Source organism: Nonomuraea sp. NPDC005730 (assembly GCF_040630865.1).
Classification (GTDB): domain Bacteria; phylum Actinomycetota; class Actinomycetes; order Streptosporangiales; family Streptosporangiaceae; genus Nonomuraea.
The window spans coordinates 1-56574 of sequence record NZ_JBEXYK010000054.1; the positions used below are offsets into that span (position 1 = coordinate 1).

Genomic DNA, 56574 nt, shown 5'->3' on the forward strand with positions numbered 1-56574 from the left:
AACCCCCCCGCGCATCGCGGCCAGGCGGGAGGGGCGCGGGGGCGAGGTCAGGAGGGCAGGGGCGGGCGGCCGTAGCGGGTGGTCCAGGCGGTGTAGACCGGGCTGCGGGCCGCCACGGCGGCGTGGGCCGCGCGGGCGCTCTCCAGCAGCGCCGGCGCGTGCGCGGCGAACGACGACCGCCAGACGAGCACCTGGCGCATCCACAGCGGGTTCCCGCGCAGCGGCAGCACCGACACCCGCTCGCCCGGGTCGTAGAGCGCCTGGCAGGCCGACACCGCGTGCCCGGCCGCGATCAGCTCCCGCCGCACCCCGGCCTCCACGAGCTGGTACCGCCCGCGCGGCGTGAACCCGGCCCGCCGGCACGCCTCCAGCAGGTGCTCGGGCCAGCCCATCCCGTCGGGCGGCGGCAGCACCCACGGCTCGCCCGCCAGCTCGGCCAGCTCCACCTCGGTACGCCCGGCCAGCGGATGGGCGGCGGGCAGCGCCACGAACACCGGCTCGACCGCCACCACGCCCATCCCCATGGCCGGGCCGAGCCGCAGCTCGTGGTCGGGGTAGTCGGCCACCAGCGCCACGTCGAGCCGTCCGTTGGCCACCATGTCCACCAGCACCCGGACGTAGTGCTCGGTCTGCAGCGTGATCCGCGCCTCGGGCAGCGCGCCCGCCAGGTTCGCGACGAGGGGCACGACGACGGGGTTCTCGAAGCCGCCCACCCGGATCGCCTGCCCGGCCAGCTCGTACGGCCCCGCCGCCAGCAGGTCGTCCACCCCGGCGAGCACCACCCGCGCCCTGGCCAGCACGAACTCCCCGAACGCGGTGGCCGCCACGCCGCGGTGGTCACGGGTGAAGACCGCCCCGCCGAGCAGGCGCTCGATCCGTCCGAGCTGGGCGGTGAGCGCGGGCTGGGAGACGCCGAGCGCCGCCGCGGCCCTGGTCACACTGCCGTGGTCGGCGATGGCGCGCAGCGTCCTGAGATGTCTCAGTTCGAGCTGCATCCCGCAGAAGCTATCACTCCGGAGTTATGCCCTTATGGGATGAGACTGCCGCATCCATCGGGCCGATAGTGCATGACATGCGTAGATTCGCGGCCCTGATACTGGCCGCCGCCGTCCTGTATGTCCCATCCGCCCATGCGTCGGCGGCCGCCGACGGGCCCGGCGCGGCCACGGTCGTGCCGGTCCAGGTCACCGGCGCCCCGGTCAAGCGGTTCAACCTGATCGTCATGGGCGACGGCTACACCGAGGCCGAGCAGGCGAAGTTCCGGGCCGACGTGGACCGGCACCTCAACGTGATGTGGTCGATCGAGCCGTTCAAGACCTACCGCGACTACATCAACGTCTACCGGATCGACATCGTCTCCGGCGAGTCCGGCGTGAGCTGCGACCCCGGCCTGGACGCGCCCCGCCGTACCACCCCGCTGAGCATGGGCTTCTGGGGCGGCTGCAACCCCGGCAGCGTGCAGCGACTGATCACCATGGACAACTCCGCCGCCACCCGGTACGCGAACCTGGTCACCGGGACGACGTCCGGCAACCGGCAGATCCTCGCCCTGGCCAACAGCGGCACCTACGGCGGCGCGGGCGGCAGCTACGCCACCGCCTCGGGCAGCAACTCCATGTCCGCCCTGATCAGCCCGCACGAGCTCGGCCACTCCCTCGGCGGCCTCCAGGACGAGTACGACTACTACCAGCGCGGCGTCCCCGGCGGGACCTACGGCGGTTCCGAGCCCTCCAGCGCGCACCACAGCCTGCTGACCGGGCAGCAGATGCTCGACCAGCGCCGGAAGTGGTGGCGGTGGCTGGGCGAGGACAGCGAGTCCGGCGGCCCGATCGCCCGCTACGAGGGCGGCATGTACTACACGAGCGGCGTGTGGCGGCCGAGCAGACACTCCATGATGAAGACCCTCGGCTACTACTTCGACCAGGTCAGCCGCGAGGTCATGACCCAGCGCATCACCGCCAAGACCATGCTGGTCCAGGACTCCACGCCCACCGCCGCGCCCGTCGGGGCCGACCGGGTGCTCTGGGTCGAGCCGATGCGCCCGGCCGGGCACTCGCTGACCACCACCTGGGCCGTGGACGGCAAGAACCTGCCCGGCGACGCCGACGTCCTCGACCTGCGCACGCTGGGCCTGGCCGCGGGCACGCACACGGTCACGGCCACGGTCGCCGACCCCACGGAGTTCGTCCGGGACCCGGCGATCCGGACCGCCATGAGCAGGACCCGCACCTGGACCGTGGACACCACGCTCACCACGCCGCCCGACGGCGTCCAGGCCGCCGTCGTGTCGTCCACGCCGACGGACCGCCCGGCCGGACGCGACGCCGTCGTGTACGTCGAGACCACCCACCCGGCGGCGTCCGCCCCGGCCGTCGCCTGGACGCTGGACGGCCGGCCGGCGGGCACCGGCACCGAGTTCGACCTGGGCGCGGCCGATCTGGCGCCCGGCGCCCACATCCTCACCGCCACCCTCGGCGCCACCACGCTGACCTGGCAGGTCGACGCCGCCGCGCCCACCACCGGGTACGAGCTGTCCGAGCCGCTCGCCCGCTCCGGCGACACCTACGTCTACAACGGCCCGTTCACGATGAAGCTCACCGGCGACGACGACCGCGACGGCTACGTGGTCTCGGAGTCCCGGGTGGACGGCGACGGCTGGTTCAACTACTTCGGCTGGCCCACCTCCTCCGAGCTGCCCTGGACGTTCACCGAGGAGGGCACCGTCATCGACTCCCTCGTCTACGGCAAGCTGCCGCGCGGCCGGCACACCGTCGAGTACCGCTCGATCGACGCCGCCGGCAACTACGGCCAGGCCAGGAGCTTCACCGTCACCACCATCGCCCCGCCGCCCGCCTGCGACCGCACGGTCACCGGCGCGCACCGGGGCCCGCTCACCGTGACCGACGGCGTCACCTGCCTGAAGGACGCCCAGGTCACCGGCCCGGTCACGGTCAAGGCAGGCGCCTCGCTGGTGACCGACGGCGGCCGGATCAGCGGCACGCTCACCGCCGCCAGGCCCGAGGCCGTGCACCTGATCAGGACGCGCGTGGACGGCGCGCTTAGCGTCACCGGCGCGGCCCGGCTCACGGTCGTGGGCGCCGAGTTGCGCGGCGCGGCCGTGCTCACCGGCAACACCGCGCCGGTCCTGTCGGGCGTCACGGTCAAGGGCGCGCTCGCCTGCACCGGCAACACCCCCGGGCCGGCCGACCTCGGCGTGCCGAACCAGGTGAACGGCGCGGGCGGCGGTCAGTGCGGCAGGCCGTCAGCGGGCGTCAAGGGGAAGCCGTACGAGGCGGTCCAGGACGTCCGCCAGTGAGCTGACGGCCAGATCGCGGACCCTGGCGTACTCGGACTCCGGGTACTGCCGGGGTCCGTTCTCCACCAGCAGGATCAGGTAGAGGTAGGCGCGGTACAGGTCGAGCCGGACGCGGGCCGAGGAGGTCAGCTCCAGCGGCGTCACCTCGCGGTAGCCGGCCAGCAGCGGGTCGTCCTCGCGCAGCTCGTCGAAGATCGTCGGGGTGACGAACTCGGCGATCGGGTCGCCCCAGAACGCCCGCTCGTGGTCGATGATCGCCTGGATGCGCGGCTCGCCGGTCAGGTCGAGGAACACGTTCCCGGCCCACACGTCGAAGTGCACCAGGCACGGCGTGGTCACCTCGTCCAGCACCGGCGCGGCCCGCTCGAAGACCGCCATGATCTCGGCGGCCGGGCTCGGCAGCGGCGCCGGGTAGCGCTCGGTGTCGGCCAGCAGCGCGCCCACCATGGCCAGGAACGCCGCCCGCCAGGTCGAGCCGACGATCCCGGCATGCGGGTAGCCGAACACCTCGCCGGTCACCGCGTTGAAGGCGGCCAGGTGGCGGCCGAGCTCCCGGCGCAGCGCCTGCTCGCCCTCGGGCTTGACGTCGTTCCAGGAGACGCCGTCGAGCGCGGTCAGCATCAGGTAGTCGCCGCCGAGCACCGGGTCGTCGAACCCGGCCACCAGCAGCTCGGCCATCGGCACGCCCGCCGCGGCGGCCAGCTCGTAGGCGGCGGCCTCCATGCGCAGCAGGTTGCGCTCGTAGCTGAGCTGGTCGAGGTCGGGCGAGGGGGAGAGCTTGAGCACCACCTCGCGGCCGTCCTCCAGGGTCAGCCGCCACACGGCGTTGGCGTAGCCGTCGGTCAGCTCGGTGGCCGTGAAGACGCCCGCCCCCACGGCCCGCCGGGCCAGCGCGTCGAGCTCGGCGGGCGATAAGCGGCGCTTGGTCCTGCTGTCCACGCAAGGCCCCTTCCGGGTTCAGGCGACGCTGATCGTCCAGCTCGCCACGTGTTCGTCGCCCGGCCGCAGCACGACCAGGTCGGTGCCGGAGTTGAAGGCGTCGGGCGGGCAGGTCATCGGCTCGACCGCGACGCCCTCGTAGCCGAGCTGCCGGCTCGTGCAGACCTGCACCCACGGCAGCACCGCCGGGTCCCAGCCGACGCGCACCGCGCCCACCCGCACCTCGCCGCGGTCGAGCCCGGTGAAGGCGTGATCGATCACGGTGTCGCCGACCGGACGCGGCTTCCTGAAGTCGTACGGGGTGCCGGCGACGTCGGCCAGGCCGGCCGGCAGCAGCCGGTCGTCGGTCGTCAGGTAGCGGGCGGCGGGCAGCTCCAGCTCCTCGCCCAGCAGCCACGGGTGCGGCCCGCAGCCGTAGGGGGCGTCGGCCTCGCCGGTGTTGCGGGCCGTGACCGTCGTGGTCAGGCCGCCGGCGCCGAGCCGGTGCTCGGCCGACAACGCCAGCGTGAACGGGTAACCGGGCGCCTCGGCCAGCTCGTACGTCAGGCGCGCCCGATCGGCCTCGGCCTCGGCCACCTTCCAGTCGACGACGGCGACCAGGCCGTGCAGCGCGTGACCGCGGTCGGGCTCGGTCACCTCCAGCCGGTGGGAGCGGCCCTGGAAGGTGTAGCGGGCGCCGCCCACCCGGTTGGGCCAGGGAGCGAGGACGGTGCCCGCGAAGTAGGGGACCGGGCCCTGCTCGGGCCAGGCCGTCACCAGGTCGCGCCCGCCGTGCCTGAGCGTTCTGAGCGCGGCGCCGCGCGGGCTGATCTGCGCGGTGTAGCCGCCGCCTTCGAGCTGGGGCACGGGAGAAGGTCCTTTCGTCGGGCGTGCGAGCAGCCAGGCCAGGATAACGCCTGGTCAGGCGGACTCTCGGCGAACCAGGTGCGTGTCGAGGATCACCACGGGCTGGCGCAGCTCCTCGCCGTTGATGCGGGCCACGAGGAGCTGGGCCATCTGGCGGCCCATGGCCTCCGTGGGCTGGTGGACGGTGGTCAGCGGCGGATCGGCGTGCAGCGCGGCCTTGGAGTCGTCGAACCCGATCACGGCGACGTCGCGCGGGATCGCCTTGCCCGCGGCCTTGAGCACGCGCATCGCGCCCAGGGCCATCGGGTCGGAGGCGGCGAAGACCGCGTCGAGATCGGGATGGCTCTCCAGCAGCTCCTGCATGGCGGTGGCGCCGCTCTCCTCGGAGAAGTCGCCGAAGGCCACGATCTCCGGCAGGCCCGAGGGCAGCAGCGCGTCGCGGTAGCCGGCCAGACGGTCGACGCCCACGCCCATGTCCTGGGAGCCGGCGATCGTGGCGATCGCGCCCCGGCCGAGGCCCAGCAGGTGTTTGACCGCCTGCCGGGCCCCCGCCCTGTTGTCCATGTCCACGAAGCTGTAGGGGTCGAGGCCGACGGGCCTGCCGCCGAGCACGGTCGGCACGCCCATCTCCTCCAGCCTGCCCGGCAGCGGGTCGGCGCCGTGCAGCGACAGCAGCAGCACGCCGTCGACGTGCTGCCCCGTCAGGTAGGTCTCCAGCCGCTCGTGCTCCTCGGGGGAGCGCGCCATCGCCAGGATCAGCTGCAGCCCGGTCTCGGCCAGCGCCGAGCCGATGCCGCGGATGGTGCCGGCGAAGTACGGCTCGTCGAAGACCCGGAACTGGGACTCCGACACCACCAGGGCGACGGTGTCCGTGCGGCGCGTGACGAGGGCACGCGCCGCCCTGTTGGGCACGTAGCCCAGCTCGCGGATGGCCAGCTCGACGGCCTCGCGGGCCTTGGCGCTGACGTTCGGCGAGCCGTTGATGACTCTCGACACCGTGCCCCGGCCCACACCGGCCCGAGCCGCGACTGCCTCAAGAGTCGGTCGGTTCATGTCGCCTATTGTGCCGGATGATCTCCGAGTACCAGTGCGCGCTGTCCTTCAGCAGCCGCTCCTGGGTGTCGAAGTCGACGTGGACCAGGCCGAAACGCTTGCCGTAGCCCCAGGCCCATTCGAAGTTGTCCATCAGCGACCAGGCGAAGTAGCCCTGCAGGGGCACGCCCGCGTCGATCGCCTGCCGGCACGCGCCGAGGTGCGCCGCCACGTACGCCTGCCGCTGCGCGTCGTGGATGCGGCCGTCGGCCAGCACGTCGTCGAAGGCGGCGCCGTTCTCGGAGACCACCATCGGGATCGGCGGGTAGTCCCGCGCCACCCGGGTGAGCACCTCAACCAGCCCGTCCTCGTCGATCTCCCAGCCCATCGCGGTGACCGGCCGGCCGCCGTTGACGAACGAGACGTGCTCGCTGCCCACCCACGGCGAGGCCGTGTCCGTGGGGGCCGCCGCCGCCGACGTCCTGCCGCCGGGCGCGCCGGAGACCGTGAAGCGGCTGTAGTAGTTCACCAGCAGCACGTCGATCGGCGCGTTGATGATCTTCATGTCGCCCGGCCGCACGAGGTCGTCGTCGATCGGGATGTCGTTCAGGACGTCCTCGGGGTAGCGGCCGGTCAGCAGCGCGTCCAGGAAGAACCGGTTCTGCAGGCCGTCGATGCGGCGGGCCGCGTCCAGGTCGGCCTCGCTGCCGGTCTCGGGGGAGATCGCGTACAGGTTGACGCAGCCGCCGGCGCGGCGCGCGTCCATCGCCTGGACGGCCAGGCCGTGGGCGAGGTTGAGGTGATGCGCGCCCCTGATCGCGTTGCGCGGCTCACGCCGGCCCGGGGCGTGCTCGCCCGAGGCGTAGCCGAGGAACGCGGCGCACCACGGCTCGTTGACCGTGCTGAAGGTGTGGACGTGGTCCTTCAGCGCCTCGTGCACGATCGTGGCGTACTCGGCGAAGCGGTAGGCCGTGTCGCGGTTGGGCCAGCCGCCCTTGTCCTCCAGTTCCTGCGGCAGGTCCCAGTGGTAGAGGGTCAGCCAGGGATCGATGCCGCTCTGCCGGAGCTCGTCCGTGAGCCGCTTGTAGAAGTCCAGGCCCTTCTGGTTGACCGCGCCCGAGCCGGTCGGCTGGATCCGCGGCCAGGACACCGAGAAGCGGTAGGCCGTCAGGCCCAGGTCCGCCATGATGGCGACGTCCTGCCGGTAGCGGTGGTAGTGGTCCATGGCCACGTCCCCGTGGTGCCCGTTGAGCACCCGCCCCGGGGTCTTGGTGAAGGTGTCCCAGATGGACGGGCCGCGCCCGTCCTCGGTGACCGCGCCCTCGATCTGGTACGCCGAGGTGGCCGCGCCGAACGCGAAACCGGGAGGGAAGCGCAGCCCAGGACGGATCTGTTCCTCTTGTGTCGTCACGCCTTGACCGCACCTTCCATGAGTCCGCCGACGATCTGGCGGCCGAATGCGACGAATACCGCGATGAGCGGAATGATGGACAGCGCGGTACCCGCGAAGATCAGCGAGTAGCTGGTCGAGTAGCGCGCGTTGAGCGAGTTGATGGCGATCTGCACGGTCGGGTTGTCCGGGGTCAGCACGATCAGCGGCCACATGTAGTCGTTCCACATGAGCATGAAGGTGTTGATGCCGAGCACCGCCATGCCGGGACGCACGGCCGGCAGCACGACGTTCCACCAGATCCGCAGCGTCGCCGCGCCGTCCACCCTGGCCGCCTCGACCAGTTCGTTCGGCACGGCCTGGCGCGTGTACTGCGTCATCAGGAACACGCCGAACCCGTTGAGCAGGTACGGCAGGATGATGGCCTTCAGCGTGCCGGTCCACTCCAGGCTCACCATCATGCGGTAGAGCGGGACCACGCCCATCTGCTGCAGCGGCACCGCCATCGTCAGCAGCACGAGCAGCAGCAGGATGTTGCGGCCCCTGAACCGCAGGCTGGCGAAGGCGAACCCGGCCAGGGTGGAGATGATCACCACGGACACGGTGACGATCGCCGCGCTGACGAAGGAGTTGGTCAGGCCGAGCAGGAAGTGCGCGTCCTCGTTCTCCAGCACCGCGACGATGTTCTCGCCGAGGTTGCCGCCGGGCAGGAACTTCGGCGGCACCGACACGGCGTCGGAGTTCGTGCGAGAGGCGATGACGAGCATCCAGTACAGCGGGAACGCCGACAGGAAGATGGCCACCCCGAGCATGACCCGCGTCATGACGGTCGGTTTCCAGCCGGTCACTTGGCGCCTCCGATCCGCCGGACGAACAGGAAGTTGACGGCCGCGCCGATGAGGATCAGCAGGAACAGCAGCCAGGCGGCCGCCGCGGCATAGCCGTAGTCGAACTCGCGGAAGCCCTGCTTGACGACGAACATCGCCACCGTCTGGAACTGGCCCTGCGAGCCGCCGTCCACGTTGCCGTTGTAGAAGGTGGTCGGCTCGGAGAACAGCGTCAGGCCGCCGATCGTGGAGTTGAGCACCACGAAGATCATGGTCGGGCGCAGCATCGGCAGCGTGATCTGCCAGAACTGGCGCCGCCGGGAGGCGCCGTCGATGGCGGCCGCCTCGTACAGGTCCTTGGGGATCGTCTGCATGCCGGCCAGGAAGATGATGGCGTTGTAGCCCGTCCAGCGCCAGTCGACCATCGCGGCGATGGCCAGCCAGGACGGGAAGCGCTCGGCCCGCCAGTTGATCTTGTCCCCGCCGAACCAGCCCAGGACCCAGTTGACCAGGCCCCAGTCGCGCGCGAACAGCTGCGTGAACACCACCGCGACCGCGACCACCGAGGTGACCAGCGGCAGCAGCACGCTCATGCGGATCGGCAGGCGCCAGCGCAGCTTCTTGTTCAGCGCGTTGGCCAGGAACAGGGCCATCAGCATCTGCGGGATCGTGGCGAGCAGGAAGATGCCGACGGTGTTGGTGACGGCGTTCCAGAAGTCCTCGTCGGCCAGCAGCGCGGCGTAGTTGCCCAGCCCGGCCCACTTGGTGTCGCCGGCCAGGTCGTAGTCGTAGAGCGAGTAGTAGAGCGTGAAGGCCAGCGGGAACAGCCCGAAGGCGGCGAACAGCAGGAAGTACGGGGACACCAGGGCGTACGGCATGGCCTTGACGTCGAGTCGAGAACGCCAGAGGCGGCCGGGCGGGCGGTCGCGGCGATGGTTGTTCCGCGCCGCCCGCGGAAGGGTGTCGAGGCTCATAACAGACCTTTCAGCGGCAAGCCCGGCCCGCTGGCGCGGGCCGGGCGGGGGAAGATCAGCCCGCGGCCTTCACCGCGTCGTCGACCAGCTGCTGCCAGGCCTTGTCGTAGGCCACCGAGCCGTCGTCCATGCCCTGGATGACCGACTCGACCGCGTTCTTGACCTGCGCGTGCTTCACCCCGAGGAAGACCGGCTGCAGGCTCTCCGCGGACTTGGCGAAGATCTCACCGATCGGGGCGTCGCTGAAGAACTCGTTCTTCGCGCCCTGCACGGCGGTGTCGGCCTGGGCCTTGCTGTTGCTCGGCATGTTGCCGAAGTCGGTGAAGATGCTCGCCTCGGTCTGCGCGCTGGTCAGGTAGTCGGCGACCTGCGCGGCCTCCTTCGGGTGCTTGGACTGCTTGGGCACGGCCACCCACGAGCCGCCCCAGTTGCCGCCGCCGCCGGGCACCGAGGCGACGTCCCACTTGCCCTTCATGCCGTCGCCGGCGTTGCCCGAGACCACGCCGAGCATCCAGGACGGGCAGCCGACCGTGGCGAAGGCGCCCTTCTGGGTGCCCGCCGCCCACTCGTCGGTGAAGTTGCGCAGCTTGGCCGTCAGGCCGGACTGGCTGAGCTTGGAGGCGAAGTCGAAGCCCGCCTTCACCGCCGGGTTCTTGTCGACGATGAGGTTGTTCTCCTTGTCGAAGTAGGCGACGTTGCCGTTCTTGGCCGCCTCCTGGTACAGCACCACGTTGTAGAGCGTGTTGGTGCCGTCGGTGAACTTGGTGTCCTTCACCTTCGCCTGGAACTGCTGGCCGACCTTCATGAAGTCGTCCCACGTCGGCCACAGGGCGGCGACCTTCTCGCGGTCCGTGGGCAGCCCGGCCTTCTTGAACAGGTCCGCGCGGTAGCACAGGCTCATGCCGCCGATGTCGGTGCCGAGGCCGAAGATCTTGCCGTCGGCCGTCACGCCGTTCTCCCACTTCCAGGCGGGGTAGTCGGCCTTGCGGCCGTCAAGGCCGTACTCCTTCAGGTCGGCCCACCACTCGGGGTGCGCCTTGGCCAGGCCCATGCCGCCCTCGTCGATGCCGACGACGTCGCCCGCGCCGTTGCCGGACTGCAGCCACTGGATCATCTGGGGCCAGTACTGCTGCTCGAACTGGTCGGTCAGGTGCTCTTCCTTGATCTGGATGTCCTTGTGCTCGGCGTTCCACTTCTCGATGGCGTTCTTGTAGCCGAAGTTGGAGCCGCCGCCGAAGGTCTGCACCCGGATGGTGACGGGCTCGGCCGCCGCCGCGGAGGAGGCGGGACTGTTGCCGGCGGCCGGCGTGTCGCCGCTGCCGCACGACGCGACGGTCAGCGCCGCCGCGGCCAGAGCTGAGGCCGCGGCCAGACCGCGACGCTTGCTGATCATCATGGGGGACCCCTTCTCGGGTGACTGATGGGAGGTGCACCGCGGCACGCGCTCCGCCGCGGTGGGAGTCTTTGGGAGCGCTCCCACAAAGGGTGCACTTACCGGCTGTGTCCGTCAATCCGCCGAAACGGAACCGTTACCAATCGTGCGTTTTGCCACCCAGAATCAGGATTTAAGGGGGTAAAGGGTGTGAAGGGCTGTTTGGGAGCGCTCCCACCTCAACAGACATCTTTCATGCCGCATCAAGGGCATGTCGCCCGGACCCTCCGGGCTTGCTCCCGGTCAGGTCCGGCTGTCACCGAGCGTGACGGCCGCCTGGCACGTTCCAGCGCCCGGCCCGACACCCCGCCCGGTCCAGCACCCAGCACAGCGTTCGGCCCCGTGCCCGCCCCAGCGCCCGCCCCAGCGCCCGGCCCAGTGCCGGGCACTGCGCGCGGTCGATGGGGAGGGTGCGCTCAGCAGGCGGCGGCGCGCTCGTGCAGCAGGGCGCGCTCGCGGGAGTTGCGGGTCATCGAGGCCGCCCGCTCGAACTCGGCCCGCGCCTCGCCGCGCCGGCCCAGCCGGAACAGCAGGTCGCCGCGGACGCTCGGCAGTAGGTGGTAGCCCTTGAGCGACGGCTCGTCCACGATCTGGTCGAGCAGCTCCAGGCCCACGGCCGGGCCGTAGGCCATCGACAGCGCCACCGCGCGGTTGAGCTCGACGACGGGGGAGCGGGCCAGCCGGGCCAGCGACTCGTACAGGCCCGCGATGCGCACCCAGTCGGTGTCGCCGGGGTCGAACGCGCGGGCGTGGCAGGCCGCGATCGCGGCCTGCAGCGTGTACGGCCCCGCCGCGCCTGCCGGCTCCTCGGCCCGCTCCTCGGCCAGCCTCTCGGCGCGTGCCAGCGCCGCCAGCCCGCGCCCGATGAGCAGCCGGTCCCACCGGGTGCGGTCCTGCTCCAGCAGCAGCACCGGCGCGCCGGACGGCCCCACCCGGGCCGCCGCCCTGGACGCCTGGATCTCCATGAGCGCGACCAGCCCGTGCACCTCGGGTTCGGCGGGCATCAGCCCCGCCAGCACCCGGCCCAGCCGCAGCGCGTCCTCGCACAGGCCGGGCCGCATCCAGTCGTCGCCCGCCGTCGCCGAGTAGCCCTCGTTGAAGATCAGGTAGATGACCTCCAGCACGGACGACAGGCGTCCGGCCAGCTCGGCGCCCTGTGGCACCTCGAACGGGACCTTCCGGTCGGCCAGGGTGCGCTTGGCCCGCACGATGCGCTGGGCGGCGGTCGGCTCGGGCACCAGGAACGCGCGGGCGATCTCGTCGGTGCTCAGGCCGCCGAGCACCCGCAGCGTCAGAGCCACCCGCGCCTCCATCGACAGCGCCGGATGGCAGGCGGTGAAGACCAGCCGCAGCAGGTCGTCCTCGATCTCGTCGGGCTCGGACGGCTCCCCGGCGGTCTCCAGCCGGTGGCCCAGCTCGGCCAGGTTGCGGGACATCCGCTCGTTCCTGCGGATCAGGTCGACGGCGCGGCGCTTGGACACCGTCATCAGCCAGGCGCCCGGGTTGCGTGGCACGCCCGACCCCGGCCACTGCTCCAGGGCCGCGACCAGCGCGTCCTGGGCCAGTTCCTCGGCCAGGCCGACGTCGCGGACCAGCCCGGCCAGGCCGGCGATGAGCCGGGGCGCCTCGATCCGCCAGACCGCCTCGATCGCCCGGTGGGTGTCGGAAGCCATCACCGGCTCATGACACCAGCACCGTCCTCGGTCCGCAAGCCGGGGTCAGCTCTCCTGCCCGCCCAGGCGCCGGCGCATGGCCTTCTCCCGCTCGATCTCCGCCGGGTCGGAGGAGGCCGCGTCGGGCGCGTCGGAGGCGTCGTACACCCGCCACACGTCCAGCCCGGTCCCGTCGTGGCCCTCGGGGACGGGCACCCGCATGGCCCATTCCAGGGCCTCCTCCCTGGACTTCACCTGGATCAGCCAGAACCCCGCGATCAGCTCCTTGGCCTCGGCGAACGGGCCGTCGATCACCGTGGCCCGGCCGCCGCTGTAGGCGATCTGCGCGCCCTGTGAGCTCGGGTAGAGCCCCTCGGCGGCCAGCAGCACCCCCGCCTTGGCCAGCGCCTCGTTGTAGGCGTGCATGTTGTCGACGAGCTCCTGGCTGGGCAGCGCCCCGGCCTCGGTCTCCGCGTTGGCCTTGCCGACGATCATGAATTTCATCCTGCACGTCCCTTCCGTCCGCGGCCCCTGGGCGGAGCCGGTCTCGCCGAAGCGTCGAACGGGCGCCGGCCGGATCGACACGCGGGCGCGGACCCGTCCGTTCCCAGGGCACCGTACCGGTCGAGCGGCCGCGTGGCCGATGTGCCATCCTCGCCCCATGCCCCAACCCGCACAAGACGCCCCCGTCCCCAACCGGGCCCTCTGGGACGAGCGCGCCCGCGTCCACGGCTCCACCTCAGCCGACCGGTTCTACGACGTCGACGCCTTCCTCGCCGGCCGGCAGACCCTCTACGCGCTCGAACGCCGCCTGGCCGGCGACGTCGCCGGAAAGGACCTGCTCCACCTGCAGTGCCACTTCGGCCTGGACACGCTGAGCTGGGCACGTCTCGGAGCGCGGGTGACCGGCGTGGACTTCTCCCCGGTGGCGGTCGCGCGCGCCCGCGACCTGGCGGCCAGGGCCGGGCTGGCGGCCACGTTCGTGGAGGCCGACACGCAGCGGCTGCCGGAGTCGCTGGCCGGCGGCTTCGACGTGGCGGTGGCCACGTACGGCGTGTTGTGCTGGATCGGCGATCTGGGCGCCTGGATGCGCGGCGCGGCCATGGCGCTGCGGCCCGGCGGGCGGCTGGTGCTGGTCGACCTGCATCCGGCCTACCAGACGGTGGCCTCGCTCGACCCGCTGGTGGCCGACTGGCCCTACGGCGGCGGGCAGGCCCACCGGGAGACGGTGACCGGCACGTACGCCGACGCCGGAGTGGTGACCGAGGCCCACGAGGCGGTCGAGTACCCGTACTCGGTGGGCGAGATCGTCACCGCGGCGGCGCGGGCCGGGCTCACGGTGGCCGAGCTGGGCGAGCACGTCGAGACCGACATCGACCCGCGCGGCCTGCTGTCCGAGGGCGCGGACGGCCGGTACCGGTTCCCGTTCGGGGACTCGCACCTGCCGATCCTCTACTCGCTGGTGGCGGTCCGGCCCTGAGACGCGGCGAGCGCGCGTCCCTCGTGCGGGACGCGCGCTCGGAGCGGGGGAGGTCAGCTCGCGTACTGGGGGTATCCGTAGCCGACGACCTGCGACTTCGGACGGACGCGCTCCTCTACCTTGCCGTTGCCGGTGTTGCCCTCGACCGTGGAGATCGTGCCGTCGTGGTTGTCCTTGACGACGAAGCCGACGTGCTGGATGGCGTCCAGGCTCTTGCTGCCGCCCCAGGAGAAGAAGACCACCGCGCCGGGCCTGGCCTCGGCGCCCCAGCGGTCGTTGGCGGCGAACCACTTGGCGTGGGCCACGGTCCAGGCGTCCCAGCCGACCTGCGGGCGGGCGCCGGTCTGCTCGCCGACCCAGGAGACGAAGATCGAGCACCAGGGCGCGTTCAGGTACATCGCGCGGGTGCCGCCGTCGCGGGCGATGGTCTCGGCGGCGCGCCGGGAGTCGGCGTACCACTTCTGGAACTTGGTGCCGCCGCCGTAGGCGTTCTCGGAGGTGCCGACCTGGGACTTGGCCATGGCCAGGACCTGCTCGGCGGTGACGTTGACCTGGGTCTCCTCCGCCTTGCGGGTCTGGGCGGCGGCCTGCGGCGCGACGGCCGAGTGGCCGGTCGCGGCGGCCGGGCCGGTGCTGTCGGCGGCGGCGGCGGTGGCGTGGCCGCCGATGGCGGAGGCGAGGATGGCCGCGCCGAGCGCGGCGTGGGCGTAGTTGATCTTCGGGGCACGGATGGGACGGTGCGTGGCCATCGAGGGCATTACTCCTTGCTTCCATGCCGCTTACCGGGTTAGCTGACGGGTTCGGACGTGGAAGCTGCCCTACGGCACCGAAGTGCCGATTCACCCCAAAGGACGTGGGTCCCCGGTTCCGCCCGGAGGCGGATTCAGCGGTCACAGGACGATCCTGTGAAATGTCTTGCGATGGTTGGACAAAGCCGGTCAAACCGGACGTCTGCCGCGAGATGCCCCATAAGGTAATACATCGGGCAAGAGCAAGGCAAATGCCTAAAGGTCCAGCTAGGAGAGCTGGGCCCTCGCTTCGGCCAGAAGCCCCATCATGGCAAGGGATTCGTCAAGCGGCATGACCGCGCTCTCCGTCCGGCCCTCGATCGTGGCCGCGCGCACCTCGCGCAGCTCACCCGCGTAACCGTTGTCGGCCGGGTCGAGCACCAGCTCCTCCGTCTCCATCGACGGCCCCGACAGCAGCACCCGCTGCGGCGCCCAGAACGGCGCCAGGATGTCGGCCCGCATCGACGTGCCCACCACGCTCGCGTCGTTGGGGTGATGCGCCAGCAGCGACACGTCCACCAGGGCCCGCCGCCCGCCCGGGTACAGCAGCAGCCCGCCGGCCTCGGCGTCGACCCCGCTGGGCGCCAGCGAGCCGGCCACGCGCAGCTCCGCGGGCATGCCGAGCAGCAACTGGGCCAGCCCGAACGGGTAGATCCCCAGGTCGAGCAGGGCCCCGCCGCCCAGCTCCGGCGCCCACAAGCGGTGGGCGGGGTCATAGGGCAGCGCGAAGCCGAACGAGGCCCGCACCGACCGGATCTCACCGAAGCGCGGATCGGCCGCCACCCGCTGGATGAGCGGGTTGAAGCGCATCCACATGGCCTCCATGAGGAAGACCCCGGCCGCGCGGGCCAGCGCCACCATGCGCTCGGCGTCGGCCACGTCGGCCGCCAGCGGCTTCTCGCACAGCACCGACTTGCCCGCCGCGATGGCGGCCTCGGCCACCTCCAGGTGCTGGGCGTGCGGCGTGGCGACGTAGATCGCGTCGACGGCCGGATCGGCGCACAGGGCCTCGTAGGAGCCGTAGGCGGACTCCGCGCCCAGCTCGTCGGCCAGCGCCCGCGCCCTGAGCGGGCTCCGCGAGCCGACGGCGGCCACCCGCATGCCGGGCTCGGCCACGATGGCCGCCCCCACGGTACGCGCGATGCCGCCGGTCGCCGCTATTCCCCAGGTGAAATCTCGCACGACCGAGATCGTAGAGCGCTCAGGTCAGGTTGAACGAGTCGGGGTCGGGCCCGATCCGCCGCCCCGCGTTCATCGCGCCGATGGCCGCCATGTCCTCGGTGTCGAGGATGAAGCCGAACACGTCGATGTTCTCCTCGATCCGCGAGGGCGTGACCGACTTGGGGATCACCACGTTGCCGAGCTGCAGGTGCCAGCGGAGCACGATCTGCGCGGGCGTCTTGCCGTACTTCTCCGACAGCACGCGCAGCGCCGGGTCGGCCAGCAGCCCCTTGCCCTGCCCGAGCGGGCTCCACGCCTCGGTCAGGATGCCGTTGGCCTCGTGGAAGGCCCGCATCTCGCGCTGCTGGAAGTACGGGTGGAGCTCGATCTGGTTGATCGACGGCGTGATGTCGGTCTCCTCCATCAGCCGGGTCAGGGTGGCGACGGTGAAGTTGGAGACCCCGATGGCCTTGACCCGGCCGTCCCGGTAGATCTTCTCCAGCGCCCGCCAGGCCTGGACGTACCTGTCCTGCTCCGGGGCCGGCCAGTGGATCAGGAAAAGATCTACGTAGTCGAGGCCCAGGCGGGCCAGGCTCTCGTCGAAGGCCTGCTCGGCGCGCCCGTGGTCGCCGTTCCACAGCTTGGTGGTGACGAACACCTTCTCCCGTGGCAGCCCGGCGGCGCGCACGGCCCGGCCGACGCCCTCCTCGTTCTCGTAGGCGGCGGCGGTGTCGACATGCCGGTATCCGGCGCGCAGCGCGGTCGCCACCGCGTGCTCGGCGTCGTCGGCAGAGACCTGCCAGACGCCGAAGCCGAGTTGCGGTATCTGCACACCGTCGGTGTTGAGCATCAGCGAGTTCATACCCTCCATTGTTCACGTGTCGTTTCGTGCGGCTTAAGCAGGCCGGACTACCTTGAGGCGGGTCGTGCAAGGCCATCCACCGGCTGGGGGAAACAGAGTGGGCAGACAGGCGTCGGCCTGGGTGGAGTCTCCGCTCCAGATGCTGTGCGCCGTCGAGGCCCACCATGCCGGGCTGCTCGGCCCGGACACCGTGGTGGTGCCGCGCGCCGGCCTGCGTCCGCTGCGCGCCACCCGCAAGGAGCTGCGCCGCCTCGACCTGCCCGCCGGCCTGGTGCTGGACGAGCCGCGCGAGCGCATGCCGCGCCGTGTCCAGGCCGTGGGCGACGCGTTCTCCGGCAAGGTCCAGATGCGCTGGCTGACCTCCGATCCCGGCCGCATCGTCGTCGTGGACGACGGCCTGGCCACGCTCAGGCTGCTCGAACTGCTGGCCGCCGGGCCGTTCCGGCCGCTGCTGCGGGCGCGGGCGGCCCCCTCGCGGGCGCGCGCCCTGCTCGGCCTGGCCGCCGCGGTGCGGCTGCGGATGAGCCGGGTGTCGGTCTTCACCGCCCTGCCCGTCCCCGACGAGCTGGCCGCCGCCGTCCGGGGGGCGGGGGTCGACCTCGTCCGCCACGACTTCGCCTGGCTGCGCGCCCAGCCGCCGAGCGCCCAGGGGCCCGCCGAGCGCACGGTCGTCCTCGGCACCTCCCTGGTCCGCAACGGCCTGGTCCACCGCGACCACTACCTGCGCTGGCTGACCGACCTGGCCGGGCGCGAGCCGCTGGCCTACTACCCGCACCGCCGCGAGGACCCCGTCGACCTGGCGCTGATCAGCGAACGCCCCGGCATCACCGTGCACGACGCGGGCGTGCCGGCCGAGCTGACGCTGCGCGGCCTCGACGCCGGCCAGCGGGTGCTCAGCCTGCCCTCGACCGCGATCACCTCGCTGCGGGTGCTGCTCGGCCCGCGCGGCGTCGAGGTCGAGCCGGTGGACGTTCCCGACGACTGGTGGACCAGCAGGGCGGCCCCCGGCCTGCGATCGCATTTGACAGGAGCTTCCAGGTGAGGGTGCTGGCGGTAGCCGACTCCGACTCGTATCTGAAGTGGGCGGCCTGCCTGCTCGACGACCTGCCCGCGGGCTGCGAGAGCGAGCTGGTGGTGGTGCGCACCCCGATCGCGCCCTCCCCGGAGCAGATCGCGGCGGCGGTGGGCGGGCGCGCGGCGCCCCCGGTGTTGTCGGCGCGGTCGCTGCGCCGCCTGGCCGAGCGCACCCGCCCCGACGCGATCCTGGTGGGCTGCACGGGCCCGGTCGTGGACGTCCTGGTGGCCGACGTGCTGGCCGGGCTGCGGCCGGCGGGCCGGGCACGGCCGGTGTTCGTCAGCGGGCTGCCCGGCATCTCGGTGCCGGCCACGGAGAAGGCGTGGTTGTTCCGCAGCGGCTGCGACCTGTTCGTGGTGCACAGCGAGCGCGAGGTGGCCGAGTTCACCGCGATCGCCGGCCGGCTCGGCGGGGGAGGGGCGGTCGGGCTGGCCCGGCTGCCGTTCCTGCGGCCCGGCGCGGTGTCCGGCGGCGGCGACCGGGTCGTGTTCGCCACCCAGGCCAAGGTGCCGCGGGCGCGGGAGGAGCGCGAGCGGGTGCTGACGGCGCTGGCCGAGCTGGCCGGACGCCGGCCCGGCCTGGAGGTCGTGGTCAAGCTGCGCGCCCTGGAGCACGAACGCCAGACCCACAACGAACGCCACCACTACCAGCGGCTGTGGCGCGAGATGGGCGAGCCGGGCAGGCTGACGTTCGCGGCCGGATCGATGCACGAGCAGCTGTCGCGGGCGGCCGGGTTCGTCACGGTCAGCTCGACGGCCGCGCTGGAGGCCGTCGCCATGGGCGTGCCGTCGCTGGTGCTGAGCGACTTCGGCGTCAGCGCCGAGATGATCAACCTGGTGTTCGAGGGCAGCGGCCTGCTCGGCACGCTTGACGACCTGGCCCTGGGCGACTTCCGCACGGCCGAGCCGCGCTGGTGCGAGGCCAACTACTTCCACCCGGCCGGCCGCGACGACTGGGCGGCCCGGCTGACCGGCCTGGCCGCGGACGGGACGCGGCCGCCGGCCCGCTCGCTGCTGGACGGCCCCGAGCACGCCGCGGCCCGCCGCCGGGCCCGGTTGCGGGTGGAGGTGCCGCCCACGATGTTGCGGGCGGGCTACCGGGCCAAGCGGCGGGTGCGCCGCTATCTCAGATCGCTGACCTGATCTTCCTGCGCAGCCTGGACAGCGCCGAGGGCGGCTCGGCCAGCCCCAGCGTCTCCAGGCGCTTGCGCCTGAAGTAGCGCCCGTCGAACGTGACGCCCGACGGGCGCAGCTCGGGATAGGCGTCGGCCTGCATGCAGTAGCCGACCGCGCGCACCAGCGCGGGCAGGTCCGTGCGCGGCGGCTCGTCGATCACGCCGTCGGCGCCCAGCCGGGGCAGCAGCGCGTCCACGATCGTGGCCGGCACCCTGTTGCTGTTCTCGTACGGCGTGAGCCGGTCGAGCACCAGGCCGGCGCCGAAGGAGGCGACCGGCAGGCCGAAGTAGCGCCGGGCGGTCACCAGGCCGGTGGAGAAGCAGCCGACGACCAGCTCGGGCCGCAGCGCCGCGAAGCACACCTCGGCCGGGACGCTCTCCCCGGCCACCGTCAGCCGCACCCCCAGCGGCCTGGCCGCCGCGCGCAGCAGTTGCGCGTGCCGGCGTCCGGCGGCCGGATGGGGCTTGAACACCACGTCGGTGCAGCCGCGGGCGGCCAGCGCGCGCAGCATCGAGGCGTGCAGCCCGGCCTCCTCCTCCGGCGTGACGATCTCCAGCGCCGACAGGTACTGGCCGAGGATCACCGCCTGCCCGCCGGGCAGGTCCGGCGCGGTGGCGGCCACCTCGTCCACGACCGCGAGGAAGCGCTCCTCGGGCAGCACGACGGGCGGCACGCCGTACTCGCTGAGCAGCAGCGGGGTCAGGCCGGGCACCAGGTCCAGGTGGAGCAGCCGCTCGATGCGGCGGGAGATCTCCGCGGGCAGCGGGTCGCGGGTCGGCCCGTAACTCATCAGGCCGTCGGAGTAGACGGTGATCGGGCAGTCGCGCACCAGGCCGGCGATCGTGCGCGCGGGCGGCACCGCGATCGACTCCAGCACCAGCTCCTCGACGTCGTCCAGCGCCAGGTGGGAGCGGATCAGCCGCTCGAACATCGGCACCTCGATGACCCGCGCCCGCCAGTCGGAGGGATGCAGCGGGGCGATCAGCTCGTTCCAGGAGTGCACCTCGTCGAAGCGCGAGCGCAGGGCGGCGAAACCGGGCGTGCCGTCGAGCGGCACCGACACCTCGGGGATCGCCGCGTTGTTCGACACGATCAGCACGCGCCGGCCGGCGCCGAAGCGGCCGTCGTCGATGGCCGCGGCCAGCGACATCGCGCCGAACAGCGTCGAGGCGTAGAAGACCTTCATCAGGAGTCCTCCCGATCCCGGCGGATCCGGACGTGGGGGCTGGGGGGAATGTCGGGCACCAGGGCGCGCAGCACGCCCTCCCGCTCGACGGCCATCCGCGACACGGCGTCGGCCACCAGGGCGGGCGGCAGGCCGCGGACCATCTGCGCGCCCCGTTCCTCGAACCGGGCGCGCAACGCGGGCGTGAACCGGCCCGCGAGCTCCAGGTGGTGGGCCAGCAGCGCGCAGAAGTTGCGCACCGCCTTCGGCAGGAACTCCGGCTCCAGGTCCTTGAAGACCAGCTCGAAGGCGTCGAAGAAGTGCAGCTGCCGCTCGTCGCCGACCTGCGTCAGCGACCCCGACACCAGCCGCCGGTAGAACACCCCGGCCATCGGCACCACCGCGAACGTGGCCGCCTCCCGGTGCAGCCGCCAGATCCACGGCCGGTCCTCGGCGGTGTGCAGCGAGCCGGGGAAGTGCAGCAGGTCCCGCAGCGAACGCCGGTAGACCCCGGCCCACGCGTACGGGTAGTCCACCATGGTCCGCACCCCCGCCGGCAGGATCGCCGAGCGGGGGTCGAGCACCACGCCGCGGCGCGACAGCGGGGCCCGGTGCACCACCCGCTTGCGCCCCTCCACCTGGACGTGGTCGACGCGCACGAAGTCGCAGCCGAGCCCGTCGATGGCCGCCACCAGCCCGGCCAGGTAGCCGGGCGCCAGCCAGTCGTCGCCGTCCATGAACGTGACGAACCGCCCCGAGGCGGCCGACAGCCCGGTGTTGCGGGCGTCGGCCAGGCCCACGGGGGCGGGGTTGCGCAGCACGGCCAGGCCGGGCAGGTCGCGGGCGAAGTCGGCGATGATGTCCGGGGTGGCGTCCACGGAGCCGTCGTCCACGACGATGAACTCGAAGTCGTGCCGGGCGTTGCGGGCGAGCGAGGTGAGCGCGTCGGCGATGAAGCGCTCACCGTCCCGCACCGGCACGACGACGGAGAGAGTGGTCGGCGTCATGACTCAGACGGTCACCCGGCGCAGCCGGGCCTTGGGCGCCTCCTCGCCGGGGAAGACGCGCTTGACGCCGTCGCCCATGGCCTGCTCGATGATGCGGATGTCGCGGACGAGATGCTCCAGCCCGGACGGCTCCAGCGAGGCGGCGTGGTCGGAGCCCCACATGGTGCGGTCGAGCGTGATGTGCCGCTCGACGCAGACCGCGCCCAGGGTGACCGCGGCCAGCGAGATCTGCAGGCCGCGCTCGTGCCCGGAGTAGCCGACCGGCACGCCGTAGCGCTCCTTGAGCGTGGTGATCGTGCGCAGGTTGGCCTCCTCCGGCGGCAGCGGGTACGTCGAGGTGGCGTGCATCATGATCAGCCGGTCGGTGCCGAGGATCTCGACCGCCTGGTCGATCTCCGACAGCGTGGACATGCCGGTGGACAGGATGAGCGGCTTGCCGGTGGCCGCCAGGGCGCGCAGCAGCTGGTGGTCGGCGACGCTGGCCGAGGCGATCTTGTGCGTCAGCACGTCCATGTCCTCGAGGAACTCCACGGACGGCACGTCCCACGGCGAGGCGAACCAGTGCAGGCCGCGCTCGTCGCAGTACTTCGCGATCTGCCGGTACTCGTCGTGGCCGAACTCGGTGCGCTCCTTGTACTCCAGGTACGTCATCTCGCCCCACGGCGTCTGCCTGATCTGGCCCTTCTGCTCCTCGGGCACGCAGATCGCGGGGGTGCGCTTCTGGAACTTGACCGCCTGGCAGCCCGCCTCGGCCGCCACGTCGATGAGCCGGCGGGCGAGGTCGAGGTCGCCGTTGTGGTTGATGCCGATCTCGCCGATCACGTACACGGGCTCGCCGTCGCCGACCAGCACGTCGCCGATCGCGACCGGGCCGAGCCGCGGCCGGGCCTTGGCTGCGGCGACGGGCGGCTCGGGCCGGGCGGCCACCACCAGGTCGCACAGCTCGCGCACCGCGCCGGAGCCGCCGGGCCTGGTCAGCACCACGCGGGCGGCGGCGCGCACGCGCGGGTGCGCGTCGGGGGTGGCGATCGGCCAGCCGACCTCGGCCATCGGGCCCAGGTCGTTGACGTCGTTGCCGACGTAGGCCACGCGCGCCGGGTCCAGGCCCTCGATGGCCAGCCAGTCGCGCAGCACGATGCGCTTCTCGGCCAGGCCCTGCAGCACGGGCACGCCCAGCTTGCGGGCGCGGGCGGCCACGACCGGGTTCTGCTCGGTGGACATCACCAGCACCTTGACCCCGGAGCGGCGCAGCAGCGAGACGCCCATCCCGTCCGAGCGGCTGACCAGGACCATCTCCCGGCCGTCGGAGTCGATGTAGGCGCGGTCGTCGGTGTGCACGCCGTCGAAGTCGGTGATGACCGCGTCCACGTCGATCGGCTCGGGCTTGTCGATGAACGGCGCGAGGGCCCGCACCAGCTCCAGGTCCTCGGGGTCGTCGACCTCGATGGCGTGCTGCGGCGGCACCGGCTGCACGGCGACCTCGCCGAAGAAGCGGTGGCCGTGCTCGCGCAGGCCGGCGGTGCGCATGACGTAGAAGGCGCCGTTCTCGCGGAACTGCGGCTCGCGGTCCTGCCTGCGCTGCCGTACGGCGGGGTCGTGGTTGACGCCCGCGCCCGCGGCCGTCCACAGGAACTCGTGCGTCGGCAGCCCGGACACGACCGAGTCGGCCTCGCCGTCCAGGACCTTGCGCACGGCCGCCGACAGGTCTTCCGGATCGATGAACGCGCTGGTGCACTGCACCAGGACGACCACGTCCGGGTCCGCGCCGAGCGCGTCCAGGGCGTGCAGCACGGCCGACTCGCTGGAGGCGGTCGCGCCGCTCAGCTCCTCCGGCCGCTCCACCACGGTCGCCCCCGCCGCGCGGGCGGTCTCGGCGATCTGCGGGTGGTCGGTGCTGACCACGACCTGGTCGACGAGCTCGGCCCGCAGGCATGCCCGTACCGCTCGGGTGACCAGCGGGACGCCCCCGACCAGGGCGAGGTTCTTCAGGGGTACGCCCGCCGAACCTCCGCGGGCGGGAACAACGGCCAGGACTCGCAAGTGTCTTCTCCTCAGTGCATCGGATCGCACCCAGAAGCTAGAGGCCCGGATTGAACGGGCAGCGTCACCGCCATTAACTTTCCATGGGGATCCGGTAGAGCAACTCTGGCCGGCCCACCCCGCCGTACTGCGGCACGCGCACCGCCATCCCCAGCTCGACCAGGTGTTCCAGGTAGCGGCGGGCGGTCACCCGCGACACCCCGACGGCCTGCGCCACGCTCTGCGCGGAGCTGCCGCCCGGCCGTTCGCGCAGCCGCGCCGACACGGTGTCCAGGGTGTCGCGGGCCAGCCCCTTGGGCAGCTCGGAGCTGCCGCGAAGGGTGCCGAGCACCCGGTCGACGTCGCCCTGGGCGACGATCACGCCGGTGTCCTGCCTGAACCGGGCGTAACGCGCCAGCTTCTCGGCCAGGGGCGCGTAGGTGAACGGCTTGAGAAGGTACTGGGAGACGCCCAGCGACACCGCCGAGCGCACCGTCGCCAGGTCGCGCGCCGAGGTGACGGCGATGACGTCGCACAGCAGCCCGCCGGCCCGCACCGCGCGGCACACCTCCAGCCCGTGCATGTCGGGCAGGTACAGGTCGAGCAGGATGAGGTCGACGGGCCGGCCGCGCAGGAACCGCAGCGCCTCGCCGCCCGAACGCGCCACCCCGGCCACCTCGAAGCCGGCCACCCGCTCGACGTAGACCCGGTTGGCCTCGGCCGTGATCTCCTCGTCCTCCACGATCAGCACGGAGACCGGCGCGCCCGGCCGGCTCGGCCCGCCCGCTCCGGGACCGGGGTCCGGCCCGCTCATCGCACCCGCTCCGGGACCGGCAGCCGCACCGTGAACGCCGACCCGGCCACCTCGATCGTGCCGCCCAGCCGCCGCACCGCCTGCCCGACCAGCGCCAGCCCGAGCCCGTGGCCGTCGCCCTTGGTGGTCCAGCCCTTCGCGAACGCCTCCGGCGCGGTCAGCCCCGGCCCGTCGTCGGCCACCCTGATCACCACCCCGTCCCGGTCCGCGCTCAGCCGCACCTCGACCCTGGTGGCCGCGTCGAGGGCGTTGTCGACCAGGTTGCCGACGATCGTCACCAGGTCGCGCGGGTCCAGGCCCAGGTCGTCGAGGTCGCTGTCGGGCGTGAGCACCAGCTCGCCGCCGCGTTCTGCCGCCTCGGCGCTCTTGCCGAGCAGCAGCGCGGCCAGCACCGGCTCGCGCACCGCGCCCACTACCCGGTCGGTCAGCTCCTGCGCCGCGCGCAGCTCGGCGGTGCCCAGCGCGACGGCCTGCTCGGTGCGTCCCAGCTCGACCAGCGTGATCACGGTGTGCAGCCGGTTGGCGGCCTCGTGCGCGGCCGAGCGCAGCGAGTCGGCGAAGCCGCGTTCGGCGTCGAGCTGCCCGGCCAGCGCCTGCAGCTCGGTGTGGTCGCGTACGGTCACCACCGTGCCGTGCCTGCTGGCCGCGCCGTTGACGGCCAGCACCCGCTCGCCGGCCAGGTGCACGCGTTCCTCGTGGCCCTCCAGCAGCGCCGACAGGCCCAGCTCGGCCACGTGCCGGCCCTCGGCGTCCGGCGGCAGGTCCAGGAGCTGCCTGGCGGCGTCGTTGCAGAGCGTCAGCGTGCCGTCGCCGCCGACCAGCAGCAGGCCCTCCCGCACGGCGTGCAGGACGGCGTCGTGGTGGTCGTGGATGCGGCCCAGCTCCACCGGGCCGAGCCCGTGGGTCTGGCGGCGCAGCCGTACGGTGACCAGCCACGTCCCGGCCGCGGCGAGGGCGAGCGCGAGGGCGGCGACCAGGCCGCTCCAGGCCAGCTGGTCGCGCAGCCGGGCGCTGATCCGGTCGATCGTGATGCCCGCGCTGACCAGGGCCCGGACCCGGCCGCCGGACCACACGGGCGTCACGGCCCGCTTGGAGGGGCCGAGCGTGCCGGTGTAGGTCTCGACGAAGGTCTGGCCGGCCAGGGCCCGCCCGGTGTGGCCGAGGAAGCGCCGGCCGATCTCGGCCGGGTTCGGATGGGTGTAGCGGGTGCCGTCCGGCTTCATGATGGTGACGAAGTCGACGCCCGTCTCCTTGCGCACCCGTTCGGCGTACGGCTGCAGGGCCAGGGTCGGCTCGGGGCCGTCGAGGGCGGCGGCCACGCCCGGCGCGGCGGCCACGCTGACCGCCACGGCCCTGGCCGTGGCGCCCGCCTCCTCGGTGAGCAGGCGGTGGGCCTGCACCAGCGCGAGCACCGCGCAGCCGGTCACGGCGACCGCGACCACGAGCAGCTGCAGGACCAGCATCTGGCCCGCCAGGCTCCAGCGGCGCATGAGCCCCCCTTGCGTGAACGAAACTTACTCAATCGTGACGTGGGTCACAGCGAGCCGCATAGTCGCACGACCAGCCCCTTTTTCCAAAGCGGTGGAGACCCCTCATGCGTGATCGCACTCGTTACCTGTACCTGGCCGTCATCGTGGCGGTCCTGCTCGGCATCCTGGTCGGGTTCGTCTGGCCGGAGGCGGGCAAGGAGCTCAAACCCCTCGGCACCGGGTTCGTGGCGCTGATCAAGATGCTGATCAGCCCCATCATCTTCTGCACGATCGTGCTCGGCATCGGCTCGGTACGCCAGGCCGCCAAGGTCGGCAAGGTCGGCGGCCTCGCGCTCGGCTACTTCATGGTGATGTCCACCGTGGCCCTGCTCATCGGCCTGCTGGTCGGCAACGTCATCGACCCCGGCTCCGGGCTGCACCTGACCGACGCCGCCCGGCAGGCCGCCGCGGCCGAGGCGGCCAAGGGCGAGGCCACCGGCGGGGTCGACTTCCTGCTCGGCATCATCCCCGTCACGCTGGTGTCGGCCTTCACCGAGGGCTCGGTCCTGCAGACGCTGCTGGTGGCGCTGCTGGCCGGATTCGCGCTCCAGGCCATGGGCGAGCGGGGCGCGCCGATCCTGCGCGGCGTCGAGCACGTCCAGCGGCTGGTGTTCCGCATCCTGGCCATGGTCATGTGGGCCGCGCCGGTCGGCGCGTTCGGGGCCATCGCGGCCGTGGTCGGCGCCACCGGGATCGAGGCGCTCAAGAGCCTGGCCATCATCATGATCGCCTTCTACCTCACCTGCCTGCTGTTCGTTGGCGTGGTGCTGGGCGCGCTGCTGTGGCTGGTCGCCCGGGTCAACCTGTGGTCGCTGCTGCGCTACCTCGGCCGGGAGTTCCTGCTGATCCTGTCCACGTCGTCGTCGGAGACGGCGCTGCCGCGGCTGATCGCGAAGATGGAGCACCTCGGCGTGAGCCGGACGGTGGCCGGCATCACCGTGCCGACCGGCTACTCCTTCAACCTCGACGGCACCGCCATCTACCTCACCATGGCCACGCTGTTCATCGCCTCGGCCACCGGCGCGCCGCTGCAGGTCGGCGAGCAGGTCTCGCTGCTGCTGTTCATGATGGTCGCCTCCAAGGGCGCCGCGGGCGTGACCGGGGCGGGCATGGCCACGCTCGCCGGCGGCCTGCAGTCGCACCGCCCCGAGCTGGTGGACGGCGTCGGCCTCATCGTCGGCATCGACCGGTTCATGTCCGAGGCCAGGGCGCTGACCAACTTCGCGGGCAACGCCGTGGCCACCGTCGTGGTCGGCACCTGGACCGGCGACTTCGACCGGGGCCGGGCCGCCGAGGTGCTGGCCGGGCGGGCGCCGTTCGACGAGTCCACGCTGATCGACGAGGAGGACGACCGCCCCGAGCCGGAGCCGGAGCGGCGGACCGTGCGCGTCTAGGGTTTGCGGCCGATGCCCGCGTACCCCATGCGGGCGAAGTCCTCGTCGTAGAAGGGCGGGCTCTCGGGGTCGGTGAACGGGAAACCGAGCTCCGGCCCCTTGCCCGTGGCCAGACCGGGCGGGATCAGCTCGAAGTCGCCGAAGAAGGCGGCGATCTCCTTGCCCGGCCGCGGGCAGAACGGCGCGTTGGCCCGCCGGTAGAACTGGCTGACCCGGGCCACGCGCTCGGGCGCGTGGTCGGTGCCGACGTGCGACAGGGCCAGGTAGCTGCCGGGCGCGAGCGCGTCGCGGTAGGCGGCCACGAAGCCCTGCGGATGGTCGGTGTCGGGGATCAGGTGCAGCAGGAACATCATGAGCACCGCGACGGGCCTGCCGAAGTCCAGCAGCCCGCGCACCTCGGGGCTGTCCAGCACCTCCCGCGGGCGCCGGACGTCGCCGTGCAGCATGGCCACCTGCTCGGGGCCGGCCAGCAGGGCCCGCCCGTGGGCGGCCACCACCGGGTCGCTGTCCACGTAGACCACGCGGGCCTGCGGCGCGTACCGCAGCGCCACCTCGTGCACGTTCTCGGCGGCCGGCAGGCCGGAGCCCAGGTCGAGGAACTGGGTGACACCCTGCTCGCACAGGTACCGCACCACCCGGCCGATCAGCAGCCGGTTCTCCCGCGTGCCGTCCCTGACCTCCGGCATCGCGCTCAGCACCAGCTCGGCCAGCTCGCGGTCGGCCGGGAAATTGTTCTTTCCGCCCAGGAAGTAGTCGTACATGCGCGCGGTGTTGGGGATGTGAGGATCCACGCCCTGGGGGACTTCTTGCGTCATGAGGGCATGATCCACTAACTGGCTGCCGGAAATCTACGCTTTCGACATCAGATGGCCGGAAGCCGCAGGACGAACCGCGCCCCGCCCGGACGGTCCTCCACCCGGACGCTGCCCCGGTGGGCCATCGCCACGTCCCTGGCGATGGCCAGGCCGAGCCCGGTGCCGCCGGAGTCGCGGCTGCGGGCGGCGTCGAGGCGGGTGAACCGCTCGAAGATGCGCTCGCGGTCGGCCTCGCGGATCTCCTGGCCGTCGTTCTCCACCGCCAGCACGGCGGTGCCGCCCCTGGCCGGGCCCGCCTCCCTGGTGACCACGACCCGCACCATGGTCTCGGCGTGCCGCTGGGCGTTGTCCAGCAGGTTCGTCAGCACCCTGGCCAGTTGCAGGCGCACACCCTCGACGACCACGCCGTCGGTCAGCTCCAGCCGGGTGGGCAGCTTGTCGCTGCGCACGGCCAGCTCCTGCCGGACGAGCCCGGCCAGGTCCACCGGCTCCCTGGCCACGTCCACCCGGGAGCCGATCCTGGCCAGCAGGAGCAGGTCGGTGATGATCGCCTCCAGCCGGTCGGTATCCCGCAGGGCGCTGTCCACCAGGGCCTCGACGTCGGTGTCCGCCGGGTAGAGCTGGGCGCTCTCCAGCTGGGCGCGCAGCCCGGCGATCGGGGTGCGCAGCTCGTGGGAGGCGTCGGAGGCGAACTGGCGTTGCTGCAGCGCGGAACGTTCCAACCGGGCCAGCGTGTTGTTGACGGCCTTGGCCAGCATGGCGACCTCGTCCTCGCCGCCCGGCTGGGTGACCCGGTGGCTCAGGTCGCCGGCGCTGACCGCGTCCAGCTCGGCGCGCATGGTCGCCACCGGGCGCAGCGCGCGGCCGGTGACCAGCCAGGTCGCCCAGGCGGTGAGCGCGATCAGCACCGCCACCTGGGAGAACACGATCACCTCCAGCGTCTGCGAGGCCAGCACCTCCGGGGTGCTGCGGCCGGCGTAGACGATGGGGGAGTCCTCCGACATGCCGGCCTTGACCGCCGACAGGTGCACGCACTCGGTCGGCAGGCAGTTGGTGGTGTTGACCACCCGGCTCTCGGCGGTGGGCCGCACGTCGCTGAGCGGCGGCAGGTTCCTGGCCGCGTCGCTGCTGGCCAGGACGCGGCCGTCGGTGCCGACGATCTGGATCAGGTCGATGGACGGGTTGGGCACCGGGATCGTGGCGCCCTGCGGCGGCAGCCCGCCCGCGCGCATCTCCGAGGCCACCCGCTCGGCGGTGTCCCGGGTGTCCCGGTAGACGCCGGCCGTCACCAGGGAACGCGAGACGATGCACCCGGCGATGCCCACGGGGATCAGCACGAGGGCGGCTACGGCCGTCGCGATGAGGGTGACGCGTCCGCGCAGGGAGCGGGCCCACAGGGGTGGCACTCCCCGAGACTACTAACCGTCATTGCCGCCAAATGCCGCGTCAAGGGAAAGGTTCCCCCAACCTCAACGCTGGATCCACACGGCGGTGTCCGGCGGGACCGACCCGTCGGCCGCCAGCGGGCCGCTGGCCAGCAGCACCGTGCCGGGCACGACCGGGGCGACCGGGTCCTCGCCGGTGTTCAGCATCACGACCAGGCCCGGGTCGCGCTGGACGGCCAGCACGTCCTCGGGGGTCTCCAGCCACCGCAGCGTGCCGCCGCCGAGCGCCGGGTGCTGCTTGCGCAGCCGGAGCGCGGCCCGGTAGAGGTTGAGCGTGGAGTCGGGGTCGTGCTCCTGGGCCTCGGCCGACAGCAACGTCCACGACGGCGGGATCGGCAGCCACGGGTCGCGCCAGCCGCAGCCCGGCTCGCTCGTCCACGGGATCGGCACCCGGCAGCCGTCGCGGCTCTCGCCGGTGCGCCGGAAGGCCGGGTCCTGGCGCAGCTCGTCGGGCAGGTCGAGGACCTCGGGCAGGCCCAGCTCCTCGCCGTTGTAGAGGTAGGCCGAGCCGGGCAGGGCCAGCATGAGCAGCGTCGCCGCGCGGGCGCGGGCCAGGCCGCCGTGCCGGGTGACGTGGCGGGGCTTGTCGTGGTTGGACAACACCCAGGTGGTGGGCGCGCCGACCAGCTCGGCCTCCGCCAGCGACTTCTCGATCACCGCACGGAACGACTTGGCGTGGAAGTCGGCCATCATGAACTCGAAGTTGAACGCCTGGTGCAGCTCGTCCGGCCCGACGTAGCGGGCCAGCCGCTCGGGCGAGGACACCCACGCCTCGGCGACGGCCATCCGGCCGCCGGGGTAGGAGTCGAGGATCGGCCGCCACTCCCGATAGATGTCGTGCACGCCGTCCTGGTCGAAGTAGGGCACCTGCTCGTCGCCCAGCATCTCGGCCTGGCGGCCCTCCTTCGGGCCCACGTCGGGCAGCCCCTCGGCCTTGACCATGCCGTGGGCCACGTCCACGCGGAAGCCGTCCACGCCCCGGTCCAGCCAGAAGCGCAGGACGTCGCGGAACTCGGCGCGCACCTCGGGGTTGTCCCAGTTGAGGTCGGGCTGCTCCGGCGCGAACAGGTGCAGGTACCACTGGCCGTCCTCGACCTGGGTCCAGGCCGGGCCGCCGAAGATCGACTCCCAGTCGTTGGGCCGGTCGCGGAAGATGTAGCGGTCGCGCAGGCCGGCCTGGAACCAGGGGTGCCGGTCCGAGGAGTGGTTGGGGACCAGGTCCACGATCACCCGGATGCCGCGGTCGTGGGCCTCGGCGACCAGGGCGTCGAAGTCGGCCAGCGTGCCGAACATCGGGTCCACGTCCCGGTGGTCGGCCACGTCGTAGCCGCCGTCGGCCATGGGGGAGGTGTAGAAGGGGCTCAGCCAGATCGCGTCCACGCCCAGCCCGGCGAGGTGGCCCAGGCGGTCCCGCACGCCCTTCAGGTCGCCGGTGCCGTCGCCGTCGGCGTCGGCGAAGCTCCGGGGGTAGACCTGGTACACGACGGCGTCCCGCCACCAGTCGTCGTTGCCGAGCATGGCTTTCCTTCCCCCGATGTCCGTGATGTCTGGTGCAGGATGGCGCGCGTCCTTGCGACAGGTCAAGTGCAAGTTTCGGAAAGTTGCAGATTGCCTGTATGGCCGTTATCCCGGGTGCGGCGAGGTCAGCGCGTCGGGGGTCGGATGTGGTTCCGGTAACGCTCTTTCGCAAGTTCTTCCAATTCTTGCAAAGAGCCGCTAACGTCCCGGAAACGTAAGCCGTGAACAGCGGCGGATAACGATCTTCGGCGGCGGCGCACGCAGGCGTCGCCGCTCCTCCATGACCTCGGGAGGTCTCATGCGTGTACGGGTCCTGGGAGTGGCCGCCCTCTCCACCCTCGCGTTCGCCGCTACGGCTTGTGGTGACTCCGGCTCGACCGCCCCGTCGGCGCAGCCCAGCGGCTCGGCCTCGGCCTCGGCTCCGGCCCCGGCGGCGGGCGGCACGCTGGTCATCTGGGCCGACCCGAGCCGGGTCAAGCCGCTCAAGCCCTTCGCCGACCAGTTCGGCACCGAGAACGGCGTGACCGTCGAGGTGAAGGAGATCAGCAAGGACAACCAGATGACCTTCCTGACCGCCTCCCAGCAGGGCAGCGGCCCGGACATCATGATCGGCGCGCACGACTGGATCGGCAACCTCGTCCAGAACGGTGCCATCGACCCCGTCACGCTGACCGACGAGCAGAAGGCGGCCTTCTCGGAGATCGCCATGAAGGCGGTCACCTTCAACGGCCAGGTGTACGGCGCCCCGTACGCGGTGGAGAACATCGCCCTGATCCGCAACACCAAGCTCGCCCCCGACGCCCCCGCCACGATCGACGAGATGATCGACAAGGGCAAGGAGCTGAAGAAGGCCGGCAAGGTCAAGGAGGTGCTCTGCCTGCCCGTCGGCGTCAAGGGCGACGCCTTCCACGCCTACCCGCTGTTCGCCTCCGCGGGCGGCGCGCTGTTCGGCCAGACCGCCTCCGGCGACCCCGACCCCAAGCAGGTGCTGCTCGGCTCCGAGGGCTCGGTCAAGGCGTTCGGCAAGCTCAAGGAGCTCGGCGAGAAGGGCGACGGCGCGCTCAAGACGTCGGTCACCAACGAGAACTACATCGTCAACTTCGCCGCCGGCAAGTGCGCCTACCTGATCTCCGGCCCGTGGGCCATGAGCGAGGTCAAGAAGGGCGGCATCTCCTACGACATCACGCCCGTCCCGGCGTTCAAGGACGGCAAGCCGGCCACGCCGTTCGTCGGCGTCCAGTCGTTCTTCGTGGCCGCCAAGGGCAAGAGCAAGGCCCTGGCCCAGGAGTTCGTCGCCAACTACGTCACCAACAAGGACGTCGCCAAGGCCCTGTACGAGGCCGACCCGCGGCCCCCGGCGCTGACCGCCGCCCTCCAGGAGGTCCAGGCCGCCGACCCCGACGCCGCCAAGTTCATGGACGCCGGCAAGAGCGGCATGCCGATGCCCGCCATCCCCGAGATGGCCGCGATCTGGGAGCCGTTCGGCATCGCGGAGACGGCCGTGGTCAAGGGCGGCGACGCGGCCAAGGCCGCCGCGGCCGCGCAGAAGGCCATCGACGGCGCGCTCAAGAACTGACATGACCCAGGACGTGCACGAGGCCGTGGGGACCACCGTGTCCCCGCGGCCTCGCCGGGAGCTCACCACGGCGTTCGTGGTGAGCAGGATCGCGGTGCTGGCCGTGGCCGCGGCGATCCTGCTCTACGCCGTGCCGCCGCTGGTCGCCGCGGAGTCGTGGATCTCGCTCGCGCTGCTGGCACTGGCCGCCGCGGCCATCGCCTACCTGTACCTGACCCGCCGCTTCATCCCGGCCAAGTACCTCGTCCCCGGCACCGTCTTCCTGATCGCCTTCCAGGTGCTGCCCGTGCTCTACACGGTGACCACGGCGTTCACGAACTTCGGCGACGGGCACCGCGGCGACAAGGCCGACGCGGTCACCGCCATCGAGACCGGCTCGGTGCGCCAGGCCCCCGGCTCGCCCGAGTACGGCCTGACCGCCGCCCTGCGCGGTGACGAGCTGGTGTTCCTGCTGGTCGACCCCAAGACCAAGCAGGTGCGGCTGGGCACCGCCGAAGGGCTGACCCCGCTGGCGGGCGCCCAGGTCGGCCTCACCGGCAAGGTCCTGTCGGCCCCCGGCGTGACCGTGCTGAAGGCGCCCGAGGCGGCCGCCCGCGGCCAGGAGATCTCGGCGCTGTCCGTGCCGACGCGGGGCGGCGCGATCAAGGCCAACGGCCTCAGCCGGGCCATGGAGGGCAAGGCCGCGCTCGCCTACGACGCCGCCTGCGACTGCGTCAGGGGCAACGGCGACACCTGGACGGCCGACGAGGCCCAGGGCTACTTCGTCAACGCCGAGGGCGAGCACTTGGCGCAGGGCTGGCAGGCGAACGTCGGCCTGGACAACTTCGCCCGCGTCCTGACCAACCCCACCATCTCCGGTTACTTCGTCGGCGTGCTGGGCTGGAACCTGGTGTTCGCGCTGGCCTCCGTGGCCGGCACGTTCGGGCTCGGCATGGCCGTGGCGCTGGCGCTGCACCACCCGCGCATGCGCGGCACGAAGATCTACCGGATCGCGCTGATCCTGCCGTACGCGATGCCGGCCTTCGCCATGCTGCTGGTCTGGCGGGACATGTTCAACCGCGACTTCGGCCTGATCAACCAGTTCTTCGGGCTGAGCGTCGACTGGCTCGGCGAGCCCGTCACCGCCCGCTTCGCGGTCATCCTGGTCAACCTGTGGCTCGGCTTCCCGTACATGTTCCTGGTCACCACCGGCGCGCTCCAGGCGATCCCGCGCGAGCTGACCGAGGCGGCCTCCATCGACGGCGCCACGCCGTGGAAGGCGTTCCGCCGGGTGACGCTGCCGCTGCTGCTGGTCGCGCTGACGCCGCTGCTGATCTCGTCGTTCGCGTTCAACTTCAACAACTTCAACGCCATCGCGCTCACCACCGACGGCGGGCCGTTCCCGGCCGAGAGCCCGCAGGTGGGCGCCACCGACCTGCTGATCACCTACACCTTCCGGCTGGCGTTCGGCGCGGGCGGGGCGCAGTTCGGGTTCGCGGCGGCGATCTCGGTGTTCATCTTCGCGATCGTGGCGGTCATCTCGGCCGTGGCCTTCCGCCGTACCCGCAAGCAGGAGGAGGTCTACGCATGAGGATCGCGCTCAGGCACGTGTTCGTGCTGGCGGTGTGCGTGTTCGCGCTGTTCCCGATCCTGTTCGTGGTCTCGGCCGCGATCAACCCGATGGGCACGCTGGCCTCCACCGACCTGGTGCCGTCGGGGGCGAGCCTGAACAACTTCGTCAACCTGCTCGCCTCCGACGACTATCCGTTCGGCCGCTGGTTCTTCAACTCGGTGTTCATCGCGCTGGTCTCGTCGTTCGCGAGCCTGCTGCTGTCGATGCTGGCCGCCTACGCCTTCAGCCGCATGCGCTTCGCCGGCCGCCGGGTCGGGCTGCTGGCGCTGCTGCTCATCCAGATGTTCCCGCAGTTCCTGGCCATCGTGACGATCTTCATGATCTTCACCAGGGTGACCGAGCTGTACCCGGCGTTCGGCTTCAACACCGTCTGGGGCCTGCTGCTGCTCTACCTGGGCGGCGCGCTCGGCGTGAACACCTGGCTGATGAAGGGCTTCCTCGACACCGTCCCCAAGGAGCTCGACGAGGCCGCCACCGTGGACGGCGCCACCCACGCGCAGATCTTCTGGCGGATCATCATGCCGCTGGTCACGCCGATCCTCGCGGTCACCGCGCTGCTGGCCTTCATCGGCATCATGAGCGAGTTCCTCATGGCCAACGTGTTCCTGCGCGACCCCGAGAGCAAGACCCTGGCCGTCGGCATGTACGGCATGATCGCCGGCGACCACCGCAACGCCAACTTCGGCATGTTCGCCGCCGCGACGTTGCTCACCGCCGTACCCACGGTGAGCGTGTTCCTATGGCTGCAGAAGTACATCGTCTCCGGCCTGACGGCCGGGGCTGTCAAGGGATAGGTCCATTGCGCCATGTCGGCGAGCCGCACCACGACGGCTCAGCTCTCTACGTCTCCAGCCGGGAACCGGCGCCCGGCTCGCGGGTGACCCTCTGGCTGCGCGCCCCGCGCGCCGCCGGGATCACCGGGGTGCACGTGCGTACCGTCTGCGACGGAGAGCCCCGCTACGCCGAGGCCCGCGTCGACGAGTCCAGGACCGGCACGCCGGTCGCCGGCTACGGCGCGGACGACGTGTGGTGGCAGGCGGAGGTCACCACCGTCAACCCGGTCACCCCGTACCGCTTCCTGCTGCACACCCGCCGCGGGCAGCTGTGGCTGACCGCGGCCGGCCCGGTCGGCCACGACGTGACCGACGCGAGCGACTTCCGCCTGGTCTGCCACCAGGCGCCGCCCTCGTGGATGTCGGACGCGATCGTCTACCAGATCTTCCCCGACCGGTTCGACCGCTCCGGCCCGATGCCGGAGCTGCCCGACTGGGCGCTGCCGCGCGACTGGGACCGCGACCCGGTGATCCCCAGCGGCCCCGGCACCGCCCAGCAGTTCTACGGCGGCGACCTCGACGGCATCACCCGGCGCCTGGATCACATCCAGGGGCTCGGCGCCGACACCGTCTACCTGACGCCGGTCTTCCCGGCCCGCTCCAACCACCGCTACGACGCCGCGAGCTTCGAGCACGTCGACCCGCTGCTCGGCGGCGACGAGGCCCTGCACCGGCTGTCCGGCGCGCTGCACGCCCGCGGCATGCGCCTGCTCGGCGACATCACCACCAACCACTGCGGCGACGCCCACGAGTGGTTCACCGCCGCCGTCTCCGACGTGAACGCCCTCGAACGGGAGATGTTCTACTTCGACCCCGACACCGGCGACTACGAGTCGTGGTGGGGCGTCAAGTCGCTGCCCAAGCTCAACTGGGGCAGCGAGCTGGTGCGCTCCAGCATGCGCGCGGTGCTGAAGAAGTGGCTCGGCCCGCTGGACGGCTGGCGCGTGGACGTCGCCAACATGACCGCCAGGCTCGGCGCCGAGGACCGCAACCACGAGGTCGCCGCCATGCTGCGCCGGCAGCTCGGCCCCGAGGCCGCCTTCATCGCCGAGCACAACCACGACGCCTCGCTCGACCTCGACCGCGACGGCTGGCACGGCACCATGAACTACGGCGGCTTCACCCGTCCGGTCTGGGCCTGGCTGCGCGGCCCCGACGTGGACCTGCCGCACTTCCTCGGCGTGCCGGGCGGCGTGCCCGAGCGCGACGGCACCGACACCCTGGCCACGTTCAGGTCCTTCGCCTCGCACATGTCCTGGCGCTCGCTCACGCACTCCTGGCAGCTCCTGGACTCCCACGACTCGCCGCGCATCCGTACGGTGACCGGCTCGCGCGAACGCCACCTGCCGGCCCTCGGCCTGCAGGCCACGCTGCCCGGCACGCCCATGGTCTTCGCCGGCAGCGAGTTCGGCCTGACCGGGATCAACGGGGAGCACTCGCGCACCCCCATGCCCTGGAACCGGCCGCACGACCAGGACCTGGCGACCCTGTCGGCCTACCGCGAGCTGCTCGGGCTGCGCCGCGCCGAGCCCGCGCTGCGTCACGGAGGGTTGCGCTGGCTGCACTCCGACGCCGACTGCCTGGTCTTCGCGCGCGAGACGTTCGAGGAGTCGCTGCTGGTGGCCGTCCGCCGGGCGCCCGGCGCCGCGCTGCCCATCGGGGCGCAGGCCCAGGGCGTCTACAACGCCGAGGACGGCGACGTGATCCCGGGGGACGGTCCTTCGGTGTCAGTGTGGCGCATCACACGCTGATCACGCTACGGTATGGCCTGGCCCCGTACCGTCTTCAACTGGATAGTGGTGTGCCCGCATGAGGTTGCTCTCCGTAGCCGTCGCAGCTTCGCTCCTTACCGCCGTACCGACCGCCGCGGAAGCCAGGGCGGCCACCACCTACTACGTCGACTCCAGGGCCGGCGACGACTCCGCCGCCGGCACCAGCCCCGACAAGCCGTGGAAGTCGCTGGAGAAGGTCAACTCCGCCGACCTCAAGCCGGGTGACATCGTCAGCCTCAAGCGGGGCGGCAGCTTCACCGGCCCGCTCAGGCTCACCGCCGACGGCACCGCCGCCCGGCCCATCGTCGTCCGCTCCCACGGCACCGGCGCCCTGCCCCGCATCAGCGGCGACGAGCGCGACTGCGTGGTCGTCAAGGGCGCCTACTGGCAGATCAGCGGCGTGCGCGCGTCCCGCTGCCGGTTCGCCGGGTTCCAGCTCGGCGGCCACCACACCGAGCTGACCGGCGTCGCGGCCGACGGCAACGTCGCGGGCGTGTGGGTCACGCCGTCCGGCTCGCACAACACCGTCCGCGACAGCACGCTCACCGGCAACAACCGCATGAGCGTCGACGACGAGGGCGGCGACAACGACTCCGGCGCCTTCGGCGTGCTGCTCAACGGCGACGACAACCTGGTGACCCGCAACACCATCACCGGCAGCTACGCCAAGAGCCACGACTACGGCACCGACGGCGCCGCCGTCGAGATCTTCAACGGCGACCGCAACCGCATCACCCACAACCACGCGCGCGACAACGAGACCTTCACCGAGCTCGGCGCCCAGAAGGGCAAGACCGCCACCGGCAACGTCTTCGCCTTCAACGTCGTCACCTCCAGCCGCAGCCGCGGCTCCTTCCTCATCACCCGCGGCCCCGGCCACGTCGTGGGCCCGGTCAAGGGCACGATCGCGGTCCAGAACTCGGTCTACCTGCCGGCCAAGGACACCATCGGCTGGTCCTGCCACGACGGCTGCGGCCCCTCCATCCTGCGGCTGCGCAACAACGTGATCGCGGTCGGCGGCGAGGCGGGCTGGGCCGACGGCAAGGGTGTCGACGACGGCGGCAGCGTCTACTACGGCCGCAAGCTCACCTTCAAGCTGGGCCCGAAGTCGGTCAGGGCAGACCCGCTGTTCGTCTCCCGCACCGACCTGCGCCTGCGTCCGGGCTCCCCGGCGCTGGGCCGCGGCCTGCCGCTGTCGCCCACCTGGTACGGCGGCGCCGCCTTCGGCAAGGACATGCTGGGCCGGCCGCTGTCCGGGTCGCCCGACGCCGGGGCCTACCAGCGGTAGCGGTGTAGCCTACGGGGCATGGTCCCGGATCTTCGCCTGCCGCTGGTCAAGCAGCTCGCCGAGGCCGACGTGCCCCACCGCTTCTGGCACACCGCCGGCCCCGGCGGGCGCGTCTGGCTGTTCGAGAGCGTCGAGGGCGACGGCGAACACTGGGCGATCAGGCAGATCGAGGTCGACACCGACCGCGTCGCCCACCGCTACTGGTGGGGCCGGCTCCAGGACGATCGCGGCTTCCTCACCGACCAGCCGCTGGAGATCTGGGAGCTGACCGAGATCACCCAGGCGGCCTTCGAGGCCGTCTGGGCCGCCGCCTGAGCCCTAGCTCGCGCTTTCCAGAACGAGCGCGTTGGCCAGGCCGCCCGCCTCGCACATGGTCTGCAGGGCGTAGCGGGCGCCGCGCGAGCGCATGGCGTGCACGAGCGTGGTGGTGATGCGGGCGCCGCTGGCGCCGAGCGGATGGCCGAGGGCGATGGCGCCGCCGTTGACGTTGACCTTCGCCGGGTCGGCCCCCGTCTCCTGCAGCCAGGCCAGCACGACGCCGGCGAAGGCTTCGTTGACCTCGAACAAGTCGATGTCGGACAGCGCGAGCCCGGCGCGGCGCAGCACCTTCTCCGTGGCCGGGATCACGCCGGTGAGCATGAGCAGCGGGTCGGAGCCGGTGACGGCGAAGCTGTGCAGCCGGGCCAGCGGGCGCAGGCCGAGCCGCGCGGCGGTCTCGGAGCCGGCGATCAGGACGGCCGCCGCGCCGTCGTTGATCGGGCTGGCGTTGCCCGCGGTGACCGACCAGCTGATCTGCGGGAATCGCTCGGCGTAGCCGGGGTCGGCGTAGGCGGGCCGCAGCCCGGCCAGGATCTCGGGCGTGGTGGCGGGGCGGATCGACTCGTCGCGGTCCAGGCCGGCGATCGGGGCGAGCTCGGCGCCGAAGTCGGCGGCGGCGGCCTTGGCGTGGGAGGCGGCGGCGAAGACGTCCATCTGCTCGCGGCTCAGCGACCACTTGGCGGCGATCAGCTCGGCGCTGATGCCCTGCGGGACGAGCCCCTCGGGGAAGCGGGCGGCCACCGAGGGCCCGAAGGGGTCGGCGCCCGGCGGCACGTTCGACCACATGGGCACCCGGCTCATCGACTCCACGCCGCAGGCCACGACCAGGTCGTACGCGCCGGACATGACGCCCTGTGCGGCGAAGTGCACGGCCTGCTGGGACGAGCCGCACTGCCGGTCGACCGTGACCGCGGGCACCGAGTCGGGGAAGCCGGCGGCCAGCCAGGCGTAGCGGGTGGTGTTCATGGCCTGCTCGCCCACCTGGTCGACGCAGCCGCCGATCACGTCGTCGACCAGCGACGGGTCCACGCCGCTGCGCTCGATCAGGGCGCGCAGGGCGTGGGCGAGCAGGTCGACGGGGTGCGTCCCGTGCAGCCCGCCACCGGGCTTGCCCTTGCCGATCGGGGTGCGTACGGCTTGCACGATGACGGCGTCGCGCATCGCGGCCTCCTGTCCGTTGGAATTTCCAACTCACTCTAACGCGAGCGGGTTGGACTTTCCAACGCAGGCGTCACCGGGCGGCCAGGCCGTTGATGATCATGTGCAGGGCGACGTCGAAGCTGCGCTCGACCTCCTCGGGCTCGCCGCTCAGGTGCCCCCGCGTCTCGGCGAAGACGAACCCCGAGACGAACGCGTGCAGCACCTCGCTCGTCCGCCGCAGCTCCTCCTCGGGCACCCCGGAGGCGCGCAGGATGCGGTAGAGCGCCTGCCACAGTGGCAGCCGCCGGTCCTCGCTGAACTCGGGGTGGTTGTGCAGGTAGGTCCACATGGCCGGATGTTGCCGGGCGTGCCGGTGGTAGGCCAGGGCCAGGGCCCGGAGCTGGTCCTGCCACGGGGTGCCGTCGTCGGGCGGCAGCGGCAGCCGGGCGCTGACCGTCTCGCAGATGCGGGCCAGCAGCGCCTCCTTGCTCGCGACGTGGTGGTAGACCGACATGGGGTTGACGTCCAGCTCGGCGGCCAGTTTCCGCATCGACAACCCCTCGACGCCGGCCTCGTCGATCAGGCGAAGCGCCGTGGAACAGATCTCGTCAAGACTCAGGGGAGCTCCCCTGCGTGCGCTCACTGCCATACAGCGTATGGTAGCGTCAGCCATACGGTGTATGGCTACCCGAAGGGAGCACTCATGAGGCGTATCCCCGCCCCGCAGGGCCTGCCGATCCTGGGCAACACGCTGCAGATCCCGGCCCACTCGCCGGTGGAGCACTTCGTCAAGGTCGCCGAGCGGTACGAGGAGGGCATCTTCCGGCTGGAGGTCGCCGGCCGCACGATCGTGCTCGTCCACGACCCCGACCTGGTCGCGGAGGTGTGCGACGAGAGCAGGTTCGTCAAGCGCATCAAGCCGCCGCTGTCGATCGTGCGCGACTTCGGCGGCGACGGCCTGTTCACCGCCGAGCCGCACGAGCCGGTGTGGGGGCAGGCCCACCGCATCCTGCTGCCCGCCTTCAGCCAGCGCTCGATGAAGGCGTACTACCCGCAGATGCTGGAGGTCGCCGAGCAGCTCGTCGCCTCGTGGGCCGGCCGCCAGGGGCAGGACCTGCCCGTGGCCGACGACATGACCCGGCTCACGCTGGACACGATCTCGCTGACCGGCTTCGGCTTCCGGTTCGACTCCTTCGCCTCTCCCGAGCTGCACCCGTTCCTGAAGGCCATGGGCGGCGCGCTGACCGAGGCGATGCTGCGCAACCAGCAGCTCCCGTTCGTCACCAAGCTGAAGCGCGGCCACGAGGACGCCTACCGCCGCGACATCGAGACCATGCGCGCCCTGGTGGACGACGTGATCAGGCAGCGCCGCGCCGAGGGCGCCGGCGACGCCAAGGACCTGCTCGGCCTCATGCTGGCGGCCGCCGACCCGAAGACCGGCGGCCGCCTGTCCGACGAGAACATCCGCAACCAGGTGCTCACCTTCCTCATCGCCGGGCACGAGACCACCAGCGGCCTGCTCTCCTTCGCCCTGTACAACCTGCTGCGCGACCCGCACACCCTGGCCAGGGCCTACGACGAGGTCGACCGCCTGCTGCCCGGCGACGAGCCGCCCAGCTACGAGACGATCATGAAGCTCGACGTCATCCCCCGGATCCTGGAGGAGACGCTGCGGATCTGGTCGCCGATCCCCGCCTTCGCCGTCAGCGCCGTCGAGGCCACCACCATCGGCGGGTACGAGATCGAGGCCGACCAGAGCATCGCCGTGCTGCTGCCGTCGCTGCACCGCCACCCCAAGGCGTGGGAGCGGCCGGAGGAGTTCGACATCGACCGCTGGCTGCCGGAGAACAAGAAGGCCCACCACCCGGCGGCGTACAAGCCGTTCGGCAACGGCGAGCGGGCCTGCATCGGCCGCCAGTTCGCGCTGACCGAGGCCCGGCTCGCCCTGGCCATGATCCTGCGCCGCTTCGCCGTCTCCGACCCCGGCGCCTACCGGATGAAGATCAAGCAGACGCTGACCATCAAGCCCGACGGGTTCACCCTGCGGGTGCGCGAGCGCCGCGCCCACGAGCGCACCGCGCCCGCCGCCGACGTCCAGGCCGCCGGGGAGGGCGAGCGGCACGACCTCGCGGTCACCGGCGTGCCGCTCACCGTCGCCTACGGCTCCAACCTGGGTACCGCCGCCGACATCGCCGAGCGGCTTGCCGAGCGGGCCGGCCGGTCCGGCTTCGCCACCACCCTGACCACCCTGGACGACCTGACGCCGCCGTCGCAGGGCCTGCTCGTCGTGGTCGCCTCCTCCTACAACGGCAAGGCGCCCGACAACGCCCAGCGTTTCGACGCCCTGGAGGAGCTGCCCGACCTGTCGGGCGTGCGCCTGGCGGTGCTCGGCTGCGGCAACTCCCAGTGGCCGACGTACCAGGCCTTCCCGCGCCGGGCCGGCGAGAAGCTGACCGCCGCCGGGGCCGTGCCGCTCGTCGAGCGCGGCGAGGCCGACGCCGACGGCGACTTCGACGGCGACGTCTCGGCGTGGACGGCGCGGCTGTGGGCGGCGCTGGCCGAGGAGTACAGCGCCCCGGTGGGCGCGGCCGGGCCGCGCTACGAGATGGAGGTGCTCGGCGAGAGCGAGGTCAGGCCGGCCGTCGTCTCCGACCGGGCCGTGCCGATGACGGTCGTGTCCAACGAGGAGCTGACCGGCGACCCCGCCGGGCTGTGGGACTTCTCGGCCGAGGCCCCGAGGCCCGGCGTGCGCTCGATCGTGGCCCGCCTGCCCGAGGGAGTCACCTACACGGCGGGCGACCACGTCGCCGTCTTCGCCAAGAACGACCCCGAGCTGGTCGAGTGGGCCCTGCGCTGCCTGCGCGTGCCGCGCGAGCAGGTGGTGCGGCTGCGCGCCGCCGGCGCCACCCACCTGCCCGTGGACACGCCGGTGACGGCCGGCCTGCTGCTGACCGAGTTCGCCGAGCTGCAGGAGGTGGCCACCAGGGCCGACCTGGAGGCCCTGGCCGCGCACACCGGCTGCCCCTGGACGCGCGGCCGGCTCGCCGAGCTGACCGCGAACTACGCCGACGAGATCCTGGCCAAGCGGGTCTCGCCGCTGGCCCTGCTGGAGCGCTTCCCGGCCGTCGAGCTGCCGCTGCCGGTGTTCCTGGAGATGGCCGGGCCGATCCGGCCGCGCTACTACTCGGTCTCCTCCTCGCCGCTGGCCGACCCGGGCCTGGTGCGGCTCACCGTCGGGCTGGTCGAGGGGCCCGCCTGGTCCGGCAGCGGCACCTACCAGGGCATGTGCTCGGCGTACCTGGCCGGGCTGCGGCCCGGTGAGGTGTTCTACGGGTACGTACGGGTGCCCGCGCCGCCGTTCCGGCTGCCCGCCGATCCGGCCACACCGGTGATCCTGGTCGGCCCCGGCACGGGGTTCGCGCCGCTGCGCGGCTTCCTGGAGGAGCGGGCGCTGAGCGGCCCGGGCGGCCGGGCCGAGGTCTTCACCGGCTGCCGCCACCCCGGCCACGACTGGCTGTACCGGGACGAGGTGACCGCCTGGGCCGCCCGCGAGGAGGTGAACGTGCACACCGCGTTCTCGGCCGTGGCCGGGCATCCGTACCGGTACGTCCAGGAGGCCGTGGCCGATCACGCCGAGGAGGTGTGGGAGCTGCTGGAGCAGGGCGCGTACGTGTACGTCTGCGGCGACGGCCTGCGCATGGCCCCGGCGGTGCGCCAGGCGCTGCTGGACGTCCACCGGCGGCACACCGGTGAGGGCGGCGAAGGCGGCGCGGCCTGGCTGGCCGCCCTGGAGGCCGGCGGCCGCTACCAGCAGGACGTGTTCGCCTGATCCCCACGTGCGGGGATCGGTCTGCCTGATCCTTGAACGATCCTTGGTCGTTTTTGGGAAAACACCTGCTCAAACCGCCACCCAGGTTCGACAATCCGGACTTAGCGCCGGATCCTGGGATATAAGCGCAGCATGCGCGACATATCCGTGGAACATGCGCGAAACCTGTCCACGGCACTGTGAGAGCCTCTGGGAAAGGGGGCGGCCAATGCTGCTGCGACTGAGGGTGTCCCTGCCGGACCGGCCGGGCGGCCTCGGCCAGGTCGCGAAGGCGCTGGGGGCGCTCGGCGCCGACATCCTGCAGGTCACCGTGCTGGAACGGGAGACCGGCCGGGCGGTGGACGACTTCATCGTGTCCTGGCCGGGGCCGATCAGCGCGACGGAGGTCTGCGAGCGGATGTCGGCGACGCCGGGCGTACGCGTCGAGGGCGTCTGGCCCACCCGCGACGTGCCCGGCTCCGCCCCCGACTACGACCTGCTCATGCACGTGGCGACGGAACCGGCCCGCGGGCTGGCCACGCTGGTGGACGCCCTGCCCGCGCTGTGCGGCGCCGAGTGGTCGGTCGCGGTCGAGGACGGAGCCGTGCGGCATGCCTCGATGGCCGCCCCGGAGGTGCTGAACCTGCCCGACCCGCCGCCGCGCGCGATCACCCTGGACTCGGCGGACCTGCGGCTGATGTTGCTGCCCATCGTCTCGCAGGGCATGCACGTCGTCGTCGCCCGTGCCGGCGGGCCCGTCTTCCACCGGGCCGAGCTGGAACGCGCGGTCCGCATCGTGGACGTCGTCGCCAAGCTGGCCGCCCGCGCGCCCGGACGATTGACCGGCCAAACATCAGACGAATAACGTGAGCCTCGACCGTCCCTCCCGCGCAGAGGACCTGAGGCCATGGATTTCGAGCTGACCGACGAGCAGAAGGCCTTCCGCGAGACCCTGCGTGCCTTCGTGGAGAAGGAGATCCTGCCCGTGGCCACCGAGTGGGAGCACTCGGGCCGCTACCCCACCGAGATCGTCGAGAAGATGAAGCAGATGGGGCTGTTCGGGCTGACCGTCCCCGAGGAGTACGGCGGCCTCGGCGCCGACATGGTCTCCTTCGCGCTGGTCTTCGAGGAGATCGCGCGCGGCTGGATGGGCGTGGCCGGCACGATCGGCTCCCACTCGCTGGCCTGCTGGATGATCGCCAAACACGGCACCGACGAGCAGAAACGCCTCCACCTCGCCGACCTGGCGTCCGGCGTCCGGCGTACCGCCATCGCGCTCACCGAGCCGGGCGCCGGCACCGACCTGCAGGGCATCCAGACCCGCGCGGTCCGCGACGGCGACCATTACGTGGTGACCGGCACCAAGACGTGGATCACCAACGCCCGGCACGCCGACCCGCTGCCCGTCCTGGTCAAGACCTCGGTCACCGAGCCGGCCCACAAGGGCATGTCGGTGCTGCTGGTCGATCCGGCCTCGCCCGGCTTCGGCGTCAGCCGCGACCTGCCCAAGCTCGGCTACAAGGGCACCGAGACCTGCGAGGTCGTGCTCGACGAGGTGCGCGTGCCGGTCTCGGCGCTGCTCGGGGGCGTCGAAGGACGCGGCATGCAGCAGGTGCTGGGCGGGCTGGAGATCGGCCGGGTCAACATCGCCGCCCGCGCGGTAGGCGTCGCGCAGGCGGCCTACGACGCCGCCCTGGAGTACGCGCGGGAGCGCACCGCGTTCGGGCAGCCCATCGCCGACTTCCAGGCCGTCCAGCTCAAGCTCGCCGACCTGGCCACCGAGATCCAGGCCGCCCGGCTGCTCACGTACTGGGCCGCCGCCCAGGCCGACGGGGGCAAGCGGGTGGACATGGAGGCGGGCATGGCCAAGTACTTCGCCTCCGAGGTGGCGCTGAAGGCCTCGCTGGAGGCGATGCGCATCCACGGCGGCTACGGCTACTCCCAGGAGTTCGTGGTCGAACGGCTCTACCGGGACGCGCCCCTGATGGCGATCGGCGAGGGCACCAACGACGTGCAGCGGCTGGTGATCGCCCGTGCCCTCGTCTCCGGCAAGGGCCGGGTGGGCTGGTAGCTAGTCGTGCCGGGGCAGCCCTGAGACCTCGTGGTCGGCGTGGGACAGCGCCGCGGCGATGAGCGCCCGCACGTGCCCGTCGCGGGCGCGGTAGAGCACCCGTCGGCCGTCCCTGCGGGTGTCCACCAGACCGGCCAGCCGGAGCTTGGCCAGGTGCTGCGACACCGACGGGCGCGCCGCGCCGACCGCCTCGGCCAGGGAGCTCACGTCCAGCTCGCCGGCGGACAGTTCCCACATCAGCCGGAGCCGGGTGGCGTCGCCGAGCATGCGGAAGGCCTCCACGGCGGCGTTGACCTGGGCGGGAGTGGGTTGCTCCTGCGAATGGTCCGCACCTGAGACGTTGTCGCGTGCGTACATGACTACATATCCTGGTCGGAGCGGACGAGAAGCGCAAGCGAAGGGGTGCTCATGTCTGACTCCGATACCCACCCGCACGGCCACGGTCACGGGCACGGGCACGGTCACGGCCATAGGCATGGGCATGGGCACGGGCACGGGCCGGGGGAGCGGCGGGGGTTCAGGGCGCTGGCCGCCAAGGCGGCGCACGTGTTGACGCCGCACAGCCACGACAGCGCCGCCAGGACCGACAGCGCCCTGGAGGCCAGCAGCCGGGGCATGCGCGTGCTGGCCGTCTCCTTCGCGGTCCTCATGCTCACCGCCGTCGTCCAGGCCGTGATCGTCGTCGCGTCGGGGTCGGTCGCGCTGCTCGGCGACACCCTGCACAACCTGGCCGACGCGCTGACCGCCGTCCCGCTGGCCATCGCGTTCTCGCTCGGCCGCCGCGCCGCCACCCGCCGCTTCACCTACGGCTACGGCAGGGCCGAGGACCTCGCGGGCATCGTCATCGTCGTGCTCATCGCCGCCTCGGCCGCGCTCGCCGGGTACGAGGCGGTCCGGCGGCTGGTCGAGCCCCAGGACGTCCGGGCGCTCGGCTGGGTCGCCGCCGCCGCGCTGGCCGGGTTCGTCGGCAACGAGTGGGTGGCGCGCTACCGCATCACCGTGGGCCGCCAGATCGGCTCGGCCGCGCTCGTGGCCGACGGCCTGCACGCCAGGACCGACGGCTTCACCTCCCTCGCCGTGCTCCTCGGCGCGGGCGGCGCGGCGCTCGGGTTCCCGATCGCCGACCCGGTCGTGGGCCTGCTGATCACGGTCGCCATCTGCTTCGTCCTGCGCGACGCCGCCCGCGAGATCTACCACCGCCTCATGGACGCCGTCGACCCCGCCCTGCTGGACGAGGCCGAACGCATCCTGGCCGGCGTCCCCGGCGTCGAGCGCGCCGGCTCGGTGCGCCTGCGCTGGCTCGGCCACGCCCTGCACGCCGAGGTCGAGATCCTGGTCGACCACGCCATGTCGGTCGTGGACGCCCATGCCGTGGCGGTCGAGGCCGAGCACCGCCTGATCCACGACCTGCCGCGCCTGCGCGCCGCCACCGTCCACACCGACCCCTGCGGCCCCGACGGAGCCGACCACCACGCGTCCCTGGCGACCCACCGCGTCACCTAGCCCGCTGCGGGTAAGTTGGGGCGGGTGCCGACCGCCGCGACCCCCTACCCGACCACGCCCGGCGCGCCGTCCAGGCTCGCCTGGCTCGACGCCCTGCGCGGCATCGGCGCGCTCGCGGTGGTCGCCGAGCACCTGCTGCCGTGGTTCCTGCCCGCGCTGCGGCCCTACTGGTTCAGCCTCGGCGTCTACGGCATCCTGGTGTTCTTCCTGGTCAGTGGGTACATCATCCCGACGTCGCTGGAACGCCACGGCGACGTGCGGGCCTTCTGGACGAGCCGCGCCTTCCGCCTCTACCCGCTCTACCTGGCCGTGATCGCGCTGGTGCTGGCCGCGTCCTGGTGGGTGCCGGTGCGCGAGGGCGTCCCGCGCGACGGGAGCGCGGTGGCGGCCCACGCGACCATGCTGCTCGACGTCGTGAGCGTGGGCGGCGTGGCCGACACGATGTGGACGCTGTCGTACGAGATGGTGTTCTACCTGCTGGTCACGGCGCTGTTCCTGATCAGGGCGCACGAGCGCAGCGGGCTGGTGTCCGTGGCGTTCGCCGGGGCGTCCGTCGCGGTGGGGCTGGTGGTGTCGGGGGCGGTGCTGCGGGGCGGGTGGCCGGCGTACGTGTCGTGCCTGGTGTTCGCCGCGGGGCTCGCCTGCGTGGTCGGCGGCTGGTTCCGCAGGACCGCGGCGTGCGTGCTCGGGCTGATGGCGCTGGCGCTGCTGCTGCTGAGCAGCCGGGTGCCATGGCTGGGCGCGGCCGTGGTCGCGGTCATGTTCGCCGGCACGGCGATCCACCGCTGGGAGCGCGGGCGCGGCGGCCTGTGGCCGGTCGCGGTGACGACGGCGCTGGTCGCCGTGGCTCCGGTGTGGGCGATCGAGAGCGGCTGGTGGTGGGTCGAGGCCGACGTGTGGCTGACCACGATCGCGCTGGCGGCGGCCACCTTCGCGGGCGCGATGGCGCTGCGCGGGCGGCGGCTGCCCGCCGTGCTCACCTGGCTCGGGCTGATCAGTTACTCGCTCTACCTGGTGCACCATCCGCTGCTGAAGTACTTCGTGGAGGTCACCGGCGACCTGCGGCGGGCGCCGCTGCCCTACCAGCTCGCGATGGCCGCGCTGGCCCTGGCGCTGATCCTGGCCGTCAGCGCGCTCTCCTACCGCTACGTCGAACGCCCCATGCAGGCGCTGGGCCGGCGTGTCTCCCGGCAGGCCGCCGCCGCACGCGCCGGCGCCGCGCCGGGCGCGGTCCCCGTCACGGGCGCCTCGGCCGCGGGCGGCCAGGGCGACGGCTCGGGGCACACCGCGTAGGCCGGCACGATCCGGTCGCCGGGCTCGTGCCGCCGGCTCGTGGCGGGCAAGATGGTGTGCGGGTCATCGGCGCGGCCCCGCCGGGCCGTCGCGCGGCCTCCTCGGGGCTCTCGCCGGGGCCCGGGGCTGGTCAGGGCGCGTGCCGGGGCCCCCGCGGTCGCCGGCGGGTGGGAGAGGGGCCGAGGTCATGCCGGGTTCGCTGGTGCTCATGGGGTCGGGGGAGACGAGCCCGACCATGGTCGAGGTCCACCGGGCGGTGGCCCGCGGGCTGCGCGCGGGGGCCCGTGCCGTGCTGCTCGACACGCCCTACGCCTTCCAGGAGAACGCCGCCGACATCTCCGCCCGCGCCCGCCGCTACTTCGCCCGCAGCGTCGGGCTGGAGGTCGAGGTGGCCACCGGGGTCACGGGCGCCGACTGGGTGTTCTCCGGGCCGGGCAGCCCCACGTACGCGCTCGACCGGTGGGCCGCCTCCGGCGTGGCCGGTGACCTGCGTGCCCGGGTGCGCTCCCGGCGGGGGGTGACCGTGCTCGCCTCGGCCGCGGCCTGCACCGCGGGCCTGGCCACCGTGCCCGTCTACGAGATCTACAAGGTGGGCGCCGAGCCTCACTGGCGCGAGGGGATCGGCCTGCTGGAGCCGCTGGGCCTGCGGGCCGTGCTGATCCCGCACTTCGACAACGCCGAGGGTGGCACCCACGACACCCGCTACTGCTACCTGGGTGAGCGGCGGCTGTCGCGGATGGAGCGGGAGCTGCCGCCGGAGACCGCCGTCCTGGGGCTCGACGAGCACACGGCGCTGATCATCGACCTGGAGTCGGAGGCGGTGGAGGTGGCCGGGCGCGGCGGCCTGACCGTACGGCGTCCGGGGGCGGTGACCGTCCTGCCGGCCGGGACCCGGACGAGCCTGGCCGCCGTCCGCGACCTGGCGGCGGGCGCCACCTCCGGGACGTTCGCGCCGCCACGGCCCGCCGCCCCCGCCGCCGCGGGACCCACCGTCCCGCTGGAGGAGACGATCCGCTCCTGCGAGCAGCTGTTCAAGGACGCGGTCGGCAAGCCGGACCTGGTGGCGGCGGCGCGGCTCGTGCTCGATCTGGAGGCGGAGATCGTCACGTGGGTGGCCGACACCGAGGAGGACTTCGGCGGGGTCGACCAGGCCCGGGAGCTGATGCGGCTGCTGATCGCCCGGCTGGGCGACTCGGCCGCGACCGCCGGCCTGCGCCCCCTGGTCGAACCTCTGCTCGACCTGCGCGCGCAGCTGCGGGGGGAGGGGCGGTACGAGGTCGCGGACGCGTTACGGGCGGCGATGGCGCGCGGCGGCGTGACCGTGGAGGACACCCCGGCCGGCCCGCGCTGGAGCCCGGCGACGGTCTAGAAGGTTCTGGCGACGCGGCGGGCCTGCTCGTCGGCCTGCTTGCGCTCGGCGTCGTAGGAGCCGGTGAGCGTGGGGTGGTGGCGGATCTCCTGCACGTCGGCGATGCCCGTCCAGCGCAGCCAGTCGCCGAAGAACGTCGACTGGAAGTCGGCGCCGAACTCCGGGCCGAGCTGCGGCGCCCACACCGCGCTGGTGTAGACGACGGCCGCCCGCTTGCCGGTCAGCAGCGCGCGGTACCCCGTCTCCGGGTGGACGTCGAAGATCATCGCGGGCTGGCTGACCACGTCGATGAACTGCTTGAGCTTGTACGGCACGCCCGCGTTCCACATCGGCACGCTGAACAGGTAGCGGTCGTAGGCGTCGAACCGCTCGAACGTCCTGACCGCCGCGGCCCAGGCCTCGGCCTCCTCGCCCGCGGGGGTGCCGCCGCCGAACACCGTCATCTTGGCGCGGGCGGCGGCGGGGCCGAACTCGGGCAGGGTGCCGTCCCAGAGGTCGAACCGGTCCACGGTGTGGGCGGGGTGGGTGGCGAGGTACTCCTGGACGAACGTCTCGGCGATGGCGGCGGAGATCGATTCCGTGCCGCGGGGTGAGGCGGAGATGTGCAGCAACCTGGACATGGCGGACACCTTTCTGGACTGCGGTCCGTTTAGTGTCGCCAACAATACGGACCACAGTCCGGTTGGTCAAGGCTCGGCCGTGTCGGGGCATGACGAAGGCCGGACCCGCGCTGCACGGTGGGTGCGGCACGAGTCCGGCGAGGTGTCAGGTCGGCGCGTTCGACGCTGGTGACGGCGGTGTCGATCCCGCTGTGCTCTCGAGGCGCGCGGCGAGCCCGGAGGCGTGCGCCAGGGTTCAGCGGCGGGGCGGGTCGATGCGGGCGCCGTCCAGGGTGAAGATCATGAGGCGGGACAGGTCCACCGCGACCTTCGCCGCGTCCCCCGCCCGCCACATCGGCCGGTTCCCCAGCCGGACGATCAGGTCGGAGCGGCGGTGGAAGCCGCTGCCCACGTTCTGGCCGACCTGCTCCTGCTCCTCGTGCTCCTGCGGGCGCTGCGAGAAGAGTCGCCGCACCATCCCGGTCAGCCCGCCCCCGCCGGTGCGCTCGCCGTTGAGGCGGGTGCGCGGGTCCGGCGGCTCGGGCACCGGCACGGCCGGCATGCCGCACTCCAGGTACGCCAGCCACTCGTGCCCGTGGTACTCCAGGGCCCGCACCCGCCCGTAGAAGGACGGCCCGTCGTACGACTCCGGCACCGGCGCCAGCCCGTCGGGACGCATGCCGACCAGCACCTGCCCGCCCGTGTGCTGAGAGATCGCGTACGCTCTGGGATCGCTCCAGGGCATCGTGAGCCGGTGTGGGCCGAAGTCGAGCATGACATACTGGTTCTGCGGCGTTCTGACACCGGCCGCCAACAGGTTCAACTGCTGAGAGTTGAGGAAGGCCGCCACGAACGCCGTCGCTGGATCGTTGTAAATCTGGGCCGGAGTACCGACGTCCTGCAGGACGCCGCGATTCAGGATCGCGATCCGGTCGGCCAGGGTGAGCGCCTCGACCTGGTCGTGCGTGACGTAGATCGTGGTGACCCCGAGCGACCTGACCAGCGCGGAGATCTCCATCCGGAGTTCGGTGCGCATGCCGGCGTCGAGGTTCGACAGCGGCTCGTCCATGAGGAACAACTTCGGCTGCCGGACGATCGCCCGGCCCATCGCCACGCGCTGCCGCTGGCCGCCCGACAGGGTGCCGGGGCGGCGGTCGAGCGTCTCGTCGATGTGCAGCACCTTCGACAGCTCGGTGACGCGGTCGCGCACCATCGCCGGGTCCGACTTGGCGATCTCCAGAGGGAAGGCGATGTTCCCGCGCACCGTCCGGTGGGGGTAGAGCGCGCCGTTCTGGAACACCATGGCCACGTCGCGGTCGCGCGGCGGCAGGTGGTTGGCGAGCTGGCCGCCCAGCCAGAGGTCGCCTTCCGTGATCTCCTCCAGGCCGGCGATCATCCGCAACAGCGTGGACTTGCCGCAACCGGAAGGACCGAGGAGGACGAGGAACTCGCCATCCTCGGCCTGCAGGCTCAGCCGGTCGACTGCCAGGTAGTCGCCCGGATACACCTTGGTCACTTTGTCGAGAACGACCGAGCTCATGGGCCCACACCTTGCGCGCGTGTCACCTGTGACGAGGCTGATTGAAGGGGTAGTACATCGCGCCTTAACGCTGGATGTCCACCCTTGACATAAAGAATCTCATCCGCAGTGGTTTCGGCCAGGGGTTTTAGGCGGCCGTATACCTATAAATCCGGATACGAGGTGCATGGAAGGGCTTGCGTAAACTTGCGGCAAGGGCTTTCATGGTGCGGAACCCGGGGGGAGATCCATGAGCATGTGGTGGCGTGACGCCGTGATCTACCAGGTCTACGTGCGCAGTTTCGCCGACGGCAACGGCGACGGCGTCGGCGACCTGATCGGCGCGCGCGATCGCCTGCCGTACCTGGTCGAGCTGGGGGTGGACGCCATCTGGCTGACCCCCTTCTACACCTCGCCGATGGCCGACTTCGGCTACGACGTGGCCGACTACCGGGACGTCGACCCGCTGTTCGGCTCCCTGGCCGACGCCAAGGCGCTCATCGACGAGGCCCACGGCCACGGCCTGCGCGTCATCGTGGACGTCGTACCGAACCACACCTCGTCGGCGCACGCCTGGTTCCAGGCCGCGCTGCGCGGCGAGCGACGCGATCGTTACATCTTCCGCGACCAGCCCAACGACTGGGAATCGATCTTCGGCGGCCCGGCCTGGACCCAGGTCGAGGACGGCCAGTGGTACCTGCACCTGTTCGACCCCGCCCAGCCCGACCTCAACTGGGACGACGACGAGGTGCGCGGCGAGTTCGAGTCGATCCTGCGCTTCTGGCTCGACCTGGGCGTGGACGGCTTCCGCGTGGACGTGGCGCACGGCATGGTCAAACCGGCCGGCCTGCCCGACATCGGCCATGCGAACCAGACCAGGATGATCGGCCGCGAGCCGGTGCCGTACTTCGACAACGACGGCGTGCACGAGATCCACCGGGCCTGGCGGCGGGTGCTCGACTCCTACCCCGGCGAGCGCGTCGGCGTGGCCGAGGCGTGGGCGCCCACCGCCGAACGCCTGGCCATGTACGTCCGGCCCGACGAGCTCCACCAGGCCTTCAACTTCCACTACCTGTTCACCCCGTGGGACGCCGCCGAGCTGCGCGCGGTGATCGACTCCTCGCTCGCCACGGCCGGCTCCGTGGGCGCGCCCACCACCTGGGTGTTGTCGAACCACGACGTCAAGCGGCACGTCACCCGCTACGGCAGCCTGGCCAGAGCCCGCGCCGCCGCGCTGCTGACCCTCGCGCTGCCCGGCTCGGCCTACGTCTACCAGGGCGAGGAGCTGGGCCTTCCCGAGGTGCTCGACCTGCCGGCGGAGGTGTGCCAGGACCCGCAGCGGCTGCGCGACCCCGACAGCGGGCGGGACGGCTGCCGCGTGCCGCTGCCATGGACCCGCGAGCTCGGCTGGCGCGACCCGTGGCTGCCGATCCCGGCCGACTGGTCGCAGCTCAGCGTCCAGGCCCAGGACGGCGTCATGGGCTCCACCCTGGAGCTCTACCGCGCCGCGCTGCGCCTGCGCCGCACCCTGGACGGCGACCTGGTCTGGCACGACTCGCCCGAGGGCACGCTGGTCTTCTCCCGCGGCGACGTGCTGTGCACCGTCAACCTGACCGGCGCGCCCGTCGACTTCGGCGTCGGGGGAGAGCTGCTGCTCGCCTCCGATGTCCCCGGAGCAGCCGATTCGGCCGCCTGGTGGAAAGTAAAGTGTGTTCCATGAACGGTCACGCTCGCCTAGCCGACATCGCCGCCCAGGCCGGGGTGAGTGAGGCCACGGTCAGCCGGGTGCTCAACGGCAAGCCCGGCGTCTCGGCAGGCACCCGGCAGGCGGTGATGACGGCCCTCGACCTCATGGGTTACGAGCGGCCGCCCCGCCTCAGGCAGCGCAGCAACGGGCTCATCGGGCTCGTGACGCCCGAGCTGGACAACCCGATCTTCCCGGCGTTCGCGCAGGCCATCGAGAAGGCGCTGACCCAGCACGGCTACACGCCCGTGCTGTGCACCCAGCTGCCCGGCGGCGCCCCTGAGGACGAGTTCACCGAGCTGCTGGTCGACCGCGGTGTCAGCGGCATCGTCTTCGTCTCCGGCCTGCACGCCGACACCACCGCCCGGATGGACCGCTACACCCGCCTGATCGACCGCAGCCTGCCGATCGTGCTGGTCGACGGCTACAGCGAGCACATCGACGCGCCCTTCATCTCGCCCGACGACCGCCTCGCGGCGCGGCTGGCCGTCCAGCACCTGGTCGACCTCGGCCACGAACGTGTCGGGCTCGCGCTCGGGCCGCGCCGGTTCGTCCCGGTGATCAGGAAGATCGAGGGCTACAAGCAGGCGATGGCCCATCTGCTCGGCGCCACCGACGTCGACGACCTGATCTCCCACTCGCTGTTCTCGGTCGAGGGCGGGCAGGCCGCCGCCGCGCAGCTCCTGGCCCGGGGATGCACCGGGATCGTGTGCGCGAGCGACCTGATGGCGCTCGGGGCGATCCGCGCCTGCCGGCAGAAGGGGCTGGCGGTGCCGGGCGACGTGTCGGTGGTCGGGTTCGACGACTCTCCGCTGATCGCGTTCACCGACCCGCCGCTCACCACCGTGCGCAAGCCGATCGGGGCGATGGCCTCGGCCGCCGTGCAGACGCTGCTGGAGGAGGTCAGCGGCGCGCCGGCCAAGCACGTCGAGCTGATCTTCCAGCCGGAGCTGGTCGTGCGCGGCTCCACCGGTTCCGGGCCGCTGGTCAACCGCTGATCCCGGACGCCCTCTGTGAAAGGTCGGCCGACCCGATGACGCCTGACGTGCTGGTCCTCGGCGGCGCCGGGGTGGACACCACTGTCTACGTGCCCGCGCTGCCTCTGCCGTACCAGGACACCTACCACGTGTCGCCCGTCGTCGACCGCGTCGGGAACACCGGGGCCGGGGTCGCCCTCGGCTGCCACGCGCTCGGGCTCGGCGTCGCGTTCGCCGACCTCGTCGGCGACGACCCGCAGGGCGCGCTGATCAGGCACGCCCTGCGCGACATCGACTGCAGGTGGGGAGTGGCGCAGGCGGGCACCCGGCGCAGCGTGCTGCTCGTCGGCCCCGACGGGCGGCGCACCTCCCTGCACGATCCCAAGGTCACGCCGGGGGAGCGGCTGCCCCGCGAGCTGTACGCCGGTCCGCGACCCAGGCACGCGCACGTCTCGATCATGGACTTCTGCCGGCACGTCTACCCCGACCTCGACGGCGTCCCCATCTCCACCGACCTGCACGACTGGGACGGCGTCGCCGACTACCAGAAGGACTTCGCCTACCGCTCCGACCTGGTGTTCCTGTCGGCCACCGCCCTGGCCGACCCGGCGGCCACGATGCGCGACATCCTGGCCAGGGGGCGCGCCCACACGGTCGTCTGCACGCGGGGCGCGGACGGCTGCCTTCTCCTGACCCGCGACTCGGCCACCGTACGCGCCTTTCCCGCCGCGCCCCTGCCCGGCCCGGTGGCCGACAGCAACGGCGCGGGCGACGCCTTCGTCTCCGGCTTCCTGTACGGCTTCCTGAACGGCCGCCCGATCCCCGAGTGCGTCGGACTGGGCGCGGTCGCCGGTGCGCACGCGTGCACGGTCGAGGGCACCCACGAATCCCCGATCACCGAGAGTCTGCTGCTCGGCAGGGCGTCCCAGCTCTGAGCGAGCGTGGGCGCGCCGAAGGTTCGGTAGATTCGAGCCGAGAAGCCATGGATTGTGAGGCAAGAGTGTCGGACGAACGCGGCCCGCAGCAGACCAGCCGGGGAGGGCGGCCTCGGGCATGGATGATCGTGCTGGCCGCGGTGGTGCTCCTGGTCGATCAGGCGTCCAAGTTCTGGGCGATGTCGGCGTTGTCCGGCGGCGCGGAGATCACGGTGATTCCGCGGCTGCTCTCGTTGCGGCTGCTGCTCAACCCCGGCGCCGCGTTCTCCCTGGGGGAGGGCGTGACCTGGGTGTTCACGCTGGCCGCCGCCGGGGCGGTCGCCGGCATCCTGTACACGTCCCGGCGGCTGCGGTCGCCGGCCTGGGGGGTGGTGCTGGGCGCGCTGCTCGGCGGGGCCACCTCCCACCTGCTCGACCGCCTCTTCCGCCCGCCGGCGTTCGCCCAGGGGCACGTGGTGGACTTCATCGACTACGGCGGGTTGTTCGTCGGCAACGTCGCCGACATCGCCCTGACCGGCGGGTGCGCGCTGCTGTTCCTGCTCAGCATCCGCGGGATCCCGCTGGGGGACGCTCCCGGCGAGGAACACCTGCCCTCGACGGCTTCGACGTCCTCGGTAGAGGACCCTGCCTGATCGGCCATGCCTGATCGGCCCTGTCTGAGGCCGGGCGGCGGTGGGCCGCCGCCCGGCCTCAGGTGCGGGTCAGTTCCAGGGGCAGGGGTTGTTGCAGGCGGTGTAGGTCACCGTGCAGTCGGACCAGAAGAAGATCCGCTTGTAGTAGCTGCCGCCGCAGTGGTCGCACCAGGTCTGGTACGTGCAACCGGCGTCGGCGGTCGTCCGGGGGAGGACACGGGCGAGCACCCGCTCCGCGAGCTTGACCATGACAGTTGTCCTTTCCTCACCTTTCCTCACCGCCCGGCGGGACGCCGGCGCGGAGTCTTCGGCAGGTGGCCCACGACCACGCCCAGCAGCTGCCGGGCGGGCACGTAGCCGAACCTGCGGGAATCGAGGCTGATCGGCCGGTTGTCACCGAGCACGACCAGCTGTCCGAGCGGGACGACGTGCTCCGGCCGGGTCGCCAGCGCGGGCACCTCGGCCCGCGGCACCGGATCCCCCGGTACCGCCACCACCCGCTTCACCAGCCAGGACGCGCCCGGCTCCGCAGCCACCACCACGAGCCGCCCCGGACGCACCCCGTCCAGGGAGGCCCGGCGCACCAGCACCCGGTCGCCGTGCCACAGCGTGGGCTCCATGCTCCGCCCGCGCACGGTCACCGCGAGAAAACGCACCCGCAACACGAGCACCAGCACACCCCCGGCCACGACGACGCCCCCGGCGACGGCCGCGACGGCGGCGACGCCTCCGGTCACGACGACGGCCCCCCAGGCACAGCCGCAATGGCGTGGACGACCGTCGCCATCGGCACGGCGTCGAGGATCGTCGCCATCGGCACGGTGTTGAGGATCGCCGCCACCGGCGCAGCGGCCTGGGTGCTCAGCCCGGCGATCATCGGACGCCTGCCGGCGCGTAGCCGCGGGCCTGGGTCGCGAACAGCTCGGCGTA

At 72.3% G+C, this 56574-nt stretch carries 51 protein-coding genes and 1 riboswitch (1 of these 52 only partly in view); of the genes, 21 read left to right on the forward strand and 30 right to left on the reverse strand.

What is annotated here, in order from left to right:
• Positions 1–47: 47 nt before the first annotated feature.
• Entirely contained in the window at positions 48–995 is a 948-nt protein-coding gene (locus tag ABZ444_RS38965; protein WP_358008503.1) for a LysR family transcriptional regulator, read from the reverse strand.
• A gap of 77 nt (positions 996–1072) precedes the next feature.
• Between ABZ444_RS38965 and ABZ444_RS38970 the strand changes: the two genes are divergently transcribed.
• Positions 1073–3316: a M64 family metallopeptidase gene (locus ABZ444_RS38970; protein WP_358008506.1), complete on the forward strand. Its 2244-nt coding sequence runs from the start codon at positions 1073–1075 to the stop codon at positions 3314–3316.
• Here the strand turns inward: ABZ444_RS38970 and ABZ444_RS38975 are convergent.
• The 9 genes from ABZ444_RS38975 to ABZ444_RS39015 all read right to left on the reverse strand — a co-directional run bounded on the left by ABZ444_RS38975 (position 3263) and on the right by ABZ444_RS39015 (position 12912).
• The gene (locus ABZ444_RS38975) at positions 3263–4255 is read right to left on the reverse strand and encodes an aminoglycoside phosphotransferase family protein (protein WP_358008509.1); all 993 of its coding nucleotides are present in this window, start codon (positions 4253–4255) and stop codon (positions 3263–3265) included. The genes ABZ444_RS38970 and ABZ444_RS38975 overlap by 54 nt on opposite strands.
• Before the next feature lie 18 nt (positions 4256–4273).
• Positions 4274–5101, reverse strand: a complete 828-nt coding sequence (locus tag ABZ444_RS38980) for an aldose 1-epimerase family protein (RefSeq protein ID WP_358008512.1) — start codon at positions 5099–5101, stop codon at positions 4274–4276.
• Between the two features lie 54 nt (positions 5102–5155).
• Complete coding sequence (locus ABZ444_RS38985; RefSeq protein WP_358008515.1) at positions 5156–6154, reverse strand: LacI family DNA-binding transcriptional regulator; 999 nt, start codon at positions 6152–6154, stop codon at positions 5156–5158.
• Positions 6135–7544 (reverse strand): GH1 family beta-glucosidase, encoded by a 1410-nt coding sequence (locus ABZ444_RS38990; protein WP_358008518.1) that lies wholly within the window; start codon positions 7542–7544, stop codon positions 6135–6137. The genes ABZ444_RS38985 and ABZ444_RS38990 overlap by 20 nt, the downstream gene beginning before the upstream one ends.
• Positions 7541–8371 carry a carbohydrate ABC transporter permease gene (locus ABZ444_RS38995; protein ID WP_358008521.1) on the reverse strand — a complete coding sequence of 277 codons (831 nt, stop codon included), beginning with the start codon at positions 8369–8371 and terminating at the stop codon, positions 7541–7543. The genes ABZ444_RS38990 and ABZ444_RS38995 overlap by 4 nt, the downstream gene beginning before the upstream one ends.
• Entirely contained in the window at positions 8368–9324 is a 957-nt protein-coding gene (locus ABZ444_RS39000; RefSeq protein ID WP_358008523.1) for a sugar ABC transporter permease, read from the reverse strand. Before ABZ444_RS39000 ends, ABZ444_RS38995 begins: the two co-directional genes overlap by 4 nt.
• 55 nt (positions 9325–9379) lie before the next feature.
• Complete coding sequence (locus ABZ444_RS39005; protein ID WP_358008526.1) at positions 9380–10720, reverse strand: extracellular solute-binding protein; 1341 nt, start codon at positions 10718–10720, stop codon at positions 9380–9382.
• A 452-nt stretch (positions 10721–11172) separates the two neighbouring features.
• Positions 11173–12429 carry an RNA polymerase sigma factor gene (locus ABZ444_RS39010; protein ID WP_358008529.1) on the reverse strand — a complete coding sequence of 419 codons (1257 nt, stop codon included), beginning with the start codon at positions 12427–12429 and terminating at the stop codon, positions 11173–11175.
• A 45-nt stretch (positions 12430–12474) separates the two neighbouring features.
• Positions 12475–12912 carry a YciI family protein gene (locus ABZ444_RS39015; RefSeq protein WP_358008532.1) on the reverse strand — a complete coding sequence of 146 codons (438 nt, stop codon included), beginning with the start codon at positions 12910–12912 and terminating at the stop codon, positions 12475–12477.
• 157 nt (positions 12913–13069) lie between these two features.
• Between ABZ444_RS39015 and ABZ444_RS39020 the strand changes: the two genes are divergently transcribed.
• On the forward strand, positions 13070–13888 hold the full coding sequence (locus ABZ444_RS39020) for a methyltransferase (RefSeq protein ID WP_358008535.1): 819 nt from the start codon (positions 13070–13072) through the stop codon (positions 13886–13888).
• A gap of 53 nt (positions 13889–13941) precedes the next feature.
• Here ABZ444_RS39020 and ABZ444_RS39025 read toward each other — a convergent pair whose 3' ends face one another.
• From ABZ444_RS39025 to ABZ444_RS39035, 3 genes are all read right to left on the reverse strand, one after another.
• Complete coding sequence (locus tag ABZ444_RS39025; RefSeq protein ID WP_358008538.1) at positions 13942–14637, reverse strand: CHAP domain-containing protein; 696 nt, start codon at positions 14635–14637, stop codon at positions 13942–13944.
• A gap of 12 nt (positions 14638–14649) precedes the next feature.
• Positions 14650–14787, reverse strand: a riboswitch (cyclic di-AMP (ydaO/yuaA leader).
• Between the two features lie 117 nt (positions 14788–14904).
• Positions 14905–15858, reverse strand: a complete 954-nt coding sequence (locus ABZ444_RS39030) for a Gfo/Idh/MocA family oxidoreductase (RefSeq protein WP_358008541.1) — start codon at positions 15856–15858, stop codon at positions 14905–14907.
• A gap of 19 nt (positions 15859–15877) precedes the next feature.
• Positions 15878–16699, reverse strand: coding sequence for an aldo/keto reductase (locus ABZ444_RS39035; RefSeq protein ID WP_358008544.1), 822 nt, complete (start codon positions 16697–16699; stop codon positions 15878–15880).
• A 97-nt stretch (positions 16700–16796) separates the two neighbouring features.
• Here ABZ444_RS39035 and ABZ444_RS39040 point away from each other — a divergent pair, with 97 nt between their 5' ends.
• Both ABZ444_RS39040 and ABZ444_RS39045 read left to right on the forward strand, forming a co-directional pair.
• Entirely contained in the window at positions 16797–17741 is a 945-nt protein-coding gene (locus tag ABZ444_RS39040) for a hypothetical protein (protein ID WP_358008546.1), read from the forward strand.
• Positions 17738–18916, forward strand: a complete 1179-nt coding sequence (locus ABZ444_RS39045; RefSeq protein WP_358008548.1) for a DUF6716 putative glycosyltransferase — start codon at positions 17738–17740, stop codon at positions 18914–18916. The genes ABZ444_RS39040 and ABZ444_RS39045 overlap by 4 nt, the downstream gene beginning before the upstream one ends.
• Here ABZ444_RS39045 and ABZ444_RS39050 read toward each other — a convergent pair.
• The 5 genes from ABZ444_RS39050 to ABZ444_RS39070 form a co-directional block, all read right to left on the reverse strand.
• Positions 18900–20135, reverse strand: a complete 1236-nt coding sequence (locus tag ABZ444_RS39050) for a polysialyltransferase family glycosyltransferase (protein WP_358008551.1) — start codon at positions 20133–20135, stop codon at positions 18900–18902. The genes ABZ444_RS39045 and ABZ444_RS39050 overlap by 17 nt on opposite strands.
• On the reverse strand, positions 20135–21121 hold the full coding sequence (locus tag ABZ444_RS39055; RefSeq protein WP_358008554.1) for a glycosyltransferase family 2 protein: 987 nt from the start codon (positions 21119–21121) through the stop codon (positions 20135–20137). Before ABZ444_RS39055 ends, ABZ444_RS39050 begins: the two co-directional genes overlap by 1 nt.
• Positions 21122–21124: 3 nt before the next feature.
• A complete protein-coding gene (locus ABZ444_RS39060) occupies positions 21125–23161 on the reverse strand; it encodes an N-acetylneuraminate synthase family protein (protein WP_358008557.1) in 2037 nt (678 codons plus the stop codon).
• A gap of 73 nt (positions 23162–23234) precedes the next feature.
• Positions 23235–23954: a response regulator gene (locus tag ABZ444_RS39065; RefSeq protein ID WP_358008560.1), complete on the reverse strand. Its 720-nt coding sequence runs from the start codon at positions 23952–23954 to the stop codon at positions 23235–23237.
• Positions 23951–25444, reverse strand: coding sequence for an ATP-binding protein (locus ABZ444_RS39070; protein WP_358008563.1), 1494 nt, complete (start codon positions 25442–25444; stop codon positions 23951–23953). Before ABZ444_RS39070 ends, ABZ444_RS39065 begins: the two co-directional genes overlap by 4 nt.
• A gap of 104 nt (positions 25445–25548) precedes the next feature.
• On the opposite strand from ABZ444_RS39070, the gene ABZ444_RS39075 reads away from it, so the two are divergent.
• Entirely contained in the window at positions 25549–26877 is a 1329-nt protein-coding gene (locus ABZ444_RS39075; protein ID WP_358008566.1) for a cation:dicarboxylase symporter family transporter, read from the forward strand.
• On the opposite strand, the gene ABZ444_RS39080 is transcribed toward ABZ444_RS39075, so the two are convergent.
• The 3 genes from ABZ444_RS39080 to ABZ444_RS39090 form a co-directional block, all read right to left on the reverse strand.
• Positions 26874–27692 carry an SAM-dependent methyltransferase gene (locus ABZ444_RS39080; RefSeq protein ID WP_358008570.1) on the reverse strand — a complete coding sequence of 273 codons (819 nt, stop codon included), beginning with the start codon at positions 27690–27692 and terminating at the stop codon, positions 26874–26876. The genes ABZ444_RS39075 and ABZ444_RS39080 overlap by 4 nt on opposite strands.
• Positions 27693–27739: 47 nt before the next feature.
• Positions 27740–29098, reverse strand: a complete 1359-nt coding sequence (locus ABZ444_RS39085) for an ATP-binding protein (protein WP_358008574.1) — start codon at positions 29096–29098, stop codon at positions 27740–27742.
• Between the two features lie 63 nt (positions 29099–29161).
• Positions 29162–30655, reverse strand: coding sequence for a glycoside hydrolase family 13 protein (locus ABZ444_RS39090; protein WP_358008576.1), 1494 nt, complete (start codon positions 30653–30655; stop codon positions 29162–29164).
• A gap of 298 nt (positions 30656–30953) precedes the next feature.
• Between ABZ444_RS39090 and ABZ444_RS39095 the strand changes: the two genes are divergently transcribed.
• The 6 genes from ABZ444_RS39095 to ABZ444_RS39120 are packed head-to-tail and all read left to right on the forward strand — an operon-like array spanning position 30954 to position 38051.
• Positions 30954–32231: a maltose ABC transporter substrate-binding protein gene (locus tag ABZ444_RS39095; RefSeq protein ID WP_358008579.1), complete on the forward strand. Its 1278-nt coding sequence runs from the start codon at positions 30954–30956 to the stop codon at positions 32229–32231.
• 1 nt (position 32232) lies between these two features.
• The gene (locus ABZ444_RS39100) at positions 32233–33801 is read left to right on the forward strand and encodes an ABC transporter permease subunit (RefSeq protein WP_358008582.1); all 1569 of its coding nucleotides are present in this window, start codon (positions 32233–32235) and stop codon (positions 33799–33801) included.
• Positions 33798–34637 carry a sugar ABC transporter permease gene (locus tag ABZ444_RS39105; RefSeq protein WP_357969195.1) on the forward strand — a complete coding sequence of 280 codons (840 nt, stop codon included), beginning with the start codon at positions 33798–33800 and terminating at the stop codon, positions 34635–34637. The genes ABZ444_RS39100 and ABZ444_RS39105 overlap by 4 nt, the downstream gene beginning before the upstream one ends.
• Positions 34638–34642: 5 nt before the next feature.
• Entirely contained in the window at positions 34643–36427 is a 1785-nt protein-coding gene (locus ABZ444_RS39110) for a glycoside hydrolase family 13 protein (RefSeq protein WP_358008585.1), read from the forward strand.
• A gap of 58 nt (positions 36428–36485) precedes the next feature.
• Positions 36486–37736 carry a right-handed parallel beta-helix repeat-containing protein gene (locus ABZ444_RS39115; RefSeq protein WP_358008588.1) on the forward strand — a complete coding sequence of 417 codons (1251 nt, stop codon included), beginning with the start codon at positions 36486–36488 and terminating at the stop codon, positions 37734–37736.
• 18 nt (positions 37737–37754) lie between these two features.
• A complete protein-coding gene (locus tag ABZ444_RS39120) occupies positions 37755–38051 on the forward strand; it encodes a hypothetical protein (protein ID WP_357969202.1) in 297 nt (98 codons plus the stop codon).
• 3 nt (positions 38052–38054) lie between these two features.
• Here ABZ444_RS39120 and ABZ444_RS39125 read toward each other — a convergent pair whose 3' ends face one another.
• Both ABZ444_RS39125 and ABZ444_RS39130 read right to left on the reverse strand, forming a co-directional pair.
• Positions 38055–39215, reverse strand: a complete 1161-nt coding sequence (locus tag ABZ444_RS39125; RefSeq protein ID WP_358008591.1) for a thiolase family protein — start codon at positions 39213–39215, stop codon at positions 38055–38057.
• Positions 39216–39285: 70 nt separating this feature from the next.
• Positions 39286–39843 carry a WHG domain-containing protein gene (locus tag ABZ444_RS39130; RefSeq protein ID WP_358008594.1) on the reverse strand — a complete coding sequence of 186 codons (558 nt, stop codon included), beginning with the start codon at positions 39841–39843 and terminating at the stop codon, positions 39286–39288.
• Between the two features lie 54 nt (positions 39844–39897).
• Between ABZ444_RS39130 and ABZ444_RS39135 the strand changes: the two genes are divergently transcribed.
• The 3 genes from ABZ444_RS39135 (at position 39898) to ABZ444_RS39145 (ending at position 45073) form a co-directional block, all read left to right on the forward strand.
• Positions 39898–43023, forward strand: a complete 3126-nt coding sequence (locus ABZ444_RS39135) for a cytochrome P450 (protein ID WP_358008597.1) — start codon at positions 39898–39900, stop codon at positions 43021–43023.
• A gap of 208 nt (positions 43024–43231) precedes the next feature.
• Positions 43232–43867: an ACT domain-containing protein gene (locus ABZ444_RS39140; protein WP_358008600.1), complete on the forward strand. Its 636-nt coding sequence runs from the start codon at positions 43232–43234 to the stop codon at positions 43865–43867.
• A 42-nt stretch (positions 43868–43909) separates the two neighbouring features.
• Entirely contained in the window at positions 43910–45073 is a 1164-nt protein-coding gene (locus tag ABZ444_RS39145; protein WP_358008603.1) for an acyl-CoA dehydrogenase family protein, read from the forward strand.
• Here ABZ444_RS39145 and ABZ444_RS39150 read toward each other — a convergent pair whose 3' ends face one another.
• Entirely contained in the window at positions 45074–45430 is a 357-nt protein-coding gene (locus tag ABZ444_RS39150) for a metalloregulator ArsR/SmtB family transcription factor (RefSeq protein WP_358008606.1), read from the reverse strand.
• Between the two features lie 51 nt (positions 45431–45481).
• On the opposite strand from ABZ444_RS39150, the gene ABZ444_RS39155 reads away from it, so the two are divergent.
• From ABZ444_RS39155 to ABZ444_RS39165, 3 genes are all read left to right on the forward strand, one after another.
• Positions 45482–46576 (forward strand): cation diffusion facilitator family transporter, encoded by a 1095-nt coding sequence (locus ABZ444_RS39155; protein WP_358008609.1) that lies wholly within the window; start codon positions 45482–45484, stop codon positions 46574–46576.
• Positions 46577–46600: 24 nt separating this feature from the next.
• On the forward strand, positions 46601–47869 hold the full coding sequence (locus ABZ444_RS39160) for an acyltransferase (protein ID WP_358008611.1): 1269 nt from the start codon (positions 46601–46603) through the stop codon (positions 47867–47869).
• 187 nt (positions 47870–48056) lie between these two features.
• Positions 48057–49238, forward strand: coding sequence for a hypothetical protein (locus ABZ444_RS39165; RefSeq protein WP_358008613.1), 1182 nt, complete (start codon positions 48057–48059; stop codon positions 49236–49238).
• Here the strand turns inward: ABZ444_RS39165 and ABZ444_RS39170 are convergent.
• Together ABZ444_RS39170 and ABZ444_RS39175 are read right to left on the reverse strand one after the other, a co-directional pair.
• Positions 49235–49858, reverse strand: coding sequence for an NAD(P)H-dependent oxidoreductase (locus tag ABZ444_RS39170; RefSeq protein ID WP_358008615.1), 624 nt, complete (start codon positions 49856–49858; stop codon positions 49235–49237). The two genes, ABZ444_RS39165 and ABZ444_RS39170, sit on opposite strands and share 4 nt — an antisense overlap.
• Before the next feature lie 235 nt (positions 49859–50093).
• Positions 50094–51377, reverse strand: a complete 1284-nt coding sequence (locus ABZ444_RS39175) for an ATP-binding cassette domain-containing protein (RefSeq protein ID WP_358008617.1) — start codon at positions 51375–51377, stop codon at positions 50094–50096.
• A 229-nt stretch (positions 51378–51606) separates the two neighbouring features.
• Between ABZ444_RS39175 and ABZ444_RS39180 the strand changes: the two genes are divergently transcribed.
• The 4 genes from ABZ444_RS39180 (at position 51607) to ABZ444_RS39195 (ending at position 55644) form a co-directional block, all read left to right on the forward strand.
• Entirely contained in the window at positions 51607–53076 is a 1470-nt protein-coding gene (locus ABZ444_RS39180; RefSeq protein WP_358008619.1) for a glycoside hydrolase family 13 protein, read from the forward strand.
• Entirely contained in the window at positions 53073–54098 is a 1026-nt protein-coding gene (locus tag ABZ444_RS39185) for a LacI family DNA-binding transcriptional regulator (RefSeq protein ID WP_358008621.1), read from the forward strand. The genes ABZ444_RS39180 and ABZ444_RS39185 overlap by 4 nt, the downstream gene beginning before the upstream one ends.
• Positions 54099–54133: 35 nt before the next feature.
• Entirely contained in the window at positions 54134–55012 is an 879-nt protein-coding gene (locus ABZ444_RS39190) for a PfkB family carbohydrate kinase (protein ID WP_358008623.1), read from the forward strand.
• Positions 55013–55077: 65 nt separating this feature from the next.
• The gene (locus tag ABZ444_RS39195; RefSeq protein WP_358008625.1) at positions 55078–55644 is read left to right on the forward strand and encodes a signal peptidase II; all 567 of its coding nucleotides are present in this window, start codon (positions 55078–55080) and stop codon (positions 55642–55644) included.
• A gap of 69 nt (positions 55645–55713) precedes the next feature.
• Here the strand turns inward: ABZ444_RS39195 and ABZ444_RS39200 are convergent, their stop codons facing one another.
• The 4 genes in view from ABZ444_RS39200 to ABZ444_RS39215 are tightly spaced (at most 26 nt apart) and all read right to left on the reverse strand, a layout consistent with a single transcriptional unit that may run on beyond the window.
• Positions 55714–55893, reverse strand: coding sequence for a hypothetical protein (locus ABZ444_RS39200; protein ID WP_357969241.1), 180 nt, complete (start codon positions 55891–55893; stop codon positions 55714–55716).
• A 26-nt stretch (positions 55894–55919) separates the two neighbouring features.
• The gene (locus ABZ444_RS39205) at positions 55920–56381 is read right to left on the reverse strand and encodes a S26 family signal peptidase (protein ID WP_358008627.1); all 462 of its coding nucleotides are present in this window, start codon (positions 56379–56381) and stop codon (positions 55920–55922) included.
• Positions 56378–56521, reverse strand: coding sequence for a hypothetical protein (locus ABZ444_RS39210; RefSeq protein ID WP_358008629.1), 144 nt, complete (start codon positions 56519–56521; stop codon positions 56378–56380). The genes ABZ444_RS39205 and ABZ444_RS39210 overlap by 4 nt, the downstream gene beginning before the upstream one ends.
• Positions 56518–56574 carry the 3' end of an ATP-binding cassette domain-containing protein gene (locus ABZ444_RS39215; RefSeq protein ID WP_358008631.1) on the reverse strand. 1896 nt of this gene lie beyond the right edge of the window, so 57 of the gene's 1953 nt are visible here — the last part of the coding sequence; its start codon lies off the right edge, out of view; its stop codon occupies positions 56518–56520. Before ABZ444_RS39215 ends, ABZ444_RS39210 begins: the two co-directional genes overlap by 4 nt.

Bases quoted from the DNA above. Each gene is read 5' to 3' on its own strand.
- ABZ444_RS39065 (WP_358008560.1), bottom strand. From the start codon at position 23,954: ATGAGCGGGCCGGACCCCGGTCCCGGAGCGGGCGGGCCGAGCCGGCCG.
- ABZ444_RS39090 (WP_358008576.1), bottom strand. From the start codon at position 30,655: ATGCTCGGCAACGACGACTGGTGGCGGGACGCCGTCGTGTACCAGGTC.
- ABZ444_RS39155 (WP_358008609.1), top strand. From the start codon at position 45,482: ATGTCTGACTCCGATACCCACCCGCACGGCCACGGTCACGGGCACGGG.
- ABZ444_RS38985 (WP_358008515.1), bottom strand. From the start codon at position 6,154: ATGAACCGACCGACTCTTGAGGCAGTCGCGGCTCGGGCCGGTGTGGGC.
- ABZ444_RS39005 (WP_358008526.1), bottom strand. From the start codon at position 10,720: ATGATGATCAGCAAGCGTCGCGGTCTGGCCGCGGCCTCAGCTCTGGCC.
- ABZ444_RS39165 (WP_358008613.1), top strand. From the start codon at position 48,057: ATGCCGGGTTCGCTGGTGCTCATGGGGTCGGGGGAGACGAGCCCGACC.
- ABZ444_RS39190 (WP_358008623.1), top strand. From the start codon at position 54,134: ATGACGCCTGACGTGCTGGTCCTCGGCGGCGCCGGGGTGGACACCACT.
- ABZ444_RS39115 (WP_358008588.1), top strand. From the start codon at position 36,486: ATGAGGTTGCTCTCCGTAGCCGTCGCAGCTTCGCTCCTTACCGCCGTA.
- ABZ444_RS39075 (WP_358008566.1), top strand. From the start codon at position 25,549: ATGCGTGATCGCACTCGTTACCTGTACCTGGCCGTCATCGTGGCGGTC.
- ABZ444_RS39175 (WP_358008617.1), bottom strand. From the start codon at position 51,377: ATGAGCTCGGTCGTTCTCGACAAAGTGACCAAGGTGTATCCGGGCGAC.
- ABZ444_RS39000 (WP_358008523.1), bottom strand. From the start codon at position 9,324: ATGAGCCTCGACACCCTTCCGCGGGCGGCGCGGAACAACCATCGCCGC.
- ABZ444_RS39170 (WP_358008615.1), bottom strand. From the start codon at position 49,858: ATGTCCAGGTTGCTGCACATCTCCGCCTCACCCCGCGGCACGGAATCG.
- ABZ444_RS39050 (WP_358008551.1), bottom strand. From the start codon at position 20,135: ATGAAGGTCTTCTACGCCTCGACGCTGTTCGGCGCGATGTCGCTGGCC.
- ABZ444_RS39105 (WP_357969195.1), top strand. From the start codon at position 33,798: ATGAGGATCGCGCTCAGGCACGTGTTCGTGCTGGCGGTGTGCGTGTTC.
- ABZ444_RS39130 (WP_358008594.1), bottom strand. From the start codon at position 39,843: ATGGCAGTGAGCGCACGCAGGGGAGCTCCCCTGAGTCTTGACGAGATC.
- ABZ444_RS39125 (WP_358008591.1), bottom strand. From the start codon at position 39,215: ATGCGCGACGCCGTCATCGTGCAAGCCGTACGCACCCCGATCGGCAAG.
- ABZ444_RS39140 (WP_358008600.1), top strand. From the start codon at position 43,232: ATGCTGCTGCGACTGAGGGTGTCCCTGCCGGACCGGCCGGGCGGCCTC.
- ABZ444_RS38970 (WP_358008506.1), top strand. From the start codon at position 1,073: ATGCGTAGATTCGCGGCCCTGATACTGGCCGCCGCCGTCCTGTATGTC.
- ABZ444_RS39015 (WP_358008532.1), bottom strand. From the start codon at position 12,912: ATGAAATTCATGATCGTCGGCAAGGCCAACGCGGAGACCGAGGCCGGG.
- ABZ444_RS39095 (WP_358008579.1), top strand. From the start codon at position 30,954: ATGCGTGTACGGGTCCTGGGAGTGGCCGCCCTCTCCACCCTCGCGTTC.
- ABZ444_RS39180 (WP_358008619.1), top strand. From the start codon at position 51,607: ATGAGCATGTGGTGGCGTGACGCCGTGATCTACCAGGTCTACGTGCGC.
- ABZ444_RS39070 (WP_358008563.1), bottom strand. From the start codon at position 25,444: ATGCGCCGCTGGAGCCTGGCGGGCCAGATGCTGGTCCTGCAGCTGCTC.
- ABZ444_RS39185 (WP_358008621.1), top strand. From the start codon at position 53,073: ATGAACGGTCACGCTCGCCTAGCCGACATCGCCGCCCAGGCCGGGGTG.
- ABZ444_RS39010 (WP_358008529.1), bottom strand. From the start codon at position 12,429: ATGGCTTCCGACACCCACCGGGCGATCGAGGCGGTCTGGCGGATCGAG.
- ABZ444_RS39025 (WP_358008538.1), bottom strand. From the start codon at position 14,637: ATGGCCACGCACCGTCCCATCCGTGCCCCGAAGATCAACTACGCCCAC.
- ABZ444_RS39020 (WP_358008535.1), top strand. From the start codon at position 13,070: ATGCCCCAACCCGCACAAGACGCCCCCGTCCCCAACCGGGCCCTCTGG.
- ABZ444_RS39135 (WP_358008597.1), top strand. From the start codon at position 39,898: ATGAGGCGTATCCCCGCCCCGCAGGGCCTGCCGATCCTGGGCAACACG.
- ABZ444_RS39080 (WP_358008570.1), bottom strand. From the start codon at position 27,692: ATGACGCAAGAAGTCCCCCAGGGCGTGGATCCTCACATCCCCAACACC.
- ABZ444_RS39200 (WP_357969241.1), bottom strand. From the start codon at position 55,893: ATGGTCAAGCTCGCGGAGCGGGTGCTCGCCCGTGTCCTCCCCCGGACG.
- ABZ444_RS39100 (WP_358008582.1), top strand. From the start codon at position 32,233: ATGACCCAGGACGTGCACGAGGCCGTGGGGACCACCGTGTCCCCGCGG.
- ABZ444_RS39145 (WP_358008603.1), top strand. From the start codon at position 43,910: ATGGATTTCGAGCTGACCGACGAGCAGAAGGCCTTCCGCGAGACCCTG.
- ABZ444_RS39120 (WP_357969202.1), top strand. From the start codon at position 37,755: ATGGTCCCGGATCTTCGCCTGCCGCTGGTCAAGCAGCTCGCCGAGGCC.
- ABZ444_RS39035 (WP_358008544.1), bottom strand. From the start codon at position 16,699: ATGAACTCGCTGATGCTCAACACCGACGGTGTGCAGATACCGCAACTC.
- ABZ444_RS39055 (WP_358008554.1), bottom strand. From the start codon at position 21,121: ATGACGCCGACCACTCTCTCCGTCGTCGTGCCGGTGCGGGACGGTGAG.
- ABZ444_RS39210 (WP_358008629.1), bottom strand. From the start codon at position 56,521: ATGATCGCCGGGCTGAGCACCCAGGCCGCTGCGCCGGTGGCGGCGATC.
- ABZ444_RS38965 (WP_358008503.1), bottom strand. From the start codon at position 995: ATGCAGCTCGAACTGAGACATCTCAGGACGCTGCGCGCCATCGCCGAC.
- ABZ444_RS39150 (WP_358008606.1), bottom strand. From the start codon at position 45,430: ATGTACGCACGCGACAACGTCTCAGGTGCGGACCATTCGCAGGAGCAA.